The sequence below is a fragment of the Paracoccus yeei ATCC BAA-599 genome (genome assembly GCF_000622145.1).
Taxonomy (GTDB): Bacteria; Pseudomonadota; Alphaproteobacteria; order Rhodobacterales; family Rhodobacteraceae; genus Paracoccus; species Paracoccus yeei.
The window spans coordinates 1-53571 of record NZ_JHWH01000027.1 but is presented as its reverse complement, the minus strand read 5'-3'; the positions used below and the strand labels follow the sequence as shown (position 1 = coordinate 53571).

Annotated in this window: 60 protein-coding genes and 3 pseudogenes (1 of these 63 only partly in view); 16 read left to right on the top strand and 47 right to left on the bottom strand. The window is 66.9% G+C overall.

The features are described from left to right. Both istA and istB read left to right on the top strand, forming a co-directional pair. Window positions 1–1241, top strand: the 3' portion of a protein-coding gene (gene istA / locus BU28_RS0115245; RefSeq protein WP_028720245.1) for an IS21-like element ISPve1 family transposase. The gene continues 259 nt to the left of window position 1, outside the view; 1241 of the gene's 1500 nt are visible here — the last part of the coding sequence; its start codon lies beyond the left edge, outside the window; it ends in the stop codon at window positions 1239–1241. After that, a complete protein-coding gene (gene istB / locus BU28_RS0115240; protein WP_028720244.1) occupies window positions 1238–1993 on the top strand; it encodes an IS21-like element ISPve1 family helper ATPase IstB in 756 nt (251 codons plus the stop codon). The genes istA and istB overlap by 4 nt, the downstream gene beginning before the upstream one ends. A 100-nt stretch (window positions 1994–2093) precedes the next feature. Here the strand turns inward: istB and BU28_RS23235 are convergent. From BU28_RS23235 to BU28_RS0115170, 15 genes and pseudogenes are all read right to left on the bottom strand, one after another. Next, window positions 2094–2579: pseudogene (locus BU28_RS23235) on the bottom strand (YcbK family protein); the annotation flags it as partial. Window positions 2580–2739: 160 nt separating this feature from the next. Next, window positions 2740–3027: a DUF6127 family protein gene (locus BU28_RS0115230; protein ID WP_028720243.1), complete on the bottom strand. Its 288-nt coding sequence runs from the start codon at window positions 3025–3027 to the stop codon at window positions 2740–2742. Between the two features lie 19 nt (window positions 3028–3046). Next, window positions 3047–4123: a DUF2793 domain-containing protein gene (locus tag BU28_RS0115225; RefSeq protein WP_028720242.1), complete on the bottom strand. Its 1077-nt coding sequence runs from the start codon at window positions 4121–4123 to the stop codon at window positions 3047–3049. 10 nt (window positions 4124–4133) lie between these two features. Then, window positions 4134–8099, bottom strand: coding sequence for a baseplate multidomain protein megatron (locus BU28_RS0115220; protein ID WP_028720241.1), 3966 nt, complete (start codon window positions 8097–8099; stop codon window positions 4134–4136). A gap of 10 nt (window positions 8100–8109) precedes the next feature. After that, window positions 8110–8526, bottom strand: coding sequence for an NlpC/P60 family protein (locus BU28_RS0115215; protein ID WP_198944918.1), 417 nt, complete (start codon window positions 8524–8526; stop codon window positions 8110–8112). Window positions 8527–8540: 14 nt separating this feature from the next. Next, window positions 8541–9425, bottom strand: coding sequence for a DUF2163 domain-containing protein (locus BU28_RS0115210; RefSeq protein WP_028720239.1), 885 nt, complete (start codon window positions 9423–9425; stop codon window positions 8541–8543). Then, the gene (locus BU28_RS0115205) at window positions 9422–9565 is read right to left on the bottom strand and encodes a hypothetical protein (RefSeq protein WP_155992549.1); all 144 of its coding nucleotides are present in this window, start codon (window positions 9563–9565) and stop codon (window positions 9422–9424) included. Before BU28_RS0115205 ends, BU28_RS0115210 begins: the two co-directional genes overlap by 4 nt. Beyond that, window positions 9552–9782, bottom strand: coding sequence for a hypothetical protein (locus BU28_RS25555; protein ID WP_143809684.1), 231 nt, complete (start codon window positions 9780–9782; stop codon window positions 9552–9554). The genes BU28_RS0115205 and BU28_RS25555 overlap by 14 nt, the downstream gene beginning before the upstream one ends. Then, a complete protein-coding gene (locus tag BU28_RS26810) occupies window positions 9775–9876 on the bottom strand; it encodes a DUF3789 domain-containing protein (protein ID WP_415839806.1) in 102 nt (33 codons plus the stop codon). The genes BU28_RS25555 and BU28_RS26810 overlap by 8 nt, the downstream gene beginning before the upstream one ends. After that, window positions 9869–10048, bottom strand: a complete 180-nt coding sequence (locus tag BU28_RS0115195; protein ID WP_007426701.1) for a hypothetical protein — start codon at window positions 10046–10048, stop codon at window positions 9869–9871. The genes BU28_RS26810 and BU28_RS0115195 overlap by 8 nt, the downstream gene beginning before the upstream one ends. Before the next feature lie 55 nt (window positions 10049–10103). After that, window positions 10104–10763: a lysozyme gene (locus tag BU28_RS0115190; protein ID WP_028720236.1), complete on the bottom strand. Its 660-nt coding sequence runs from the start codon at window positions 10761–10763 to the stop codon at window positions 10104–10106. Window positions 10764–10767: 4 nt separating this feature from the next. Continuing rightward, window positions 10768–10899: a hypothetical protein gene (locus tag BU28_RS26635; protein WP_269845826.1), complete on the bottom strand. Its 132-nt coding sequence runs from the start codon at window positions 10897–10899 to the stop codon at window positions 10768–10770. Further along, window positions 10892–11242 carry a hypothetical protein gene (locus BU28_RS0115180; RefSeq protein WP_028720235.1) on the bottom strand — a complete coding sequence of 117 codons (351 nt, stop codon included), beginning with the start codon at window positions 11240–11242 and terminating at the stop codon, window positions 10892–10894. The genes BU28_RS26635 and BU28_RS0115180 overlap by 8 nt, the downstream gene beginning before the upstream one ends. Further along, window positions 11239–11865, bottom strand: a complete 627-nt coding sequence (locus BU28_RS0115175; protein WP_028720234.1) for a DUF2460 domain-containing protein — start codon at window positions 11863–11865, stop codon at window positions 11239–11241. The genes BU28_RS0115180 and BU28_RS0115175 overlap by 4 nt, the downstream gene beginning before the upstream one ends. Beyond that, complete coding sequence (locus BU28_RS0115170) at window positions 11865–14282, bottom strand: phage tail tape measure C-terminal domain-containing protein (protein WP_028720233.1); 2418 nt, start codon at window positions 14280–14282, stop codon at window positions 11865–11867. Before BU28_RS0115170 ends, BU28_RS0115175 begins: the two co-directional genes overlap by 1 nt. Before the next feature lie 70 nt (window positions 14283–14352). Between BU28_RS0115170 and BU28_RS0115165 the strand changes: the two genes are divergently transcribed. Beyond that, entirely contained in the window at window positions 14353–14565 is a 213-nt protein-coding gene (locus BU28_RS0115165; RefSeq protein WP_028720232.1) for an AbrB/MazE/SpoVT family DNA-binding domain-containing protein, read from the top strand. Continuing rightward, entirely contained in the window at window positions 14565–14945 is a 381-nt protein-coding gene (locus BU28_RS0115160; RefSeq protein ID WP_028720231.1) for a type II toxin-antitoxin system VapC family toxin, read from the top strand. Before BU28_RS0115165 ends, BU28_RS0115160 begins: the two co-directional genes overlap by 1 nt. Here the strand turns inward: BU28_RS0115160 and BU28_RS24790 are convergent. The 13 genes and pseudogenes from BU28_RS24790 to BU28_RS0115100 form a co-directional block, all read right to left on the bottom strand. Next, window positions 14935–15108, bottom strand: coding sequence for a DUF7697 family protein (locus tag BU28_RS24790; protein ID WP_233144944.1), 174 nt, complete (start codon window positions 15106–15108; stop codon window positions 14935–14937). The genes BU28_RS0115160 and BU28_RS24790 overlap by 11 nt on opposite strands. Window positions 15109–15176: 68 nt before the next feature. Further along, the gene (locus BU28_RS24785; protein ID WP_081791411.1) at window positions 15177–15614 is read right to left on the bottom strand and encodes a hypothetical protein; all 438 of its coding nucleotides are present in this window, start codon (window positions 15612–15614) and stop codon (window positions 15177–15179) included. A 6-nt stretch (window positions 15615–15620) separates the two neighbouring features. After that, window positions 15621–16553 (bottom strand): annotated as a pseudogene (locus BU28_RS23230) (phage tail tube protein); the annotation flags it as partial. A 24-nt stretch (window positions 16554–16577) separates the two neighbouring features. Next, window positions 16578–16994, bottom strand: a complete 417-nt coding sequence (locus BU28_RS0115145; protein ID WP_028720230.1) for a hypothetical protein — start codon at window positions 16992–16994, stop codon at window positions 16578–16580. 396 nt (window positions 16995–17390) lie between these two features. Then, the gene (locus tag BU28_RS25550; RefSeq protein WP_143809683.1) at window positions 17391–17738 is read right to left on the bottom strand and encodes a hypothetical protein; all 348 of its coding nucleotides are present in this window, start codon (window positions 17736–17738) and stop codon (window positions 17391–17393) included. Window positions 17739–17808: 70 nt separating this feature from the next. After that, window positions 17809–18435 carry a DUF6441 family protein gene (locus BU28_RS0115135; protein WP_028720229.1) on the bottom strand — a complete coding sequence of 209 codons (627 nt, stop codon included), beginning with the start codon at window positions 18433–18435 and terminating at the stop codon, window positions 17809–17811. A gap of 5 nt (window positions 18436–18440) precedes the next feature. Further along, window positions 18441–18752 (bottom strand): head-tail joining protein, encoded by a 312-nt coding sequence (locus BU28_RS0115130; RefSeq protein ID WP_028720228.1) that lies wholly within the window; start codon window positions 18750–18752, stop codon window positions 18441–18443. Then, window positions 18752–19087, bottom strand: a complete 336-nt coding sequence (locus BU28_RS0115125) for a DUF2190 family protein (RefSeq protein ID WP_028720227.1) — start codon at window positions 19085–19087, stop codon at window positions 18752–18754. The genes BU28_RS0115130 and BU28_RS0115125 overlap by 1 nt, the downstream gene beginning before the upstream one ends. A 74-nt stretch (window positions 19088–19161) precedes the next feature. Continuing rightward, complete coding sequence (locus tag BU28_RS0115120) at window positions 19162–21216, bottom strand: prohead protease/major capsid protein fusion protein (RefSeq protein ID WP_028720226.1); 2055 nt, start codon at window positions 21214–21216, stop codon at window positions 19162–19164. Window positions 21217–21221: 5 nt separating this feature from the next. Beyond that, window positions 21222–22778, bottom strand: coding sequence for a phage portal protein (locus BU28_RS23220; RefSeq protein WP_036763067.1), 1557 nt, complete (start codon window positions 22776–22778; stop codon window positions 21222–21224). Then, on the bottom strand, window positions 22778–22987 hold the full coding sequence (locus tag BU28_RS0115110; RefSeq protein ID WP_177208251.1) for a phage head-tail joining protein: 210 nt from the start codon (window positions 22985–22987) through the stop codon (window positions 22778–22780). Before BU28_RS0115110 ends, BU28_RS23220 begins: the two co-directional genes overlap by 1 nt. A 2-nt stretch (window positions 22988–22989) precedes the next feature. Further along, window positions 22990–24993 (bottom strand): phage terminase large subunit family protein, encoded by a 2004-nt coding sequence (locus BU28_RS0115105; protein ID WP_028720224.1) that lies wholly within the window; start codon window positions 24991–24993, stop codon window positions 22990–22992. After that, on the bottom strand, window positions 24941–25537 hold the full coding sequence (locus tag BU28_RS0115100) for a hypothetical protein (protein WP_028720223.1): 597 nt from the start codon (window positions 25535–25537) through the stop codon (window positions 24941–24943). The genes BU28_RS0115105 and BU28_RS0115100 overlap by 53 nt, the downstream gene beginning before the upstream one ends. A gap of 111 nt (window positions 25538–25648) precedes the next feature. On the opposite strand from BU28_RS0115100, the gene BU28_RS0115095 reads away from it, so the two are divergent. Then, window positions 25649–25921, top strand: a complete 273-nt coding sequence (locus BU28_RS0115095; RefSeq protein WP_028720222.1) for a hypothetical protein — start codon at window positions 25649–25651, stop codon at window positions 25919–25921. 95 nt (window positions 25922–26016) lie between these two features. Then, entirely contained in the window at window positions 26017–26589 is a 573-nt protein-coding gene (locus BU28_RS0115090) for a DUF3489 domain-containing protein (RefSeq protein WP_028720221.1), read from the top strand. A gap of 53 nt (window positions 26590–26642) precedes the next feature. Here BU28_RS0115090 and BU28_RS0115085 read toward each other — a convergent pair whose 3' ends face one another. From BU28_RS0115085 to BU28_RS0115000, 19 genes and pseudogenes are all read right to left on the bottom strand, one after another. Then, window positions 26643–26867: a DUF7220 family protein gene (locus BU28_RS0115085; protein ID WP_028720220.1), complete on the bottom strand. Its 225-nt coding sequence runs from the start codon at window positions 26865–26867 to the stop codon at window positions 26643–26645. Further along, window positions 26864–27346 (bottom strand): hypothetical protein, encoded by a 483-nt coding sequence (locus tag BU28_RS26400; protein ID WP_028720219.1) that lies wholly within the window; start codon window positions 27344–27346, stop codon window positions 26864–26866. Before BU28_RS26400 ends, BU28_RS0115085 begins: the two co-directional genes overlap by 4 nt. Window positions 27347–27551: 205 nt before the next feature. Next, a pseudogene (locus BU28_RS26395) lies at window positions 27552–28058 on the bottom strand (DNA cytosine methyltransferase); the annotation flags it as partial. Window position 28059: 1 nt separating this feature from the next. After that, window positions 28060–29436 (bottom strand): site-specific DNA-methyltransferase, encoded by a 1377-nt coding sequence (locus tag BU28_RS0115070; RefSeq protein ID WP_028720217.1) that lies wholly within the window; start codon window positions 29434–29436, stop codon window positions 28060–28062. A 416-nt stretch (window positions 29437–29852) separates the two neighbouring features. Then, window positions 29853–30233, bottom strand: coding sequence for a DUF6362 family protein (locus BU28_RS0115065; protein ID WP_028720216.1), 381 nt, complete (start codon window positions 30231–30233; stop codon window positions 29853–29855). Next, window positions 30226–30426 (bottom strand): hypothetical protein, encoded by a 201-nt coding sequence (locus tag BU28_RS0115060; protein ID WP_028720215.1) that lies wholly within the window; start codon window positions 30424–30426, stop codon window positions 30226–30228. The genes BU28_RS0115065 and BU28_RS0115060 overlap by 8 nt, the downstream gene beginning before the upstream one ends. Then, window positions 30423–31004: a hypothetical protein gene (locus tag BU28_RS0115055; protein ID WP_028720214.1), complete on the bottom strand. Its 582-nt coding sequence runs from the start codon at window positions 31002–31004 to the stop codon at window positions 30423–30425. Before BU28_RS0115055 ends, BU28_RS0115060 begins: the two co-directional genes overlap by 4 nt. Before the next feature lie 341 nt (window positions 31005–31345). After that, a complete protein-coding gene (locus tag BU28_RS0115050; protein WP_233144943.1) occupies window positions 31346–33667 on the bottom strand; it encodes an AAA family ATPase in 2322 nt (773 codons plus the stop codon). Next, window positions 33664–34431 (bottom strand): PD-(D/E)XK nuclease family protein, encoded by a 768-nt coding sequence (locus BU28_RS0115045; RefSeq protein ID WP_028720212.1) that lies wholly within the window; start codon window positions 34429–34431, stop codon window positions 33664–33666. The genes BU28_RS0115050 and BU28_RS0115045 overlap by 4 nt, the downstream gene beginning before the upstream one ends. Then, entirely contained in the window at window positions 34418–34819 is a 402-nt protein-coding gene (locus tag BU28_RS25545; RefSeq protein WP_143809682.1) for a hypothetical protein, read from the bottom strand. Before BU28_RS25545 ends, BU28_RS0115045 begins: the two co-directional genes overlap by 14 nt. Further along, a complete protein-coding gene (locus tag BU28_RS0115040) occupies window positions 34816–35022 on the bottom strand; it encodes a DUF6511 domain-containing protein (RefSeq protein ID WP_028720211.1) in 207 nt (68 codons plus the stop codon). The genes BU28_RS25545 and BU28_RS0115040 overlap by 4 nt, the downstream gene beginning before the upstream one ends. Window positions 35023–35229: 207 nt before the next feature. Then, window positions 35230–36918 carry a DEAD/DEAH box helicase gene (locus tag BU28_RS0115035; protein ID WP_028720210.1) on the bottom strand — a complete coding sequence of 563 codons (1689 nt, stop codon included), beginning with the start codon at window positions 36916–36918 and terminating at the stop codon, window positions 35230–35232. A 14-nt stretch (window positions 36919–36932) separates the two neighbouring features. Next, window positions 36933–37556 carry a hypothetical protein gene (locus BU28_RS0115030; RefSeq protein ID WP_028720209.1) on the bottom strand — a complete coding sequence of 208 codons (624 nt, stop codon included), beginning with the start codon at window positions 37554–37556 and terminating at the stop codon, window positions 36933–36935. 101 nt (window positions 37557–37657) lie between these two features. After that, a complete protein-coding gene (locus tag BU28_RS0115025) occupies window positions 37658–38533 on the bottom strand; it encodes an ATP-binding protein (protein ID WP_028720208.1) in 876 nt (291 codons plus the stop codon). Continuing rightward, window positions 38533–38829, bottom strand: coding sequence for a hypothetical protein (locus BU28_RS0115020; RefSeq protein ID WP_028720207.1), 297 nt, complete (start codon window positions 38827–38829; stop codon window positions 38533–38535). Before BU28_RS0115020 ends, BU28_RS0115025 begins: the two co-directional genes overlap by 1 nt. 38 nt (window positions 38830–38867) lie before the next feature. After that, entirely contained in the window at window positions 38868–39062 is a 195-nt protein-coding gene (locus BU28_RS23210; RefSeq protein WP_018303655.1) for a hypothetical protein, read from the bottom strand. 84 nt (window positions 39063–39146) lie between these two features. Further along, window positions 39147–39869, bottom strand: coding sequence for an RNA polymerase sigma factor (locus tag BU28_RS0115010; protein ID WP_028720206.1), 723 nt, complete (start codon window positions 39867–39869; stop codon window positions 39147–39149). 99 nt (window positions 39870–39968) lie between these two features. After that, window positions 39969–40214, bottom strand: a complete 246-nt coding sequence (locus BU28_RS23205; RefSeq protein ID WP_036763062.1) for a hypothetical protein — start codon at window positions 40212–40214, stop codon at window positions 39969–39971. Between the two features lie 109 nt (window positions 40215–40323). Further along, window positions 40324–42495: a hypothetical protein gene (locus tag BU28_RS0115000; RefSeq protein WP_028720205.1), complete on the bottom strand. Its 2172-nt coding sequence runs from the start codon at window positions 42493–42495 to the stop codon at window positions 40324–40326. A gap of 345 nt (window positions 42496–42840) precedes the next feature. Between BU28_RS0115000 and BU28_RS0114995 the strand changes: the two genes are divergently transcribed. The 10 genes from BU28_RS0114995 (at window position 42841) to BU28_RS0114955 (ending at window position 53295) form a co-directional block, all read left to right on the top strand. Beyond that, the gene (locus BU28_RS0114995) at window positions 42841–43296 is read left to right on the top strand and encodes a DUF2924 domain-containing protein (protein WP_028720204.1); all 456 of its coding nucleotides are present in this window, start codon (window positions 42841–42843) and stop codon (window positions 43294–43296) included. After that, complete coding sequence (locus BU28_RS0114990; RefSeq protein WP_028720203.1) at window positions 43293–44618, top strand: recombinase family protein; 1326 nt, start codon at window positions 43293–43295, stop codon at window positions 44616–44618. Before BU28_RS0114995 ends, BU28_RS0114990 begins: the two co-directional genes overlap by 4 nt. Beyond that, the gene (locus BU28_RS0114985) at window positions 44615–45004 is read left to right on the top strand and encodes a hypothetical protein (protein ID WP_028720202.1); all 390 of its coding nucleotides are present in this window, start codon (window positions 44615–44617) and stop codon (window positions 45002–45004) included. The genes BU28_RS0114990 and BU28_RS0114985 overlap by 4 nt, the downstream gene beginning before the upstream one ends. Window positions 45005–45094: 90 nt before the next feature. Next, on the top strand, window positions 45095–45307 hold the full coding sequence (locus tag BU28_RS24770; RefSeq protein WP_081791406.1) for a type II toxin-antitoxin system Phd/YefM family antitoxin: 213 nt from the start codon (window positions 45095–45097) through the stop codon (window positions 45305–45307). A gap of 5 nt (window positions 45308–45312) precedes the next feature. Then, on the top strand, window positions 45313–47772 hold the full coding sequence (gene hsdR / locus BU28_RS0114980) for an EcoAI/FtnUII family type I restriction enzme subunit R (protein WP_028720201.1): 2460 nt from the start codon (window positions 45313–45315) through the stop codon (window positions 47770–47772). 3 nt (window positions 47773–47775) lie between these two features. Further along, on the top strand, window positions 47776–49233 hold the full coding sequence (locus BU28_RS0114975) for a type I restriction-modification system subunit M (protein ID WP_028720200.1): 1458 nt from the start codon (window positions 47776–47778) through the stop codon (window positions 49231–49233). Further along, on the top strand, window positions 49230–50954 hold the full coding sequence (locus BU28_RS0114970; protein ID WP_036763059.1) for a restriction endonuclease subunit S: 1725 nt from the start codon (window positions 49230–49232) through the stop codon (window positions 50952–50954). The genes BU28_RS0114975 and BU28_RS0114970 overlap by 4 nt, the downstream gene beginning before the upstream one ends. Then, window positions 50951–51670, top strand: a complete 720-nt coding sequence (locus BU28_RS0114965) for a DUF3800 domain-containing protein (protein ID WP_028720198.1) — start codon at window positions 50951–50953, stop codon at window positions 51668–51670. The genes BU28_RS0114970 and BU28_RS0114965 overlap by 4 nt, the downstream gene beginning before the upstream one ends. Then, a complete protein-coding gene (locus BU28_RS0114960) occupies window positions 51667–52143 on the top strand; it encodes a hypothetical protein (RefSeq protein ID WP_028720197.1) in 477 nt (158 codons plus the stop codon). The genes BU28_RS0114965 and BU28_RS0114960 overlap by 4 nt, the downstream gene beginning before the upstream one ends. 231 nt (window positions 52144–52374) lie before the next feature. Further along, complete coding sequence (locus tag BU28_RS0114955) at window positions 52375–53295, top strand: HNH endonuclease (RefSeq protein ID WP_028720196.1); 921 nt, start codon at window positions 52375–52377, stop codon at window positions 53293–53295. Window positions 53296–53571: the final 276 nt, after the last annotated feature.

Genomic DNA, 53571 nt, shown 5'->3' with positions numbered 1-53571 from the left:
TTCGCGAGGAATGCGGGTTCACCGGGGGCTACACGATCATCAAGGATTATATCCGGGAACGTAAGCGTCGGGGCCAGGAGGTATTTGTGCCGCTGGCGCATCCCCCGGGGCACGCGCAGGCCGACTTCGGCGAGGCAATGGTTCGGATCGGAGGTGTCGAACAGAAGGCGCATTTCTTCGTGCTGGACTTGCCGCATAGCGACGCCTGCTACGTCCGTGCCTATCCGGCGGCGGTTGCCGAGGCCTGGGTGGACGGTCATGTCCATGCCTTTGCCTTTTTTGGGGCGGTTCCGCAGTCGATCGTCTACGACAATGACCGCTGCCTGGTGGCGAAGATCCTGCCGGATGACACCCGCAAGCGGGCGGCGCTGTTCAGCGGGTTTCTGTCGCATTACCTGATCCGGGATCGCTATGGCCGCCCTGGCAAGGGGAACGACAAAGGCAATGTCGAAGGCTTGGTGGGCTATTGCCGCCGCAACTTCTTGGTGCCGATGCCTGAGTTCGCCAGTTGGGAAGAATTCAACCTCTGGCTGGAGGAGCGTTGCAAGCGGCGTCAGCACGATGTCCTTCGCGGCGAGAGCGAAACGATCGGCGAGCGACTGCAGCGCGATCTCGCCGCGATGCGCCCGCTCCCGGCGGCGCCCTTTGATGCCTGCGATCAAGCGACCGGCCGCGTGTCGTCGCAATCGCTGGTGCGCTACAAGACCAACGACTATTCGGTGCCTGTCGCTTACGGCCATCAGGATGTCTGGATCCGGGGCTATATCCATGAGGTGGTGATCGGCTGCCGGGGCGAAGTGATCGCCCGCCATCCCCGGTGCTGGGATCGCGACGAGATCGTCTTCGACCCGCTCCATTACCTTCCGCTGATCGAGCAGAAGATCAATGCGTTGGATCAGGCGGCACCATTGCAGGACTGGGACCTGCCAGAGGAGTTCGCCACCCTGCGCCGGCTGATGGAGGCACGGATGAACCGGCACGGCCGACGCGAATATGTCCAGGTCCTGCGGCTTCTGGAAACCTTCGATCTGGCCGATCTGCATGCGGCCGTGAGGCAGGCGCTGCAGATGGGGGCGATCGGCTTCGATGCGGTGAAGCATCTCTTGTTGTGCCGGGTGGAGCGCCGGCCACCCCGGCTGGATCTGGACTGCTATCCCTACCTGCCCAGGGCCAGGGTCGAGAAGACCGAGGCCCGCTCCTACATGCGGCTGCTGTCTGTCAATGCGGAGGGCGTGGCATGAGCGACGCCCCGGAAATCCTGCTTGCCCATCACCTCAAGACGCTGAAACTGCCGACCTTCCTACGAGAACACCAGAAACTGGCCCGGCAATGTGCGGCGGAAGGCGTGGACCATGTCCGATATCTCGCCCGGCTCGTCGAACTGGAACTGATCGATCGGGAACGGCGGATGGTCGAGCGGCGCATCAAGGCCGCCAGGTTCCCGGCCGTCAAAAGCCTGGACAGCTTCGACTTCACGGCCATCCCGAAGCTCAACAAGATGCAGGTGCTGGAACTGGCCCGGTGCGAATGGATCGAGCGGCGCCAGAACATTATTGCTCTCGGCCCCAGTGGCACGGGCAAGACGCACATCTCGCTCGGCCTTGGTCTGGCCGCCTGCCAGAAGGGCCTGTCCGTCGGCTTCACCACCGCCGCGGCCCTGGTCAGCGAGATGATGGAGGCCCGCGACGAGCGCCGTTTGCTCCGCCTTCAGAAGCAGATGGCCGGATACAAGCTTCTCATCATCGACGAACTCGGCTTCGTGCCCTTGTCGAAAACCGGCGCCGAACTCCTGTTCGAGCTGATCTCGCAACGCTACGAGCGCGGATCGACCCTGATCACCAGCAATCTGCCTTTTGACGAATGGACCGAGACATTCGGCTCCGAACGCCTCACCGGCGCGCTTCTCGACAGGCTGACCCACCACGTCAGCATTCTCGAAATGAATGGCCAGAGCTATCGTCTCGCCCAAAGCCGCGCCCGAAAGGCCGGCTGACCCCTTTCAAAAAATACCAACGGCACAAGCACGGAACTCTGGTCGGGCTACGCCCTCCCGACGTTCCGTGCTTGTGCCGCTAACTGGCAGACTTTTGCGCCGCCGCGTGGCCGGGTTTTACTCCGCCGTTGACAGCCAAGACCTCGCGCGCCGGCGGGGTCTCGGCCACGAAGGGAACGGCACGCACCGGGAACCGCTCGCCCCACTGGCGTGCCGGCCCGAGATCGACATGGATGAACCCCGATCTCGGGTAGAAGCCGAAGCCGAGGAATCCGACCTCGCGCGCCGCGGCCTCGAAAGCCACCGGGTCGTGGTTCGCCATGGCGATATCGAAGGCGGCGCCGTCGAGGTGCTTCGATCGGGTCGCGCCGCCCACGGCGCGGTTGTGCTCGGGGCTGCGATAGGCGGAACGCACGATCAGCGGCTTGCCGAGCCGGTCGCGCAGCGCCTGCAGCTTGTCGAGCGCAGGTTCGTTGATGAGCAGCTTGCCAGTGCCCCTGCATGCGATTTCGGCCGGGCTGAAGTTCGGCCAGCGCCAGGTGCTCTCCGGCACGTCGCGCCAGTGGCGGTGGAAAGTCGTGGTCATGGGGTCCTCCAGAAAAGAGTTTCCGGCCCCTCGCAGGGCTCGGTGCGTTCGCCGCTCGGGAAGGTCCACTGGACCTTCCCGTCTGCCTGCCAAGCAGACCACGGCTCACCCCGCCACGAGGGCGGGTGCGGTTGGGCTGATGGGTTTGGGTGTTGAGCGGCTACGGGCCGCCGCCGAAGATCTTCAGCTTGATGGCGATGCCCGCGAGCAGCGCCAGCATGACGGCGGTGGTGATCATGCGGACGGCGGTCTGCATGGCGGTGCGGCGCACCAGCCGGATGCAATCGACCAAGGATCGCAGGTCGCGGATGTCGAGCGCGGCCTCGTCGCCGTCGAGCCCGACATCCGCGAGCGCGCGCTTCGCGCCTTCCTCGGCCGCCCGGGTCAGGATCGCCTCGAACTCGGCGTCGGGCATGCGCACGAAGCCCTCGGATCGGGGTGGGTTCATCGGGTCCTCCTTCCGCCGCTCAGCCGACCTTGCAGCCCCAGAAGGACGTGTGGTCGGCGGCGAAGTAGCCGTCCGCGACCCGGAAATACCCCTGCAGCTCGACGGTGTCGCCCGCGGTCAGCGGCACCATGGTCTGCAGCCAGATCGCGGTGGCGAGTGAGACGTGGGTGGCGGAGATTTCGCCAAGTGAGCCGCGAATTTCCGTGGTGCCATTCAGCACGAGCCGGCCGCTCATCCGCGCGGTCGTACTGGCGTTGACCTTGTAGAGCAGCGTCGCGCCGAAGAGGTATGTGCCATCCGAAGGCGCCACGAAATTGTTGTTCGCGGCGTCGAAGGCGCCCTGATCGTTGTAGTCGGTGTTGTTCAGGCCAATCTTCGTCCAGGTTCCGACGCCCACGTAGTTGTCGTAGTTCGTGTACGCCTTGAACCGCGGCAGTCGGGGCTGATCGACGATGCCGGTGGCGTTGTTGACGCTCAGCCCGTCGAAGAAGGTGCTGCCGTCGGCCGAGACTGCCAGCCGAAACCGGTCGGAGCCGAACAGCCCCACCAGCGCCTTGGTCACGAAGCCGGTCTGCAGCGTAAGGCCGAGATCGTCGCCCGCAGCCTCCTTGTTCATGGTGTAGAAGAGATCGCCGGTGCCGCCCTCGGCCACGGTCTTCGCCGTCCAGAGCGCGGCGTTCAGCTTGGCCGAGAACGGATTCGACGCATCCGCCGTCGTGCCGACACCCAGCAGCGCTATGTTCTGCAGCACCGCGGGCGTCGTGCCGATCCAGGTCGCGCCGTCATAGACCAGCAGCAGCCCCTCGTCCTCGACCCATGCGCGCCAGCCGGTGCGCGGCGGCAGCCGCAGCCAGGCGCCGTCGGTCCAGAGCGCCACGTTCAGGTCCCAGCCCGCCCAGTCGCCCGTCGCGCCCGAGCCGACGATGTAACGGTCGCCATCGGCGAGTGAACCGGGCGGCGCGGTCAGGTCCCTGTCGAGGACGGAGAGCTGGACGAGCCCGTCGAGGATCCGCAGCGCCTCATTGTGGGTGACATGCTTCTGGGCCTGCGCCGCGAGGATGTAGGGCAGCAGCAGATGGGTCGTGGCGTCGGACATGGGATGGCCTTCAGAACGTGAGCGCGACGGTCTTGGGCGCGCCCCGCCCCACGAGGGCGGAGAGCTGGTAGATGCGGATGTCGAGCGTGTCGCCGGTGGCGAGAAGCGCGCCCCAGTCCGCGGTCTGCTGGGCGGCGGTGTAGAGCGCGCTGGTCGTCGTCGTGCTCAACACCCGTTTCACGATGGTGCCGTTGAGGATCTCGACCTCGTAGGCTTCGAGCTCCTCGCCGAGTGGCACCTCCAGCCCGCCCCAGCTGTCGGCGGAAAGTGCGCGCGACCGGCGTGTCCAGCGGATCGTCAGATCGCCGGGCGTGCGCGGCCTGCGCCACGGCTGCTCGACATGGGCGACTGAGAACGGCCGCAGCCCCACGCCCTCAGGCGGGAAGGCCTGCGCCACATAGGTCTCGTCGCTGACCGGGCGGCTCGCGGGGCCAATGCGCCAGTTCCACGGGATACCGAGATCGGCCTCGGCGATGGGCAGTGACGCAAGCGCGGAATCCAGCACAACGACGCGGGCGCCTGCGGGCGCAGGGTTCCCCATCGCGCCTTCCGTACCCCGCTGGCCGCGAAGGAGCCGGGTGAGCTGATACCGGCCGGGCGCCAGCAGCTCGGCCGTGCCCGCCTGCACGATCTCCCAGACTCCGGGTGCGCTCTCGATCGCGAGCGCGTTCGCCCCGGCGAATAGCGTCAGATCCGTGATGCTTTCGAGGGTGCCGGTCAGCAAATCGACCAACAGCACGTTTCCGAAATCGAAGCGCGACGTGGGCCCCGCGTAGAGATCGGAGACCAGCGCCCCGATCCGGGCGCGACTGCCAAACGTGGTCAGCAACTCGAAGCCATCGGTCGAAGGGCTGCGGAACACCGCCATCTCGCCCGGCCAGGGAACCGCGTGCGCCGCGACCAGCGGCCGATGCGCGGGCTGGTCCTCGGTCAGCTGCGGCAGGTCCATCAGCACCGCGTCCGGCGCACCGAACACCACGGCCCGCGTCAGAGACGCCGCGCGGGGATCGCCGGGCGGCAGATCGTAGGTCGCGCGGTCCTGACGGACCGCCTCGATGCCGCGCGCCTCCGCGTCGGCGATGGAGACGAGCCGCAGATCGACCAGCCGCCCGTCATGCGCCAGCCGGATTGCGTCGGCCGGATCGAGCGCGAGGCGCGAGGGCGGCAGACGAAACGCCGCCGTCTCGCGCCCCACCCATGTCTCCATCAGCGTGCGGCGGCAGCGCCGCTCGGCCTCCTCGGGCGGCACGGCAATCGGGAAGGACTCGGAGGCAATGCGCGTCGTGTCCACGGTGATGCGCCGCGCCTCGACGAGTGCGGCCTCGTAATCCTCGTCGGCGCGCGCGACCTGCCATTTCAGCGCCTGCGGCAGTTCGGTCTCCTGGCCGCGGGTCAGTTCCAGCACGTCGCCCTCGCGAGGGGCGACCAGATCGTCGGGCGCGAGGGTGGTAACGGAGGCCCGGCCGCGCATGATGAAGCGTATCACGCCCTCGGTCTCCACGGCGTCGAAGCCGAAGTGGCGCGACAGCGTGGTGATCGAGGCGCGTGGGCTTTCCAGCGCCGTGATGGCGTAGCCCTCGACCGCGCCCCAAAGCCCGGTGACGTCGATGCGGGACTCGGGCAGCCCGGCGCGGAGACAGAGGTGCCGCACGAGAGCGGCCAGCGACACCGCTCCCAGCCGCCCGGTCAGCCAGTGGCCGAGCCGCCAGTTCGCGACGTCCGTCCAGACGTCTGTCAGCGCCGGGAAGAACGGATAGGGCCGCGCATCCCAAGTCCAGGCGGCGCATTCCGGCACATGCACCATCCGACCGCCATAGACCGAGGACACAGGGTTGTTCGCGGCCTCGCCCCACCAGAGATACGTCGCCTCGAGATAGGCGCGCTGGATCGCGTCATCGCGCCAACCCCGCGAGAAATGCGGCGTGAAGCTCTCCGACGACTTCGGGTCGAAGAAGACGTTCGGCTGGTTCGTGCCCCGGTCGATGGCGGGACAGCCCAACTCGGTGAACCAGATCGGCTTGGACTGCGGCACCCATGCGGTCGGTGTGCCGCTCTCCACCCCGCCCGGACGGTTGTAATGCGCGTTCGACCACCAGGCGCGCAGATCCTTGTAGCGGAAGACCCAAGGCTTGGCCGCCGCACCGTCCGTGATCGGCGTGCGGACCTGCGCGCTTCGGTCGGCGGCGCTGGCGTAGAACCAGTCGTAGCCCTCACCGCCCGCGATGTTCCCCTGCAGGTAGGCGCGGTCGTAGATCGCGGGCCAGCCCTCGGCCGCGTCCGCATGCTCGAACCCGTCGCGCCAGTCCGACAGCGGCATGTAGTTGTCGATCCCGACGAAATCGATGTCCGGATCGGCCCAGAGCGGGTCGAGGTGAAAGAACACGTCGCCGCTGCCATCGCCCGGCTGGTGCCCGAAGTATTCCGACCAGTCGGCGGCGTAGCCGATCTTCGTCCCGGACCCGAGGATCGACCGAACGTCCGCAAGCAGGTTCCGATAGGCCTGCACCGCCGGATAGGTGCTGGCGCCCGAGCGGATCGTCGTCAGCCCCGGCATCTCGGTCCCGATCAGGAAGGCATCGACCCCGCCCGCCGCCGCGCAGAGATGGGCGTAGTGCAGCACCATGCGGCGCAGGCCCCAGTCGCCGGATGGCCCGGTCCAGGAGACCGACTGACCCGAGAGGCTGAAGTTGGCGGGCGTCGCCGTGCCGAACAGTGCCGCGACCTGCGTGGCAGCTGTAGCGGTCTTGTCCACCGATCCTGCGAACCCCGCTGCGGGCGAGCAGGTGATCCGCCCCCGCCACGGGAACGCGGGCTGCCCCGTCTCGGCGGCGTTGTCGGAATACGGGTTCGGCAGGCCGTTGCCGGGCGGCACGTCCATCAGGATGAAGGGGTAGAAGGTCACCCGCAGCCCGCGCGCCTTCATCTCCCGGATCGCCTGCACCACCGCGAAGTCCGACGGCGTGCCGCCATAGACGGGGCGATCCTGATCGTCACGGCTGACGAGGAAGGCGTTGGCGCGGCTCACGCCATTCACCGACCAGCTGGCGGGCGTGGTCGATTTGGCCGACACTTCGACGCCCGGCCGCACCTTGCAGGACCCCGCGCGCAGATCGTCGCCGAACCACGCGACGACAAGGCTGACGCTCTCGACCGCGGGCGCCATCGCCTGCAGCCGGTCGAGCGCCTCCACCATGTCGGTGGAGTCGGCCAGCGCGTTCAGGTTCTCGGGCACCGTCGCGCCGCCATCGGTCTTGCGGATGGCCTGCGTGGCATAGGTGAACTCGCCCGAGGCCGGGATCATGGTGACGGCGCGGGTCAGCCCTTCTGCCGTGTCCGGGTCCGCGAGCGGCCGGAACACCTCGAAGGAGAGCTGCGGCAGGCGGTTGCCGAAGGTCGAGAGCGCCAGCTCCTCGAAGACGACATAGGCGGTGCCGCGATAGGCCGGCGTGTTGGCCGCGCCCATCTTCGCGGCGATGAACGGATCGGCCGCCTGCGCCTCGTCGCCCGGATACCAGCGCCATGTGACGCCGGAGAGGTCCATCGGCTTGCCGTCGGCCCAGATGCGCCCGATCCCGGTGATCGGTCCCTCGCAAAGCGCGACGGCGAAAGAGGCGTAGTAGAGATACTCGGTGGTCTTGACCTTGCCGCCCCCGCCGCCCTTGCCGCCGCCTTGGGTGGTGGTCTTCGTCTCCTCGCGAAAATCCGTGGCCCAGATGATGTTGCCGCCCAGCCGCATGCGGCCGTAGAGCCGCGGGATGACCGCCCCTTCGGTGGCCGAGGTAATGCGCAGCGTGTCGAGCCGCGCGCCCTCGATGCGCTGCGTCGGCGCGAGCGACGAGATGATCCAGCTGTCGACCACCGAGCCGATGGTGGAGCCGATGAAGCCGCCAATGGTGGCGGCGCTCACGCCGAGGATCGCGCCGCCGATGCTGCCGCCGATGGCGGCGCCTGCGGCACCGAGAACGAGGGTGGCCATGGTCGGGGTCTCAGCGTTGCGGAAACAGGAAGGCGAAGGCGATGCGCCGCCGCCAGGATTGCGTGAGCGGTTCCTCGATCACGCCGAGCCGCTCGTAGGCGTGGAGGAAGGTGTCGGGACCGGTCAGGATCCCGACATGCTTGGCGATGGCTCGTGGCTTCATGCGGAAGAGGACCAGCGCGCCGGGTCCGGCGGCCGCCGGTTCCACCTCGGTCATCATGCGCCGCGCGCCCTCGGCCAGAACCTCGCGCGGGCCCGTCTCGCCCCAATCGCGGCTGTAGGGCGGGATCGGGAACGGCTCGGGGCCGACGACCTCGCGCCAGACGCCCCGAGCCAGACCGAGGCAGTCGCAGCCGACGCCGCGCAGGCTGGCCTGATCGTGATACGGCGTGCCCAGCCAAGACCGCGCGATAGCGATGACGCGCATGGGATCGGCGGAAGTCACAGCACGGACCCCTCATGCCCGCCGTCCTTCGTGGCATAGCGGAGCACGGCATCCTGGCCGGGGATATGCGGGAACCCGCGGAAGTTGACGGTGTTGGCGAACTTCGCGCCGCAGGTCTCCATGCGCTTGTCGCAGCCCGCGCGGATGGTGAAGCTGTCACCCTCGGCGATCGCGCGCACCGGCGCTTCGAGCAGGGTCAGCACCGCGATGCCGTCCGTGACGTTATGGCCCAGCACCTCGGTGCGCCGCCCCGCGTTCGCGCCGCTCGTCCAGTCCACCGTGCCGAAGGTGAACCAGCCGGCCTCGAACCCGCCGAGGCCCGAGGCGGTGAATGTCCGGTCGCGCAGAAGATCGATGACAGCGCCCGTACCCTTGTAGGCCGGATCCTCCAGATCGACCCTGCAGCGCGCATCCCCGAGCGCGGCGTCGCAGGTCGCCTGGAAGGTCCGCCCGACTGTCTGGCCCAGCACATGGGCCAGCGAGCGCACCTCGGCGACGAAGGCGAGGCGCCCGCGCCGGATTTGACCGACGGCGCCGCGCCGCATCAGCACGCGCTGCGCAGTGTCGGCCCAGTTCACCCGCCAGACCTCGACCGCGGCATTGTCCCAGCGGCCGTCGAGAATGTCGGTCTCGGTGATCCGGTCGGAGGTGAGCACACCCTCGGCGTCCTGCGCATCGACGGACAGGTCCGAGCCCGAGCGCACCTCGGAGGCCGTCAGCCCGCTCTCCGGCTCGAAGTCGGTCCCGTTGAAGCTGAGCGTCCGGTCGTGATCCGTGAAGCCGAAGGTGACGCCGTCGGCGCGCGCAATCCACCAGCACCAGGCGAGCGTGGTCGTGCCCTCGTCGAGATGGGATTGCAGGGCGGGCGAGAGGGATTTCATCGGCAGGTTCCCGTCATCCGGTCATCGAGATCGGCGATCCAGTCCGCCCAGTCCGGGGGCACCTCCGCGACCGTCTCGGCGGGCGGCCGGGCGAGCCGCGCCTCGGCATAGGAGGCGCAGCCCGCATCACCAGCGCCCATCGTTGCGGCGCAGCCGGTCAGCAGGATCGCCAGCGCCGCGGCCATCGCTAACCGCGTCGCGACCGCGCTCGACCTTTTCGATCGTCTCTTCCATCGCATCGCGTTCGGCCTCCCGTTCGCCAGCGTGCTCCCCTTCCACGCGCCCCCAGACCCGGCCGAGGACGACGCCCCCGACCGCGCCGAAAGCCGCGACCAGCCAGATCAGGAGGTCAGCCATCGTCCCGCTCCCCGCGTTCGGCGGCGACGCAGAGGGCTGCGACGAAGACGCCGAGGAAGCCGCCCACGATGAGACCTGCGAGGAACTCAAGCATCGCCGCGGAACCCGCGCTCGATCCGGTCGCGCAGACCGATCAGACCCAGACCAAGGAACATCAGCCCTGCGGGCGAGGCATCGCCAGAGCCGGCGAGTAGCGCGACGAGCCGGGACAGTTCCCCGAGCGGCCCGGTGGCGGGCAGCGCGAGGGAGGCGATGCCAGTGAGCATGGCGAGGCACCCCGCCCACCAGGTGAGCGAGTTTGGTCGGACGTAGCGCATAGGGTCAGGCCCTCCGGAGCAGGGTGGAGAAGAAGGCGGCCAGCCGGCCGAGCCAGCCGGTCGGCGCGTCGGGCACAGGCTTGAGGACCGGCGTCGTCGGCGACGGCGACCGCCGCAGCAGCGCCAGCGCCTCATCCTCGGTCAGTCGGCGGACCGGTCGCGAGAAGTCCACCCGGCCCGTGCGATCCACGGACCAGACCGGGATCGTGCCGCCGGGATAGCGGCCATGGCGGAACAGGTCGCGCTCCGCCTCCCGGCGGGGGATGATGGAGGCCGGTCGCCGCCAGCTCAGAAACGCGCTGGCGGCTGCAACGCGATTGCCGGCATTGAGGTGGCGGGTCAGCGCAGCCTTGGCGATGCCGCCGGTGTTGTAGTGGAAGCTGACCAGCGCATCGAATTCATGCGGCGCCAGCGGCACCTTCACGGCACGCAGGACGGCGGCCTCGTAGCGCGCAAGATCGGCGCGGAATACCCGGAACGCTTCTCGGATCCCGGCATCGAGATCGCCGGGCATGCCGCGGGCCATGGTCGCCGGATCGGGCGGCCCGGCCGCGGCCGTGTGGCCGATGCCGAAGGTCCAGACCTGTTTCACATCGAGATAGGGTCCGGGCACGATGCCTTCGTGCCGGACGAGGGCCAGCAAGCCCCGGTCAGTCATGTGCATGGGATTACCGGAGGAGCGAGAGGACCAGGATCAGCGCCGCGACTGCGAGGCCGATGCGCACCCGATGGGCGAAGGCCTGTCGGGCGTCGGCGGGGTCGCAGCGGAGGGAGCGCGCGAGGCGGAGAAGTTCATTCATCGCCAGCGCCTTCGTTGGCGCGGCGCAGGCGGGCGAGCAGCATCTCTATGAAGGCCGGGCCGAAGACCCCGACGAGATAGGCGGCCGAACCCGCCGCTCCGCCCGCGGGGATCGCCTCGGGCGGCAGACTGAGCCAGGCGGTGATCACGGCCATGGAGAGGCTGCCCATCCCGGCCGCGATAAGCCCGCCGAGCAGGATGTGCCGGAGCGCATCCCGCAGCCGCATCTTCGTGGTCAATGCGTTCGTGGCGCCGCCGAGCGCGCCCCAGGCAGCGAGGATCACGGCGGTCGAGGCTGCGAGCTCGCGCAGCACGGCCGCAACGAAGCTGCCGGTGTCGTTCATCGCCGGATCTCCAGAAGCGGAATGGAGGTGATCGAGCCGAGCCGCTCGAGGTCGAGCGTCACGTCGAGCACGTCGGTGTCGAAGCGGACCGGCACGTCGAACTCGAAGCCCGCGGTGATGGCGGCGCCAGCGCCTGGCGCGGCGCTGAAGGTGACGACGCCGGTGGCGTTGTCGACCGACCAGCCGGAGGGCTGCTCGCTCCCGTCGAGCGCGATGCGCACGGTTCCCGCCACCGGTTTGGCGATGGCGCGTGTCCAGGATTGCGCGCCCGAGGCGTAGCGTTTGACCAGCTGGAAGACGGTCGTCGTGCCATCGCCGGTGCCGATCGACTGATCCGTCGGCGATGGCGTGCCCGAAGGCAGGCAGGACTTGTGGTCGCCCCAATCCTTGAAGCGAAAACCATGGAGCCGCCCGTTCCGCGCTTCGAAGAAGGCCACGACCGCCGCCAGATCGTCGGCGCGGCGGATGCCGTAGGCGACATCGTAGCGGCGGCGCGAGTTGGCCCAGCTGGCGTTCCTCTCCTCGTCGCCCGAGGCGAGCTCGACGATCTGGGTGCGCCGCTCCGGCCCGCCCCGCGCGCCGCGACTGATGTTGTCTGGGAACCGCACCTCGTGAAACGCCATCACATGCCCCTCCGGCCTAGCGACACGGCGCGGGCGATGTCCGCGGCCACCTGTGTCCTTGATTGGCGGAAGCTCTCGGCGTCACGCGCCATGATGGTGACGTCGACCCCGCCGCCCGCGCCGTAGCTCTGTGCCTCGCGCCGCGACAGCACCCGTTCGCCGCGTTGCAGGATCGCGGGCACCTCGTCATGGCGCAGCCCCGCCATGCCGCCGCCATGCATCCGAGGCGCGGCGGCGAAAGCCATGGCCGGGACCATGCGCGAGGGTCCGGCCGATCCAACCATCCCGCCCGCATGCAGGACGTTGGCGAAGATCCCGCCCGCGCCGGAGAACACGCCGGAGAGCGCATTGGCGATCGGCCCCAGGATGAACCGTCGCGCCGCGAGCTGGGCGAGATCGGCCAGCAGCGAGGTGACCAGATCGCGGAAGTTCAGCTTGCCGGTCCTCACGAACTGGCCCACCGCGTTCTCGGCAGACTGGAATGCGCCGACGAGGCTCTGGCCGATATCGCCGCCAATCTCGCGGGCCTTGCTGGCGTAATCCGACAGCGCTGCTGTGACCGCCTGCCAGCCGGTGACGGCGGCCTCGGTCGCGGGCTCCGCTGCAGCAGCCGCAGCTCCGGCCGCCGCGCCTGCATCCGTCGCGGCGCGGCCGGCATCGCCGAGCGCCGTCTCCAGCCGTTCGGCCGCGCCGGTGGCCTCGGTCAGCACATCGGCACTGGCCTCGTCGGTACCGCGCACCGCGTCGCGCAGCGCCTGCCAGCTTTCGAGGGGTGCACGGGCGCCCTCGGCCAGATCTCTCGCGGCCCCGCGATACAGGTTCGCGGACTCGAGCGCGCGGGCGGCCGCGTCCGTGAGCCCGAGATCGGGCGTGGCGAGCGGGTTGTCCTCGAAGGCCCGGTCGAAAGCCGCCTGTGCTGCGGTGGTAGCGGCCGTCGCCGCGCCCGCGAAGCGGTTCTCGATCTCGCCGAGGTCGAGGTCAGGCACAAGCGAGATGCGGCGCTCCGACCCCAGCGCTTCCAGCCCCTGGTTGATGCCACCAATGAAGCCATTGATGCGCGAGACAACGCCGTTCAGCATTGCCTCGACGCCATCGACCAGGCTGTTGGCCGCCTGGAACGCCAGATCGCCGATGGCGGCGGGCAGCAGGCCCCAGATCGCCTTGATCGCCTCGTAGGCGCCTTCGAAGGTGTTCGCGGCGGTGTTGCCGAAGGCCACGACGCTCTCGATGGCGCTCTGCATCCCGGAGGCGGCATCGGCCTTCAGGTCGAAGAACATCGCCGTGGCGGCCGCGCCCGCCGCAGCCGCGCCCATCCTGATCCGCTCCCAGACCTCGACGGCGAGGTCATTCAGGAGCGACATCGCCTCGCCGAACCCGCCAGCGCCGGAGACGAGGCGGGTGAACTGGTAGACGAGCTCGCCCGCGCCGACGATCAGCGCGCCGATGCCGGTGCGGATCAGCGCGCCGCGCAGGACGACCAGCGCCGTGGCGAGGCCACGGACGGAGAGCGCGGCAGCGGCCATGCCAGCCACCCAGCGGCCCGCGAGGAAGGCCGCGAAGGTGGCGGCATAAGCGGTCAGGCGACCGATGTTGTCGAACAGCCCGCGGATCGCGATGCCGAGCGGACCGGTGCGGCTGGCGACCGCCGCCATGGCGTCGGCAACGGCCTCCAGCGCAGGCGCTGCGGCGACAGCCAGCTGGTTCGAGAGCCCGCGCCAGATCAGCCCGAGCCGGGAGATGGCGTCGTTCGTGCGCTCGATCTGGTCGGCATCCTGTTCGGAGACCACGACCCCGAAGGCGCGCACGTCCTCGGTCGCCTGGCGCAGCGTCGCCGTGTCGATCCGGCTCATGGCGATGGAGCCTTCCTCGCCGAAGAGTTGGCCCGCCACGGCGGCGCGTTCTGCGGCGGGCACAAAGCTCTCGATGGCGGCGTTGATCGCGCCGACCCGCTGGTCCAGCGGCAGCGCGATCAGCTCGGTGGCAGAGAGCCCGATCCGGTCCAGCGCGTCGGCGGCAGGGCCGGTCCCGGCGGCGGCCTGGCTGAGGCGGCGCGTCAGATCCTTCGTGGCCTGCTCGATGCCGGACATCGAAACGCCCGCCAGCTCGCCCGCACGCTCCAGTGTCTGGATCGAGGCGACGGTGGTGCCGAGCGACTGCGCGAGCTTGGCCTGCGCATCCACCGTCTGCAGGCCGGACCGGATCATCGCCACGCCAGCGGCGGTCGCGGCGGCAACTGCGGCAGAGGCGGCCACGCGCACCCGGCGCGAGAAGGCCGCGAGCCGAGCGTTCGCCGCCTCCATCTCGCGGCTGAGACGGCCGAAGCCGCGGGCGCCGGCCTCGCCCACGCCTTCCAGTTCGGCGCGTACCTGCCGTCCGCCCACGGCCGCGAGGCGGACGGACACACGCTTTTCAGCCATTGGTCAGAGTCCTTGCTTTCGCCGCATCGGCGTCTTACGTTTCCGTCATCGATCAAGTGAGGGTATGACCATGGCCGAGACCGCGATCCTGTCCTCGAAGTTCCAGATCTCGATCCCCAAGGCGATCCGCGCAGCGCAGCACTGGGAAGCAGGGCTGACCTTTGCCTTCATCCCGAAAGGCACGGGCGTCCTGCTTGTGCCGGTGCCCAAGCGGGAGGCGCTGAAGGGGCTCGCGCGCGGCGCGTCCGCCACCGATTATCGCGACCGGACGGATCGGTTCTGATGATCCTCGTCGACACGTCGGCCTGGATCGAATGGCTGATCGACTCGGCAACCGGCGCCAAGGTGGCCGAGCACCTGCCCGAACAGGCGGAGTGGATCTTGCCGACCATGGTCCAGCTCGAGCTGGCGAAATGGCTGACCCGCGAGGTCGGCGAGGACAAGGCGGATCAGGTCATCGCTTTCACGCAGGTCTGCCACGTCGTCCCGCTCGATACCGAGATCGCGCTCGCGGCGGCGGAGGCGTGCCGGGAGCATAAGCTGGCAACCGCCGACGCCATCATCTTCGCAACTGCACGGGCCCAAGGCGCGACGCTTCTGACCTGCGACGCGCATTTCGAGGGACTGCCCGGCGTCACACTGATCGAGAAGATCAAGGCCTGACACCCGCACCGCCATTCGCACTCAGCTCCTCGTTCAGTTTCCGCACCATCACCGCCTCGATGACGGGCAGCAGTTCGGCCATGGCGAGCGGCGGCACGCCGAGGGCGTCACCGAGCGCCAGCGCCGCCGACATGTCCCAGCCGATCACCGCGCCGGGGAGCACGCGGAGCTGGCCGCCGAGCCGACCGACGAGGTCCCAGACCTGCCAGCCCTCCGGTGTTTCCGGACGGTTCAGCCGCGCCGGGCAGTCCGGGCACGGCCCTTGGCAGGCTTCGCAGTAGCGCTCGCCCCCGCCGAAGGACCATTCGGCGAGAGCGCGGAGGCGTTTTTTTCCTGTTCCAGCAGCAGGCCCTTCGAGACGTAGGTCAGTTGGAACGCCTCGAAGATCGGCCAGATGTCGAGCAGCGCGTCGATGGCCTCGGGGCCCGGGTCGATGGGCTTGCCTTCCGCGTCGCCGATTCCGTCCCAGGCCAGCACCGCCCGGCGCGCCAGCGCCTTGGCGAAGGCGACCGCGCGCTCCTCGTCGGACGCCTCCTCGGGCACGGCCTCGACAGCCGGATCGCTGCGCGTCGCCACCATCAGCGCGGTGGTCAGCGGGCGCAGCTGCACGCGGACGCCAGGGGCGAGATCGTGCCAGCGGGGCGCGTTGGTCAGGTCGAGCGTCAGCATCAACGTCTCCACATCGTTCACGAGGGTGGCGGTGCACATGCGGCCGAAGACGCTGTCGCGCGCCGCCTGCCAGTCGAAGGTCGCCTGCACGCCCTGCGGCCCGGAGATCTCGATGCGGGGGCGCGGCAGGTAGACGGCGTGCACGGTGAAGGTGAAGCTCTCGCCCGAGGGCAGGACGTAGGCGAATTCCATCTCGCAGGCCTCGCCGTTGATCGCCTGCGTCACCAGCGTCTGGTCGGCGAAGCGCACCTCGATCCGGCCGGTCAGCGCCGCGATGGACGGGTCCGCCCCGTCGATGCGGCCGTCCGAGCGGATGGTCTCGATCCGGTCGAGGTTGTTGGCGTAGGTGATCTCGGCCGAGACCACGTTGCCGAGGGCGGTGCCGTTCCGGGTGATCGCCCCGTTGAAATGCCCGAAGCGCTTCAGCTCCAGCGCGGCCGGTGTGCCCGCGCTGGTCGTCGTGCCCACTGTCTCGCCCTGTGCAACCAGCCGCGCCGTCGCGGTCAGCAGACCGGAGCGCTGCATCTGCCAGGTGATCTGGTCGAGCACGCAGCCGGAATACATCGCGTAGCGCGGCACTTCGGGCATGCCGGTCTCGATCGACATGCTGGGCAGCGTCCAGGAGCCCGACTGGAACTCGTGGCTGTACGGGGCCTCGACGCCCGTGGTCGTCGGTGCACCGAAGGCCGCCTTCAGCCAGAAGCCAAGTGCCTCGGCGTCGAGCGGCACGACGACATCGCCATCGGCCGTAACCGCGTCCTTGATCGGCGCCAGCGGATCGCGGCCGTAGCCGAGAAGCTCCGAGTTCAGCAGCGGCTGCTCCGCGCCGAGCGAGGTGCTGGCGAAGGGCACGCGGGTGAAGCCGCTGGCGGGCGGCGTTCCATAGGTCGTCTCGAACGCAAGCGCCATCAGCGCCCGCGCCCCCTGGGCTCGTGCCATGGTGTTCTCCTCGGGTTGTAGAGGTCAGGCCAGCTGGTCGGCCGTGGAATAGTGCAGCAGGACCGGTATGACGGCGGCCTTCATGCTCGCCGCGCCCTCGACGGGCAGATCGACCGGACGCGGGGCTTCCGCCTCGACCCAGTCGCAGAGCCCACCCAACGTGCGGTCGGCGGCGAGCGCCGTGCCGATGCTGGCGGTCAGCGCGTCGAAGGCGGCGTCACGGTCGGAGCCCTGCACGACCGCCTCGATCTCGGCGCGGTGCTGGTAGTGGTACTGCAGCGGCGACAGCGTCACTTCGGGCTCGCCGGGTTCGCCGTCGCGCAGGATCAGCAGGCCCTCTGCGGGCACGCGTTCGGGCAGCACGTCGCCGCGCAGGGCCGTGGCGGCCAGCGCCGAGAGCCGCGCGTGCAGCGCGGCGAGGATGGTTTCGCGGGGGGTCATCGTTCGACGGCTTTCTCAGCAATGGCGAAATCGCGTTCCAGCAGTTAGAACCGGAGCAAAGAACTGATAGGAACCATCATGATATCAGACCGATTTGAAGATTTCGCACAGTCGTTGCGAGTTTTCATTGAGCAGAAATCCAAGTTCCAACAACTGTTTCTCATAGATTCCGGAGAGGCGATTGGAAATGTGGAACTTGCGTGTAAGAGCATGCTCGACACCTTTGCTAGCCTATACGATGCTGCTCGAGACTCACCTGAGGTGAATTTCGATTTCTACGCGAGCCCTCTTTGTTGCTGTGTGCTCGCATACAGAAATGCCAAGCACCATAATCATGCGCACGGGATCCGGAGTGTGCACCGGTTTGCACAGCGCACTGAACGCCAAGACTTGCTCCTAGTGGACTTCCCCGCCGGCGAAGGGGAGGAAGGTGGCGGCTTCATCGACCACTACGCGTCTTGGGGTGACTTCTGCACGTTGCTTGATATGCCCAGAGACCAGAGCCGTTTGCGCGCTAACGCCAGGAATTTGATCAGAGATCGGCTCTCCGCGGAGGCATTTGAACACTTTGCTGCGCACGATCGTGTTCCCACGAATCGGGTTTTCATCAACATGGTCCCTGTAATCATTGGAGCCGGTTCGGAATTTATCCATGACTTGAAGCCGCACATATATCCGCACAGCACCGAAGCCGAGCACTTCCTTTGGCATTTCGAGCACGTCGAACAGGCCAAATTCGATCAACCCGAGTACCTTGAATTGACAAGTGCGGTCTTTGGGTAGTGGTCAGACTGTACTCTCAACTCCAAGCGAATTATCGCCTCTCCACCCAGTTCGCCACGATCAGCCCCGGCACGCTGTCCAACGCCCGGTCCGCATCCCGCGCCAGATCCAGCCGCTTCGGCAGCTTGACCTGCGGCACCAGCAGGAAGATCGGCGCGGTGACCTTGCCGCGCCCGGTCTTGGAGCGGGACACAACGGCCTGGCCCTTCGTGTTCAGCCGTCCCTCCGCCACCAGCAGGCTCGGGCCCGTGCGGCGATAGACGAACCGTAGCCGCAACCCGCGTCGCCGTTCCCATTCGCCGGGCGTGATTCGGCCGCCACGCAGGGACTTGCCTGCGGCGGGCAGCGGGATCGCCAGCCAGAACCCGTTTTTCGAGCGGATCAACGGGCCCGTGTCGTGCGCGCCCACGATGACTGGGGCCTTCGACCAGACCAGCGCCGCCGCATCCAGGCTCTCGCCCGACCTCGGGAAGTTTTGGCTCCGGATCGAGTTGGCCAGCCGGGGCCCGAGCCCCGCGCCGGTGATCTGCAACCGCCAGGCCGACTTCAGCCCGGACCCGGCCTCGCGCATGGCGGCCGTCACCGCGCGTTCCCCCGCCGCGACCTCGGCTGCCATCATCGCGACGATGTCGGGATCGATGTCGAGCTTCAGTTTCATCGCGGTCACGCCGGGCGCAGGTCGACGGTCCAGACCAGCCGCTCGCGATCGCGAACGGGCTCGCCCTGGATGAGGAAGGCGTCGTCGTCGATCTCGATCCGGTCTCCGGGGCGCGGGTTCGCCACCTCGGCGACGCGCAGGTCGATCAGGGTGGTCTCGGACCAGAGCCGCGCATCGCCGAAATCGCTGATCGCATCGGCACGCCGGGCAACGACCCGAACCAGGACAGGCGAGCCGCCGTCGACGATGTAGACCGCGTCCCGGCCGATGTTCGGATCGGCGAAGAGCGCGCTGACGGCGTCAGCGAAGGCGCTCATCAGAACGCACCGTTCAGCCGCACCCGGCCGACGGTGTCACCAGCGCCGCCCGCGACCGCCTCGGTGGCGACGCCGATCAGCGTGTTCGAGGTCGCCACGTTGGTGGTGCGCTTGTTGGTATCGTCCCAGTAGATCCGGGCTCCCGCGGTCCAGGCCTGCGAGCCGATCTTGGTGATGTCGAAGACGCCAGTAAGCGCGGTCTCGACGCTCTCGCCGAGCGCGGCGGTGCCGGAGGCCACGCCGAAGATGGAACCGACGAGCAGGCCATCGCCGGAGGCAACGGCATAGGGCGCGGTCAGGGTGATGGTGTTGCCGGGCTGGACGAAGTTTTTCATGGGGGTGATCCTCGTGGAAAGACGAAGGGCGGCCCGTCAGGACCGCCCGCGTTTCAGGGTTCAGGATGCGGGCCTCACGCGCCCGGGTTCTTGTAGAGGCCGCGCCAGTCGATGGCCTTGGCGCCGAAGTCGAGGCGGCACTTGATCTCGACGCCGTCGACGTCGAAGCCGTTGCGCGTCTCGATGTAGGCGCCCTGTTGTCCCTCGAGATAGGCGTACTCGATGGTGTCGATCTGGTTCGGGCTGGCAGCCAGATACCAGGCGGTCTCGCTGGCGGCGTCGAGGCGCGGCTCGCTGATCGGCGCGAGCGTCCGGATCGACTGCGGCACCACGCTGGACGTCGCGGCGGGCACGAGGTTCTGGGCGACCAGCTGCTCGGCCTTCAGTTCCAGCGAGGCGGGCACGATCAGGAAGGCGGGGCGGACGTTCAGCACCGTCTTCTTGTCGAGCCCCGTCTGTTTGGCCATGGCGGCGCGCGCCGCGCCGACACTGCCGACGTCCAGCGCCGCTCCGGTGCCCGCGAGGTTCTTGTGGGTGGTGTGGAAGAGCGCGTTGCCGTCGGCCATCGCCGGGTTGGCTGTGATGATCCCCCAGACCACGTCCGACTCCAGCTGGGCAATGGAGTTGCCGTACATCGCCGGGATCCGGGTGAAGGCGTCGAGATCATCGTTGATCAACGTCTGGCGGGTGATCGCCACCACCCGGCCATAGGTCTTGACCTTGTAGCTCTCCTTGCTCTCGCCGAGCGCCCCGCGCTTGAACTCCCCGCTCTCGCCGACCTCGAGCAGTTGCGGCGCTTCGCCGAGCTGGACGCGGTGCATGGCCTTGAAGTCCGTCGCCAGCACCTGGCGGCAGAACAGCATGAAGGTACGGGGATAGGCCTCGTAGGCCTGACGCAGGGTCTTGTTGGTGACCGCCGACAGGATCTCGGGGAAGTCCGAGGTCGAGTGCAGGGCCCGCGTCGCCACCTCGTCGCGCGAGAGGCCCCGCGTGTTCACCCCGGCATTGCCGAGGCTTTCGCGGGCCAGTTCCAGCAGCGTCATGCCGCGATACTGTCGGGCGGCGTCCTCCAGCTGGAACAGCGTCGGGCTGTAGCGGTGCAGGAGCGCATTCGCCACGGCATCGCGGCGGGTGATCCGTTCGTCTCGGCCGCCGAGGGGGACGGAGACATGGGGGAAGGTCCGGGTCTCGTCCGACTTGGCGGCGACCTGATCGAGGATCAGTCGACGGGACTCGTCGACGCTGACGCCGCGCTTGACCAGATCCTCGGCGAAGCCGCGCTCGAGGTTCAGGCGGCCTGCCAGATCGTAGATGGTCGAGACGCGGTCGCGCTCGGCCTCGCGGGCGCGGGTCGCGACCGCCTCGGTGTCGGGCGCGGGCGTTGCCTGCGTCTTCGGCTGCGCGCGCGTCTCGCTGGCGGCGACCTTCGAGTCGGGCGCAGCCGCATTCGGCTCGGTCATGGGGTTGTCCTCGGTTTCGACCGGCTCGGTCGGCTGGGGGGTGGCGGGGGTTGCGGCGTCGCTCGAAGGGGTCTGGGTCTTGTCCGTCATCGGGGATGCTCCTTGCTCTGTGGGGGCGTCCCGGCGTTGGAGGACGCAGTCGTGAAGGGGGTGCTGGGCGCGGAAACCGGCGGCGGGATCGGCGCCGACCGCGACGGCGGAGACCTCGAACGGCGTCCAGTCCACCGCGCGCCAAAGCTCGCGCGCGGCCTCGGGTTTCGAGACCTCGAAGCGGTGGACCTGGTAGCCGATGGAGACGGCACGGATGTGCCCGGCCTGGATGTCGCGCCAGACCGGCTCGACATCGGCGCGCTCGGAGATGCGCACGAGCGCGATGCCCCGGCCGTTCTCGATCCGCGCCGAACCCGGCACGACCGAGCCGATCACCGCGTCGAGCGTGTCGAGCTCGTGCACCTTCAGGAACGGTGCGCCCGCGTTCAGCCGGTCGAGCCGCACATGGGCCGGGTCGAGGCTCAGTTCCTCGTCGTAGGGCTCGCCGAAGAAGGTGGCGCGGCGGACGCGGGCCCCGGCCGACCAGACCACCTCAACGGTGCGGGTTTCGGCATCGGCCGTGTTCGGCGCAAGCTCCGCCGACCGGCGCATGGCCGGCAGTTCGATCATCGTGTCCATGAGGGTCAGTCCTGTTGGTCGGCCTGCGCCGGGTCGGTTTCCGCCTCGGCGGCCGGGTCGTCGGTGTCCGGTGCGTCGGTGGCGGGATCGGTCGCCGGATCGCCGGTCTGCGCACTGCCGGTCTTGGTGACCCGCCGCGGATCGCTGTCGAGCACCAGCCCCAGCGCGTCGAGCTTGGCGTTGGTCGCGGCGATCTCCTCGAGCACCGCGTCGGGGTTGCGTCCCTGCTTCGCGATCACCTCGGCCAACGTCATGGTGCCGGAGCGGATCGAGAGCAGGTTCGCCATAGCGTCCTTCTGCGGATCGACCGCCTCGAACTTCGGCGGCGACCATTCGACCGGCACGGTCGGCGACGGAATCTGCCCCGCGGCCCACGCGGCCTCGGTGAACCACCGCCAGACGGGCGCGCAGAACATCGGGATGAACAGCTGCCACTGCACCGCGTCGATCTGGCGGCGGAACTCCACGAGCCCCGCCCGGATCGAGGAATAGTTCACTTGGCTGAGATCGCCGGTCAGCAGCTCGTAGGGCACCCGGAACCCGGCCGAGATCGTGTGCAGGCTGGCGCGCTTGTATTCGCCGTAGCCGCCGGTGGCGGAGGGCTGGTTGAACCGGATGTCCTTGCCGCCGCGGGCATAGGCGATCAGCCCCGGCTCGAACTGCTCGACCCGGTTGCCATCGGCGTCGACCACGGACGGCGCGATCCCCTGCTGCGCCTCGTCGTCGCCGAAGACGATGGCGGTGACACAGGCCTCGGTCTTCTTGCGGACCAGCTCGGCCACCTCGTAATCGTCGAGATCGCGCAAGCTGCGGATCACCGGCGCGCCCCAAGGGACGCCGCGCGCCTGCGTGCGCTGCTTCTCGTAGACATGGGCGATCTCGGTCGCGGGGACCGGGCGGCTCTGCAGACCGTTCTGTAGGGCCCCATAGGCGTCGCCGGGATGCTCCGCGTGCAGCCAGTAGGCCCTGCGCTTGCCGACCGGATCGAACTCGATCCCCTGGACCAGCCGTCCCGCGCCGATGGCGCCGGACTTGGTCGCGTCGAGGAAGTCGGCTTCCAGCACCTGCAATTGCAGCGGCACCGGCAGGCCGTCGCTCGCGCGCCGCAGGCGGCGGCGCACCAGAACCTCGCCCGCCTCGACCATCTCCCGGCAGATCAGCGTCTGCAGGCCATAGAAGTCAAGCTGGCCATCGGCGTCGCAGTCCGCCGTCCAGCGTTCGAAGAGCGCATCGACCTTCCGGTCCAGCTTGTCGTCGCCGCTAGCGGCGCGGGGCATGATGCCCGCGCCGATGATGTTGTTGACCAGCACCGCCACGGCCTTGGCCGCATGCGGGTTGTTGCGCACCAGATCGCGCATGCGGTCGCGCAGCAGCGCCCCGGCGACGCCGATTTCGGTGTCGGCCGAGGATCCCGGCGCGCGCCAGCCGTCCGTCCGTCGCCCGCGCGCCGCGCCGTCATAGCCACGCGTCAGCGTCTCGAATGCCTGACGCGCCATCACGCGCCGAGCCGCCATGCGCGGCGCCACCGTGGCGATGGCGTGGTCGAACCAGGTCGCCGACATCAGCGATCCCCGCGCGAGAAGCCAGCGAGCCCCGCCACGGGCAGCGGGCGGCTGAAGCCCGCGATGGCGCGCTCGATGGTCCGGATGCGGGCGAGCAGATCCTCGGCCGAGCCGTAATCCACCGACTTGCCGTCATAGCTGACGCGCGTCGTGCCGCTGGCATAGGCCCGGCGCAGCGCCGAAAGCTCGGTTTCCGTCCAGTCGATCATGTTCAGAACCATCCCTCCCGCCGCCCGAGCCAGTCGGAGCGGCGCTTGCCCTGCGGGGCCTGTCCCGGCCGGTTGATCTGCCCGGCGGGATCGGTGTCGGTGGGGGCGGCCCCGAGCTGATCCTCGAGGTCGCGCCATTTCTCGTCGGGCCAGCGGTCCGCGCCCGCGATCCAGGCGGCTGCGCGGGCGTAGACCCGGCAATCCAGCGCCTCGTTGCGCTCGCGCAGCTTCTGCCATTCCAGCCGGGCGAAGCCGCGCTTGGTGCGCACCGTCACCAGCTGCTCGGCCACGAACTGCTTCAGCCATTCGTTCTCGACCCAGTGCGGCAGGTGCACCGAGCCGGGCGGGAACGCCGCCCCGTCGGCCATCTCCTCCTCGGTCGGGCGTGCCAGCCGCAGGAAGCGGTAGGTTTCGGCCTTGAAGGTCGACACTGCCACCGTCCAGAGCCGCGCGCCGCGCCGCAGGCGTTTCCCGCCCTCGGTCGCATCCACGAAGGTCGGACCCGAGACGGGGCTGGCTCGGTTGAACCCCTCGACGCCTTTCACCGGCGACACCTGCGCAAACCCCTGCGCCCGCGACCAGGAGTAGACCGCCGGGGCCTCGTAGCCGGTGTCGATGGCAAGCCGGGCGATGCGAAGATGCGCGCCGCGTTCGTGCGGCCAGGACCTGTCCAGCAGCGCGGTCAGTTCCGACCACGCATCATGCCGGTCCGGCCCGCCCTCGATCACGACATGATCGACGAGCCAGGACTCGAGTCCACGACCCCATGCCCAGACGTCAACCTCGATCCGGTCCTTCTGCACATCAGCCCCGGCGGTAAGGAACAACCCACCCGCAGGAACGGTGCCCGATTTCCAGCGCTCACGCCGGTCATAGAGCCGCTGCCAATCCGGCGCTTCCCCGGTTTCGACCCATGTCTCGCCAAGGATGGTGTTTCGAAACGCCTTGATCGCCTCGTCCGACCCTTGGGCCGCTTCCCATGACCGCACGATCCGCTCCCAGCTCAGCCAACCGATCGGCGAGTAAAGCGCCGAGAGGTGATACCCGACCGTGGTCGGATCGGCGGCCGTGGCGGTCGCCCGCCATTCGCCGCCCTCCAGCATCGCCGTCTTGTGGTGTTCCGCGATTGCCGCGTCGCAGCCCTCGCAGTGATACTCGGCCGTCTCCGGGCGGCCCTTTTGCCAGCGCAGCCGGTCGAACTTCAGCCATTGTGCGTGGCCGCATTGTGGGCACGGCACGAAGAACCGACGCTGGTCGCTGGCCTCGTACTCGCGCTCGATGCGCGACAGCCCCCGGATCGTGGGCGTCGAGACCAGCAGCACCTTGCGCCGGTGGGCGAAGGTCAGGGAGCGCGCCTCGGCGAGCGTGACCGGATCGCCTTCCTCGTCGGCCGAGGCGGGATAGGCGTCGACCTCGTCGAGGAAGATGTAGCGCGCCGGGGTGGACCGAAGCCCGACCGCCGAGTTCGCGCCCGTCATGATCAGGATGCCGCCCGCGAACTCCTTCGAGAGCATCGTGTTGCCCGCATCGCGGGATCGCGCGGGCTTCACCCGCTCCCGCAGCTCTGGGCTTTCATCGATCAGCGGGTCGATGCGCTGGCGCGAGTTGCGCTTGGCCAGTTCCACGGTCGGCTGGACCGCCAGCATCGGACCCGGCGCCTGGTGGATCGCGAACCCGATCCAGTTGTTGCCCGCCTCGGTCGCGCCGACCTGCGCCGCCTTCATGAACACGATCCGCTGCGTGGGATCCCCCGGCGACAGCCGGTCCATGATCTCGCGCATGTAGGGCGTGCGCACGGTGCGATACCGCCCCGGTTCGGCTGAAGCCCGCCCCGAGAGCATCCGGTGCCGGTCCGCCCATTCCGAAACGGTCAGGTCCGGGTCGGGCCGCAACCCGTTGCCCCAGGCGCGGAGGATCTCGCCCGCGCCGTCGAAGTCGATCAGGCCATCATCGTCACCGGAAGTCGGGCCGGACCTCGGCGAGTTCGTCGAGGTGGGCGCGTACATGTTTCTCCAGGACCTTCTGCATCGCGGCTGGCTCCACGGTGATCTGCTGGCCGGTCACGTCGGCGCACGAGGCTGACAGTTCGGCCGCCATCAGCGCCGCCGCGCGTGCAGGCCAGTTCACCCACGCGTCCCGTTCCTCCCGCGCCAGCCGGAACACCAGCGCCAGCGCGCGGGCCCGCTCGATCAACTCCCCCTTCAGCTTCTGGAGCCGGATGCGCCGCTCCTGCGCTTTCAGCACCTCGTTCGCGGTCTTCGCCTGCAGGAAGGTCGTGCCGCCGCCGACGGCCGGGACTGCCAGCCCCTGTTCACGCAGCGTGTCGCCAACAGCGGCCACGGCCGCCTCGGGGACGGGCTTCAGCTTCGGCGTGGGCGGCTTGCGGGTCTTGGACGGGTCGGTCGTCTCGGCACGTCTGGCGTCGCTGGCGGCCGCGTTGATGCTGCCGTCGGGATAGAGGACCAGCCGCTCGGCGGCCTTGGCCTTCTGGATCGCGCCCCGCGACAGCCCGACATGCGCGGCGTACTGGCGCTCGCTCATGCCCTGCATCGACGGCTCCGATTATCTATCGAAATCATGTTCTTATCGAGTTGATAAGCAGCGCGACCGGAGCGAACGTCCGTTCAGAAGGACGATGCAACTCACCAAGGAGCCATCACGATGACCACGCGCCTGAACCCGATCACCACCCCGCGCCACGAACTCCGCGCCGAGAAGGCGCGCCGGAATAAGGAAGCCGCGCTCGCGGCCTTCATCGGCAAGAAGGCCGAGATCGACGAGATGCTCGCCCGGCTGCAGACGCTGAGCGACGACCACTTCAACGCCCACCCCGACGAGATCAACTGGGGCCATGTCGGCACCCTCGAACACTACGCCAGCCTCCTGAAGCGCATCACCGACAGCGCCTTCGGCGAGGGCGAGCACGCCCGCTGATCTCCGGCACTGCCGGAACTCCCGCCGCGCGCCCTGCGCGGCTCGGGGTCGTAGGAGGCGCCGCATGACGCGGGCCCGAATACGGAGACGATCCCATGACCAAGCTTTCTGACACCCAAGCCATCATCCTCAGCGCCGCCGCACAGCGCGAGGACCGCATCGCACTGCCGCTGCCCGAGAGCCTGCGCGGCGGCGCCGCTGCCAAGGTGGTCGGCGCGATGCTCGCGAAGAACTTCCTGCAGGAGGTCGACGCCGACACGCGCAAGGGCGAGCTTATGTGGCGCGAGACCGGAGACGGCCACGGCGTCACGCTGGTTGCCACCGACGCGGGCCTTGCCGCCATCGGGATCGAGACCGAGGACGCGAACCCCGCGCCTGCGGGCGCGACGGACGCGCCTACCGAGGAGGCCGCGCCGGACACCCCCACCGTAGCCGAAACCGCGCCCAAGACGCGCACACCGCGCGAGGGCACCAAGCAGGCCACGCTGATCGCCATGCTGCGCGCACCGGACGGCGCGACCATCGAGGAGATCATGGCCGCGACGGGCTGGCAGTCGCACACGGTGCGCGGCGCGATGGCGGGGGCGCTGAAGAAGAAGCTCGGGCTCGAGGTGACCTCGGAGAAGGTCGAGGATCGGGGGCGCGTGTACAAACTCCCCGCCGCCTGACGCGCCGGACCCCGACAAGCTGATGACCGCCGTCCCTACGGGGCGGCGGTCGATCATTTGGCGCTCCGCATCCGGATCGCCTCGAACACCCGCCGCAAGGCGAAGGAACGGGCGATCGAGACGACGGTGAAAATGGCGCCCATCTTCAGGTTCTGCGCCAGCGTCGTGTGCAGCCCGAAGATCGGGAAGATCAGGATCTGCGTCACGACCGCGACGCCGTAGCCGACGATCACGTTGGCGACGGACTCGACCAGCGACATGAGGCGGGTCTGCTTCATGCCGCTGCCTCATCCATCGGCCAGCAGTTCAGCCGCGAGAGTTCGCAGCGCATGCGCCGCAACCAAGGGGGCCACGCCGTTGCCACAGAGGCGAAGCCGGTCCACCCGGTGGGCCAACCCATCAGTGCCTCGACGAACAGCGGGTTCAAGGTCCGGCGCGGCTCGGAGGTATCGCTCCCAGCCATCGGCGTCACCAGGACCTGGCGGCCAAGCAGGCCGTTCACCGGCGTGTTCGCGAGTGTCGTCGCCCCGTCCTTGTGATCCCGCGCCGTCGGCGTCATCCACAATCCCACCGCATGGGTCAGATCGGCCGTCTTGCGGTTGCCCGCGCTCGGCTTGCAGCCGTCGTTCGCCATCGGCGTCGGCCAGTCCCGCGCCATGCGGTCCAGACCCTTCTCGTCTCGTCGTTCGCCGCCCCGGCTGCGGAAACTGTCGGTCTGCGGCGTGGGCCACATCGCAGCCGTGGTCGCAAGGTTCATCCCGTGCTGGCCCGCTTCCTGCGAGGGCGTCGGCTTCGTCTGCCGGTTCTCGTTGGCGCTGGCCCTCGGTGTCGGCCAGAGCCGCAGCAGCTCCGTCCGGTTCCCGCCACTCGATCGGGTGCCAGAGCAGGCGCGCGGGGTCGGCCAGGTCGTCCCCCTCGCGGATCGCGAGGATGAAGAGCCGCTCGCGCTTGTGGGGCGCGCCGACTTCCGCCGCCGTGAAGAGGCCTGCCGCAAGGCGGTAGCCCATGCCGACCAGCCCGCTGGCGACTTCGGGGAAGCCGAGGCGGAGATGATGGGCGACATTCTCGAGAAAGACGAAGGGCGGCTCGACCTCTCCAATGATCCGAGCGACATGCGGCCAGAGGTGGCGCGGGTCGTCCGCACCCCGGCGCTTGCCCGCGACCGAGAACGGCTGGCACGGATAGCCCGCAGTAACGATGTCCACCGCGCCGCGCCAAGGGCGGCCGTCAAAGGTGGCAACGTCGTCCCAGACAGGCGCGCTATCCAGGGACGCGTCTTCCATCCGCGCCACGAGAGTGGCTGCGGCGTAGGTTTCCCGTTCGACATGGCCCACAGCACGATATCCGGGGATGGCGATGGCGAGCCCGAGGTCGAGCCCGCCCGCGCCGGAGCAGAGGGAGAGGCCGAAGAGGCATGCATCTCCGGCCCCGGAAGCGTCTCCGGAGGAAGGTAAAGCCAGGTCATGCATGTCACGCGGCGGTCTGGCGCTTTCGCGCGGGTTCGGGGGCAGCGTCCGTGTCCGGCCTATCGGCCGGGGCCTCGGCGTCGTCGCCCAGCCGCTCGGCCTTCACTTGCGCGAAAGTCCGGCCGTCGCCGTCGAGGATCGCGTCCTTGACGGTTTCGGCCTGCCAGCGTTCGACGGCGACATCGATGTAGGCCGGGCTGATTTCCATCGCGAAGACGCGTCGGCCATTGGCCTCGCCCGCCATGATCTGCGAGCCGGAGCCCGAGAACGGCTCATAGCAGATCCCGCCGCGCGCCACATGCTGGCGCATCGGGATGCCGAAGGCGTCGAGCGGTTTCGGCGTCGGGTGGTCGGGCCGCTCGTCCTTGGCGAAAGACGCCATCTCCCAAGTCGACGGCAGCGTTTCCTCGGCGACCTTGGGCGGGCGGTTCGGACGCCGCCAGCCCATGAAGCAGGGCTCGTGCTTCCAGAGGTAGTGCGACCGGGTCAGGACCCCGCGGTCCTTCACCCAGATGATCTGCTGGTGGACGAAGGCGCCGGCCTTCTCCCAGCAGGCTTCCAGCATCGCCTGGCGACGCGAGGCGTGCCAGCAGTACCAGGCCGCATCCTCGGCGATGGCCTCGGCCACGGCCGCCGAGATGAAGCCGTCGTAAAGCTCGGCTCCTTGCGAACTGTCGTCCCAGGTCGTGCCGTAGGACGCGGACCAGTCCTTGTTCCGGGTCGGGTGGTTCGAGCCGTCGTAGTCCACGAGATACGGCGGGTCGGTCGCGAACAGGATCGCCCGCTCGCCGTTCATCAGGTGGCGCACGTCGGCCGCGCTGGTGCTGTCGCCGCAGAGCAGCCGGTGGTCGCCTAGGATCCAGAGATCACCCGTCCGCGATGCCGGGTTGCGCGGCGGTTCAGGGATGGTCACCGGCGGCACGGAGCCCCCGGCGCCACCTTCTTCACTATCCCCCTCCGGCACGAAGGCCAGCAGCTTGTCCAACTCGCCGTCCGAGAAGCCGACCAGCGACAGGTCGAAATCTTCCGCCAACAGGTCGTTCAGTTCGGCCGACAGCAGCGCCTCGTCCCAGGTGCCGAGCTCCGTCAGCTTGTTGTCCGCGATCCGGTAGGCCCGCCGCTGTGCCTCGGTCAGATGGCCCAGCACGATCACCGGCGCTTCGGTCAGCCCGAGCTGCGTCGCGGCGAGCACGCGGCCATGGCCGGCGATCAGTTCGCCGTCATCAGCGACGAGGCAGGGCACGGTCCAGCCGAACTCGGCCATGCTGGCGGCGATCTTCGTAACCTGATCCGCGCCATGCGCCTTCGCATTCTTCGCGTAGGGCTGGAGGCGCGACAGCGGCCAAGTCTCGATCGCGTCCGGGGCGAAGCTCAGCGTCATGGTGGGCAAGGTTCCTCGGTCGGGTGGATACCGGTGGCTTCCGGACTCCGGATGCCGCGCCGGACTCCACACGGGGTCCAGCGGCAACCAGCGGTGTCCGGTCGGAAGGCCAGCGTTCATTGGTGTTTGCGCGGCGGGCGAGTGGCTCCGGCTTCCGGGTGGCTTCCCAAAAATCCGGCCCTGTCGCTGGCGATGTTCCGCGCTTCGCCCGCCAGCATACGAATGTCGCCAGGAAGGAACCGGAAACTGCCGTGGGATGGACCCCCGCCGGACCCTCGCTGGATACCGGGGTCCAGAAGAGCCCCGTCAACGCAAAGGGGAGAGCGAGCTTTCCAGCGCACTCTCCCCATCTTGCCTTCGGAATAGCATGATCATGTTGCAGATGTCGAAGGAAAAAGTGTTGCAACACATTGGAGTCACTGCGCATTCAGGCGCGCAGCGATCTTGGTCAGCGCCAGCTGCCAACGCCGCCATGCGGTCGTGCGGTCGCAGCCGAGTTCCCCGCTGATCTGCTTCCACGGCACGCGGGCCGCGCGCGACAAGACCAGCTTGCGCTCCGCCTCCTCGATCCAGAGCACCCAGTCGAAGGTCTGCTCGAGCCGGGTGATCGCGGCGGCCGAGGGCCAGACCCGCATCGGCTGCGGCTCCATCGCCGCGATCTCGCGGCTGGTCCGCACGATGTTGGGCCAGGTGTTGAAGTAGCCCTGCGCCTTCACCGGCGGCAGCTTGCGCAGGGTGCGGAACGCCTCCTCGAAATGATCGGCGACGCACTCGGCGGTCCATTCGCGATCAGCCATGGCGCGCCTCCCTGTCGGAAGGACGCGGGCCGTAGAGCTTCTCGCCCAGCTGGCGGACCAGTTCACGCTCGGGCCAGGTGAGGCGGTCGTCATCGGCGGAGACCGCAAGGACGCCCTGTTCCTGCCAGCCCTCGCGCTTGACCTGCTCGGGATCCCGGCGCCGACCGCCGTAGCCGTGGGGATGCCATCTCATGCGACACCTCCCTTCGTCTCGATCGCCCAGAGCAGGATGGCGATGGCGTCGGCCTCGTTGTCGTCGGCCGGGCTGAAGCCGCGGGCGCGGACGGCGGCGACCATGGCGGCCTTGTCGGCGTTGCCCTTGCCCGAGGCGTGACGCTTGATCGTGCCGACCGGGACGCCCTCGTAGGGCACGCCGCGCAGCTCGGCCCATGCGGTCAGCGTGGCCATGAGCCCGCCGTAGATGTGGCTCGCATCGGTGCCCGCGTGACGGCGGACTTCCTCGAACCAGATCGCGGCGACCGGACCGGAAAGCCGGTCGATCTCGGTGAGCCAGTTGGTGAAGCGCAGGTAGCGCATGCCGCCGCCGTCGAAGCGGCCGGGACGCAGCGAGACGGTGCCGCTGGTGATCAGACCGTCGTGGCCGCGGATCGCCCAGCCGGTCGAGGTGCCGAGGTCGAGCGCGAGGGTGGTGCAGAACCGTGGCCCCTGTGGGGCCGCGTAAGTCTGCTCCACGCGGTTGCGGGGGGCGTCGAGCGGCAGCGATTCAAACCTTGCGCCGTCGCAATTGGGGATCAGAGTCGGCTGAGCCATGATGGGTCTCCTTTGCCGGTGGCCTGTGGTGGTGGAAGACGACGGCGGTCTGGTGCTTGGCGGTACGGGGCCGCCGTCGTCGGATCGGGAAGCACAAGGGGGGCGTCACGGCGGCGCGCGCGGCCGGCCCGGACGTATGGGAGGAGTGGCCAACCCTGTGGGGTGGCCCTCCCATACGTAGTATGGGGGTTTGACACCTAACTGTTCCGGCGATGGCAAGTAGCTGAAATCATTGCGGAATAAGACTTCATCAAGTCTTCGGGCATGAGTTAGGGACCTGACTCTTATTTGCCCGTAACCCCTTGATTTCGTTGAGTGCACAGTTGGCGCTGTCATATGAGTCAGGCCTCACTCATATGAGTGAGGTCGTCCTCCAGCCCCTCCGGGTAGACCCAGACGGCGGGGTTTTCGACCTGCAGGCAGAGCCCGGACTGGGGGCATTTGAAGTGGCTGGGCAGGACCGGACGGGCGGTTGTGGTGACCTCGCCGGTGTCCGGATCGACATGCTCTACGGGCGCGCCGAACTGCATGCCCTCGACGCAGAGATAGCCGAACCGCGACCGGGTGATGGGGAAACCGAACCCCGAGGGGTCGCGCAGGAACTTCACGAAGCCCTTGGTCGCCAGCACGCTGAGCCGCTCGCGGATCGTGTGCTTGCTGCCCAGACCGCCCCGGTTCTCGAAGGTCTCCGCGAACTGCATCGCGGTGTAGAGGCGCTCGCTCGCCGCCTCATCCAGCAGCATGCCGAGGATGACATCGTGCTTGCGCAGCCGCTCGGCATCGAGCTTGGCGCCGACCTCCTTGCGCACCAGACGCTCGTTCAGCGGGTTCAGCTCGACCCATTCGCCCTTCACCTTGTCGATGAGCTTGCCTGGCAGCGCGGGGCCGTTCCGCAGTTCGATTTCCAGCCTGCGGACGCTGCTGTCCTCGTCAGGCCGGTGCATGAGCAGCCCCGAGGTGTAGAAGCCGCGCAGCGCGCTGGCGCCGGAGAGCGCGAGGAAAGGATCGTCCTTGACCTGATGCTTGCTGGCCTTGCGGGTGTGGTGGGCGAGGATGACGCCCGCATCCGGATTGACCGCCTCGCGCAGGAGCTCCACGCGGTCCTTCAGGAAGAACATCATGGCGGTGTTGTCGTTCTCGCCCCCGCCTTCGGGACCACCGTCGAAGAGGTTGCGTATGGGGTCGATGACGATGATGTCGGGCGGCGCGTCGGCGAATGCGGCCCGGATCGCCTCGGCCACGCGGGCGACGCCCTCCGCGTCGAGCAGCAACTTCAGCTTCGGTGTGGCGATGAAGGTGTCGCGCGCGGCGGCGATCACGGCGGCAGACAGCGCGATCTGCTGCATGCGCTCGCGCAGGTAGTGATACTGGATCTCGGCCTGCAGGTAGAACACGCGCAGCGGCCGGGGCGGCGTGAAGCCGAGGAACGGCACGCCCGCCGCCATGTGCACGAGCCAAGAGATCAGGAAGTCGCTCTTGCCGACCTTGGGCGCGCCGCCCAGCACCAGGAGCCCGCCAGGTGTGAGCACGCGGGGGCCGATGACGTCCTCCGGCATCGGGCTCGTGTCGTCGAGCAGCGCGCCGAGGCTGAAGGTCGGCAGCGGGGTGGCCGGGGCATGTGCGTGGGCTGCGCGCAGGAGCGGCGGACCGTTGCGCTTCACATGCAACGCCCAGAGCCGTTCGGACTCGGCCATCAGCCGATCGAGCGGCCAGGACGGGCGCAGCATGGCGGCGTTGTAGCCGCAGATCGCCTCCCAGCCCGCGAACGGGTCGAGGCGGCCCTCGTGGACGAGGCGTACGTAATGGCCGATGGCGGCGCTGGCTCCCTGGAACCGGGACCAGTCGTCGACCGCGCCCTCGCGCACCGGCGTGGTGAGCACCGCGTCGATGCCGGGCTTCGATGTTGGTGCGGCAACATCGCTGGCGAAGCCCACGCCGGGCAGCGGCGGCATCTCCGCGACTCTCTCGGCGAAATCCGCGAGGTCCACCTCGACCGTGCGATGCTCGCGGATCTGCACGAGGCGCTGGTGGCCGTGCTTGTGATAGACGGTCCCTGGCACCCGGATCGGCTGGTGCGCCGAGCGGAAATGCGTGTCGCCGCCGACCTTCACGGCGATCTCGCCGCGCAGGCGGCAGAGGGTGACCAGGTCGTCGACCTCGGCCGGTTCGGTCAGTTTCCACCAGACATGGAGCTTCGCTGCGCCTTCGGGCGTCCGCCCGCCGCTCTCAATGACCAGCGTCGGCGTGCCGAGGTGGCGCGTGACATGGTCGAGCTTGGCCGGGATATCGCCCGCGTCGAGATCGACGACGATGGCCTGCATCTGCAGCACGTCGGCGGCACGAGCCTGACCCTGCTCGGCGACCGTGCCGGGGATGACATAGACGGCCGCGCCCTCACGGTTCGCCCATGCGGCGAAAGTCGCGAGCTTCTCGGGCGCGGTATCGTCGGCCGGGATCCAGATGTTGTGCGGCTTGCCGTCCCGACCCTGACCCTTGTCGACGAAGCCGCGGAGAGGGATCAGCCCCTCGCACCAGCTGAACACGGTGTCGAGGAACACGGCGATCTGCTCGGGGTCAGGATCGCAGCCGAACGGGTTCTCGGATGGTGGCCCGTCGTTGAAGTCCATCCACGGGTTGAAATGCAGGATGCCGTCGTCGCTCATGCCGGCAGCCCCCAGCAGCGCTCGGACCACGGGCAGAAGCGGCATTCGAAGAAGTCGGGCGTGGTGGCGACGCGCGGCAGAAGCTCGCCCGCATCGGTCGCCTGCAGGATACGCACGCCCCGGTCGGACATGCGCTGCGCGAGATCGGCGTCGAAAGGCACCAGCTCATGGTGCATCTCGGCCGTGTCCTTGTTGATCGCGGTGAACACGGCGGGCGCGGCGCTGATGCCGGGCACGCTGGTTTCCATGTAGGCCTGATAGACCGCGATCTGGGCGGCATAGACCGGCTTCGACTTGCTCACGCCATCCTTGACGCAGGCGCGCCAGTTCTTGGCGTTCATGGTTTTGCATTCCCACAGTGCGGGAACGGCGAGACCGAAACCGTCGGGCCCGGTCGCGACGATGCCGTCGACATGACCGCGGATGCGTCCGCCCGCGACGGAGAAGCCGAACTGGCCGCCATCTGGGCGGTTGCCCTTGCGGGTGTAGAGGTCGAACCCCGCGCCGCGCAGCCAGGCGACGGCCAGATCCTCGAGCGCATGGCCGATCGCGAAGATGCGCAGCGACTGGCCGCTGAAGTCCTGGCCCTCGTCCTTCGGCGTCGCCGTGAACTCGAACTGCAGCGCTCGCTCGCAGGCATGGCCGAGGCGCGAGCCGCCCAGATAGTCGCGGGGCGGCCGCGTCGCCTGATCGGCGGTGAGCGTCCGGTCGACGGCGGCGTTGACCCGGTCGGCGAAGCTGGGGCGGCGGTTATAGTCCAGCATGCTGGCCTCCTTCGTAGCTGCGGTGGGCGAGCCCGTGGCAGGTCGAGCAGAGCCATTCGACCGAGAGCGGCGCGTTATAGTCGTGGTGATGCGCTTCGAGGTCAGTCACGCAGCCACATCGCTGACACCAGACCGGCACGATGATCCTGCAGGCCTTGACGGCGCTCCTGACGATGCTGTGCGCCTTGTTCTTTTCAGCGTGACGCAGCCGATAGCGGCGCTGCGCCTCCCGATGTTTTTCGGGATCGCGGAAGTTCTGCGCATAGGCGCGCTGGTATTCCCGGCGGCAATCCCGGCACCAGGTCTGCCGACCATCGGGACTGAGCCGGCGGCGTCCGAACTCGCAGACGTCCTTCTTGACGCCGCATTTCGTGCAGAGCTTGGTCACAACGGCACCTCTGGCGTCTGCGCCCGGGCGATGTCGGACATGGCCTCGCGGAAGCCCTCGACGGCTTCCTCGATCAGCGCGCGCACCTGCGCCTCGGTCAGGTCGGCAAGCGGGGTGGCCCAGCCGATCTCGTCCATCAGCAGCGCCACGCGCTTCATGGTGGCGGTGATCGCGGCGCGCTCTTCCTCGGTCAGGTCAACCATGGCGAAACGCTCCCGCGCCAAGTGCGTCCAGAAGGACTGGCAGGGCATCGAGCAGAACCAGACCGAGGGCCGGCGCCGCTTCGACCGGTGCGGATCGAACCAGCCAAAGCCACGGGTGGGTTGCCGGCAGACAGCACAGAGCGTCCCACGCGGATGCCAGAGCCGCCGCCGGTCCGCGGCCGTGATGGGGGTGGATGTGGACATGGGTCATGCCGCCCTCCGTTCGGGCCGGGCGGCCGTGTCGATCAGCTGGCGGATGGCGCGCTTGTTGAAGCCGAAGGTCATCAGCGCGGAGGCGCGGTAGCGCGTCAGCCCGAAGTCGTGCCGGCACTCGGGCGGCAGGTACTGAAGCTGCTTTTCCGTGGGCGGCTGGCGCAGCCAGGAGCGGGTCTTGAAGGCGCTTTCGTCGGTCTCGTGGGTGTTCAGCCAGTCGTCCGCCTGCGCGAGGCAGACCGTGCGTTCGCCCACGCCCAGCAGATGCGGGCGCTCGCCCTTCGCCCCGCCGATGGCGTACCAGACCCCGTCCAGCCAGAAGATGCCGCCCCAGGCGGCGAAGCCCGTGGCCATCAGCGCGTCGTCCGTGCCGTAGAGGTCGACCCACGCGAAGCTGGACCGCTTCAGCAGGTCGATCTCGGTCATCATGAAGCCCGAGAGCGGCGCGGCGGCCCCGCCTTCGCCCGCATCCAGATCCTCGCGCGGGAACGCCTCACCGCAGAGCGGGCATTCTGTGGCGGCCAGCGGAATCTCCGCCTCGCAGGCCGTGCAGGTCTTCGTCGGCGCATCGCCGGTCTCGGTCTTGCCGTCCAGATCGACATCCTGTTCCAGCGTGCCGTGGATCAGGCTCGACGTCCCGAAATCCAGCACGACGCAGTCGGTCTTGACGAAGCCGGGATGTTCCTCTGGATCGACGGTGCGCAGGCCGCGCCCGACCATCTGGATCATGGTGGACTTGTAGGAGCTGGGGCGCAGCAGCACGACGCAGGAGGTGGGCGGATGGTCCCAGCCCTCGGTCAGGACGGCCACGTTGACCACGACGCGGATGCTGCCCGCCGCATAGTCGGCGAGGATCGCCTTCCGCGTCTCGGCCGCCAGATCGCCGTGGATCAGCGCGGCGGAAACGCCCGCCGCCCTGAAGGCGTCGGTGACGTGTTCGGCATGCGCGACGGTGGAGCAGAACACCACGGTCTGCCGGTCGCCCGCCTTTTCCTTCCAGTGGCGGATCACCTCGTCGGTGACGGGGGCGCGGTCCATGATGCCCGCCACCTCCGCCATGTCGAAATCCGACATGGTCTTGCGGACCGAGCGCAGTTCGTCCTGCACGCCCACGTCGATGACGAAGGTGCGCGGCGGCACAAGGTGGCCTGAGGCGATCAGCTCGCCCAAACGCACCTGGTCGGCGACATTGTCGAAGACCTCGCGCAGGCCCTTCTTGTCGCCCCGGTTCGGCGTCGCCGTGACCCCGAAGATGCGGGCGTCGGGATTGGCCTCGCGCACCCGGTCGATGATGCGGCGGTAGCTGTCGGCGACGGCATGGTGCGCCTCATCCACGACCAGCAGGTCGAGACGCGGCATGTCGGCAAGGTTCGAAGCCCGCGCCAGCGTCGGCACCATGGCGAAGGCGACCTGGCCGTTCCAGGACTTCTCCGTGGCGTCGATGACCGAGGTGGCGACGCCTGGCACCACGCGCTGGAACTTGGCGCGGTTCTGCGCCGTCAGCTCGTCGCGATGGGCGAGCACGCAGGCCTTGGCGCCGTCGCCGATCATCTCGCCGGTGACCGCCGAGAGCATGATGGTCTTGCCAGCACCAGTGGGCGCCACGCCCAGCGTGTTGCCGCGGGAAGCGAGCGCAGCCACGCTGCGCTCGACGAAGGTCTTCTGGCGGGGGCGCAGGCGCATGGCCGGTCTCCCCCTTACTGCGCCCAGCTCGGCCGACCGGCGGCGCCGGGAGCGGACGCGGGCTGGCTGGGCTGGGTGGGCGTGGTGGGCTGCTGCGAGGCGTGGCCCTGCGCCGGGGCGGCGGTGAACTGCGGCGGGACCGTTCCCATCAGCGCGGCGTAGTCGCGATGGTCGGGCGTGACGGCAGCGCGGATCTCGTTCTTGTCCTCGCCGTTGGTGTCGGTGCCGATGTCGATGCGGGCGACGAACTCGACGCCGTCGAGATCACCGAAGCCGTTGATGCGGCGGCGGGCCTGCGCCTCGGGCGAGTTGTCCTTGTCCGACACGCCGCGCGCCGAGTTGAGGATGCCGCGGATCAGGCCGCGCCCCATGTTGGCCCAGTCCGGGCCCTTCGGGCTGTAGAGGCCGATCAGCGACCAGACCTTGCGCCGGGCATAGGGCCCCTCAAGCACCGTGTATTCGGCGTCGAGATAGACGGCGCCGGTGGCGGCGCGGCGCGCCCAGCCGCCGGTCCAGCCCTGCGAGGGGTCGTCGAAGCCGCCCGGGCGCAGGGTGAGCCGCACCTTGGCGAGCGTGCCTTTCGGGATGACGTTGGTGTTCGATTGGGCGGAGTTGAAGTCGTTCCAGGGTCCGGACATTGCGCGGCTCCTTTCAGTTGGAGGATGGGACGCGCAGCGGCGTCAGAAGGGAAAAGCCACCCCGGCGACCGGATCGGGACACCGGGCGTGGCGAGAGGCGCTCAGCCATGGCCGGGCTCCTGCGCGGGCGCGGGATCGGCGGGCGTCACCGGCGGCCAGGTCAGGCGTTCGGAGGCAGGCGCCGCGGGGCGCTGGATCTTCTCCATCAGCCGGCCGAGATGCGGGGCCTCGACCATGTCGAGACGGCCCGAGCGGTCCTTGGCCGGATAGCCCCAGGAGTTCAGCGTCTGACAGACGAAGGCGCGCTGCGGCTGGCCGCCGGGGTCCGGGATGTCGGCCATGGTGATGACCTGATCCACGATCCCGGGCAGTTCGAGCCCGGTCTTCGAGCCGTCGATCTGCGGCTGGAAAACCTTGCGATTGAAGTCGTCGAGCCGCTCGTCGAGGATGCCCACGAACCAGACGTGCTTGCCGCGCGTGTGCTGCAGATGGGTCAGCCAGCCGATCATCTCGCGGCCATGCAGCCCGTAGGCGCCGCGGATGTCGGGCTTGCCGGTCTTCTCCGAGAACGCCTCGGGCTGGCCGCGGCACCATTGGAAGCAGAGCCGACCGGCCACGGTGATCGAGTCGATGAAGACGGTCTCGTATTTCCCGATCACCGTGGGATCGCCGTAGCGCCCGCAGACCTCGTCGAAATGCGCCTGGCTGTAGGGCTGGTCCTCGCGCAGCGCCGGATTCGGCCCGCCGATGAACACCGCGAAATCCCGGCACTCCTTCCAGGTGCGGGGCCGGAGCGTGTCGATCTCCAGCCCCTCGACCGCCAGATCCCCGGCCTCGAGATCGAGGAAGAGCGTGGTGGAAGCGTTCAGCGTCCAGAGCAGGCTGGTCTTGCCGATGCCGGACCGTCCGAAGATGACGCCCTTGATGCCCTTGCGCTGCGCGAGCCGTTCGTCGGCGCCGATGATGGGAAGGGCCATCACTGGCCCTCCTTCTTCATCACTGCAGCGGCGGCGCGATCTGCGCCGATGCACCCCGCCTCGCGGGCGAGCTTGTAGAGCCGCTTCAGCGCGTCGGCGCGGCGGTAGGCGGCCGTGCTCTCGCGTTCCGCTTCCACGATCGCGAAGGCGATCTCGTCGACGGTCGCCTCGACGACCGGCAAAGGCTCGCGCGGCTCGTCACCGGCTCGCTGCGGGAAGGCGATGGTTGCGGGGAGGTCTTCGAGCGCGTAACTCGCCTTGCGAAGACGGCTGATGGCGTCCGGCTGGTCCGGCATGGCGGTTCTCCGTGAGATGATGTGATCGAGGAGGCCCATCAGGCGGCCTCGCGGACGTCGGGCGCGGGCTCGGCGACGTAGATCGCCAAGAGCGGCGTCCCGTCGGCATGGGCGCCGGCGTCCTCGATCTGATAGTTGCGGTTGGGCTCGCAGACCTCGGTCAGCTCCCAGCGGCGATAGAGCCCCGGAAGACGCCTGAAATCCTCGAGCGACAGATCGGCAGTGCGGTTCATGCATGTCTGCTTTCGGTTGGAGGGAAGGCGCTCGAGGCGCTCGAATGGAAAAAGCCACCGGCGGGACCGGATCGGGACATCCGTTCAAGGGATTTCCTCGAGGGCGTCGTGCAGCCGGCGCATGGCGCGCTGGTAGCGCTTGCGGGCGGCGGCCTCGGTCAGGCCCAGTTCGACGGCGACCTCGGCCTGCGAGAAACCCTCGATCGCCACGCGGATCACCAACAGGGCGTCATCGCCGAGCAGCTTCCGCACGGCGCCGTTCAGCCGTGCGTACCCGGCCGCGCCGATCCCGCTGTCACCGTTGTCCGCCACCTCGTCGGGATCGGCGCCGCTGGCGAGATGTTCGCGTGTCTGGTCGCGCCGGCGCACGCGGATCATGTCGCGCTCGACGTTGCGCAGGACCGTGGCCGCGATCCAGTTGACGCGCCCGAGATCGAGCCCACGGACCGCCTCGGTGGTGCGCGCCAGAACATCGGACGCAACCTCGTCGGCGGTGCCGATCCTGCGCCAGATCGACCGGCGCCGGATGGCGTCGAGGCCGGGCCAGAGCGCCAACAGCAGGAGAGTCAGGGCGCAGTCGGACGCGGGCCCGTCGCCCTGCGCCGCCCCGACCAGCGCAGAGAGGATCACGTTCTTCCGGGCCGGATCGCCGGTCGTGCGGTGCAGCCCGTCCAGCAGAGCCGCCGGGTCCCGGAACGGCGCGAGAGCGGCCTGCGCACGCCGGACGGCGTCGAAACTGCGCTGGAAGTGAAGGTTTGTGGATGAATGCATGAGGTGATCACGGATCTCGTGCCACGCGAAGGACATCGGACGCCTGCCTTGCGGCCAGGCGTCCGGCGCCTTCTCGTGGCCAGGTCAGGACGTCGCGCGTCTCTGCGATTTCAGGGGGTTGGGTGAGTGGGCGCGTCAGCGCGCGGGTGCGGTCGCGTTGTTCAGCGTGCCGCAGCCGCGGCAGGTGGCCTGAACCGGGAAGCCCACGAGATACTCGTGCCCCCGCGCGAAGCGCAGGTGCATGCGGCCGTCCCGGCAGACGCCGAGCAGCTTGTCACAGCGCGTGCAGCGCCATTCCGCATTGGAGGTGGTGGGCTTGGTCGTCGCGGCGCCGGTCCAGCTCGTCGGGGCTGCCTGGCGCGAGGGGAAGGGAGTCGGCATGGAAGTGCTCCTCTATTGCTTGGAGCACCTCAATCGTCGTCAAAATATCGGACCGTCCCCCGCGATAATTCGGACGAGGGTCCGACCTTGTGGCTCTGAAACAGAACGGTCAGTCGGTCTTCAGCCGCCAGTGGCCTCGACGGTTGTTCTCAATGTAAACTCCGGCCACAGTCTTTCGTGATGCTGATGGCCAAGCGTCTGCCGGACTGGCGACGCCGGTGCCTTCGATGACCTCTCCGGTTGGAACATCCGCTCTCCCAGCCTTATGCGCGGCAACGAGACGATCCAGGATCGACATCTGCTTGTGGCCCGAGACCGGGAGTGGCGCTTTGCCAGGGATGTATAGCATCGCCGATTGCGAACCATATTTGGGCAGCGCAACTTCAGCGCCACCGAGCGCCAGCCAACGGTTGGCTTGGAAACGATCCAGCAACTTCCTCATGGCTTCATCATCGACCCGACCCTCGTGAAGCGCCTCGGCCAAGGGAATCACAACATTTGGTCCGAGATGTTTGAACGGGGTCTGTCCGGCCGTCAGTACGATCCCAATGCCGGCGTCCTGGCGACTGCGAAGAGTTACATCCAATCGCTGTAGCGTCCGCGGCTGTCCGAGACGGCGTGCGAAATAAAGAGGGAGGTCAGAGTCCTCTGCTCGCCACCGACCGAGATATCCGAGATCTGGATCCAGAGACTCAAAGGATGACCGTCCGATCATCGGCTTCAAAGCGGTGATAAGGGTTTCTTCCAGCCAGTCCCGCTTAATCACGTACTGCCGCATATCATGGAGGGGAATAGCCCCAAGTTCCTCCCCGAAGCTGCCGGTGGCTGTCGCTTCAGTTGGCTTCGAGCCCGGCCCAACTTCTACATCGCCAAAGTCGTCCTCATCATCAATCAGGATGATGTTCTGACGACTTCGCAAGCTGATGATGCCCGCATCGAGCAGACGTTTGGCGTCAAGACCAATCCGACGGAGGTGGCCGCCGCTGATGTCATCCTCGGGCGAGTCGTGAAGTTCCAGAAGATGCGGCAATAGTTGCGCCACTTCATTATGATCAAGTTCGCGGAGGCGGTTGAGTACACCCCAGAATTGGAGCAAACGGTAGCCAAGATCGCGCTCGTCCGGATCGCTCTTGCTTTGCAGATTTGACCTTCGATCGCCGAACGAGATTTCCAGCGACCGCGGTTTCTTGTAGCCGGTCCTGCTGTAACGAACTGCGACGATGAGGCGGCTGAATCCCTCCACGTGCTTGAGAAGCTCGCTGCCGCCGAGATAACGCTTCGCGATGTCCTCGATGTCGTCATCGATAGTCACGCGAAGCGACAATCTGCGAGACCAACTGCCGAGGCGCATCTCCACCTCGATCAGTTGTGCCGCCGAGATTTCCACGTCGTCCCATGGAGGCAACGTTAGGCTAAGCGATTCATGGAATGGCGACAGATCGTAGTGACGCCAATTCAGGGGCTTCTTTGATAGATCCGCCCCAAGCACCACTTCGGCAAATCCATCCCCTACCTTCTTGCGGACCTGTGGGCTCGGACCGCAGATTTCCATGACCTTGTCGTCCGGTGTCCAAATCAACGTGGCTTCGTTTGGAGGCCGATAGTAGATCGTACCCCGCATTCCGTTGTCCCTATGACTGAAGACACTGGACAACGGACCGGCATGGCGAACGATTACCATAACAGATGCCGGATGGTTCGCTGTCTTCGGCAAATCCAAGGTACGAATGGAAACCTTTGACGGAAGTTCCAGTCGAGCCGTCAGCAAAGAGGCTAAGGCATCTTGGTCAATGGCACCGGCGGCGTCCGCGATCGTCCCTTCGACATCTGCTTCAAACGAGTCATACATCTTGCCATGATCACGATACTGGCGTGCGGCATAAAAGGCTTCAGCATCTTCGAATTCTTCTGGGTAGCGCAGGTAAACCCAGATGCTGCGGCACAATTCATTCGGCTCATTGACAAACGTTTCATATTCTTCATGAGAGAGCCGCTGCTTGGCAACGTGTTCCAGTGACGTCGGTCCCTTCCCAATCGAAAGCCTCCTGATCCGCCGGCACCGGTCTTCGAGGGGGCGCAGGGCTTCGGCCGCGCCCTCATTCAACTGCTCAAGGGCAGCAATCCGAACATCGTCGTCGTCTTCGACAATGGGCAACTCAATCCCCAAGGACGGTTCGGATTCGGCTTCCCGAAAATCGATAATCTCCTGAAGCAGAGGGAGAGGTGTGATTTCAACGATCTCGAGAGTCTCACGGCCAATATTCTGGTATTTCCGACTCATAACCAAATCCTCTCAAGACTGCTTCCTGCTGCTGTAGTAAAGCCGATCGGGAGCCCGGCTCGCAAGTTTTGCTACAGCGTGTCCCAGTCGCCGAGCCCAGATGGCTTTTCAACAATGAAGCCACTGCTGACCGGACTCGCACCACATGAAACGCCCCAATCCGCTGCCGCCCGACCAGATGACGCCAGCAGAGCGACGTGCTGAGCTGTGCGGCCTGCTGGCCCTCGGGCTGGTTCGGTTCCGGTTGCGGGAGACGGGCGAAGTATCTGACGGTACTGGAGAAAGTTGCCTACACTATTCGCTCGACCAATGCCGTCATGCAACTCCAACTCAACGGAGAAATGCATGAACAAGCCCGATCCCATCCCCGCGCGCCTGGCCGCGCTCAAGACCACGCCGACGCCCGACCTGAAACAACAGTGGCGCGACCTGTTCGACAGCGAGCCGCCGCCGTTCAACCGGCGCTACCTCGAGTCCCGCTTGGCCTACCGCATCCAGGAACTGGCCTATGGCGGGCTGAAGCCCGAAACGGTCCGGCGGCTGGAACGGCTGGGCGAGGAACTGGACGGCGGCGACAGGACGAAGCGCAGCATCCGTTCCGACCGTGACCGCCCGATCACTGGCACGCGTCTCCTGCGCGAATGGCAGGGCGTCGAGCAGATCGTCACCGTCACCGCCGACGGCTTCGAATGGCAGGGTCGGCCCTACAAGTCGCTGTCCGCCATCGCCCGCGCGATCACCGGCACGCGCTGGAACGGCTGGGTGTTCTTCGGGCTCAAGAACCACAGGGGGCGGACATGACGAAGCCGCCGGAAAAATCGAAGGTCGTCCGCAAGCTACGGTGTGCCGTCTACACCCGGAAGTCCTCCGAGGAAGGGCTGGAGCAGGAGTTCAACAGCCTCCATGCCCAACGCGAGGCCTGCGAAGCTTACATCGCCAGCCAGCGGTCCGAGGGCTGGGTACTGGTCCGCGATCAGTATGACGACGGCGGCATCTCGGGTGGAACGCTGGAACGCCCCGGCCTCCGACGGCTGCTGGAGGACATCGAGGACGGGCTGGTCGACGTAGTCGTGGTCTACAAGATCGACCGGCTCAGCCGCTCGCTGGCCGATTTCGCCAAGCTGGTCGAGGTGTTCGACCGCAACGGCGTGACCTTCGTCTCGGTGACGCAGTCGTTCAACACCACCACGTCGATGGGACGGTTGACGCTGAACATCCTGCTGTCCTTCGCCCAGTTCGAACGCGAGGTGACGGCCGAGCGCATCCGCGACAAGGTCGCCGCCAGCCGGAAGAAGGGCATGTGGATGGGCGGGGTGCCGCCCTTCGGCTATCGCGTCGAGAACCGGAAGCTGGTTGTGGACGAAGAGCACGCCGAGCACGTTCGATGGATCTTCGCGCGCTTCCTTGAGATCGGGTCCTGCACGGACCTGGCGCGAGAGGTCGGCGCACGCGGCATCCGGACGCCGCGCGGCAACCGGATCGACAAGAAGTACATCTACCGGATGCTCAGTAACCGCGCCTACATCGGCGAGGCGGTCCACAAGGGCGACAGCTATCCCGGCGAGCACGACGCGATCATCAACCGCGAGACATGGGACCGCGTTCATGCCATCCTGCAAGACAGTCCCCGCAAGCGCGCCGCCCGCACCCGCTCCGACACGCCCGCGTTGCTGAAGGGACTGCTGTTCGGACCCGATGGCGCGGCGTTCTCACCGACGCATACGCGCAAGGGCGACAGGCTCTACCGTTATTATGTCAGCCAGACGGTGCTGAAGCATGGCGCTGGGTCGTGCCCGGTAGGCCGCGTGCCCGCGGGCGATATCGAGGCGGCGGTGATCGACCAGCTTCGCGCCGTCTTTCGCCAGCCCGAGATCGTGGCGGGCACGTTGAGAGCGGGTCGAACACAGGACGAGGAGATCACCGAGGCCGACGCACGGGCAGCGCTTCAGCAGCTCGACCCGCTGTGGGACGAACTGTTCCCCGCCGAACAGGCACGCATCGTGGCGCTGCTGGTCGAGCGCGTGGACATCGGCACGGGTGGGCTCAACGTCCGGCTCCGTATTGATGGGCTCGGCGGTCTCACGCGCGAGATGCTGGCTGGACACATGGGAGCGGCTGCATGACCCGCGGCACGCCGATCCCGGACAGCCTGACCATCCATGTCCCATTCCGCATCGTGAAGCGGGGCGGGCGGAAAGAGATGCAGTTGCCTGTGGGCACCACAGCGCCGCGAGCGCCGGACAACACACTGGTTAAGGCGCTGGCGCGTGCCTTCCGGTGGAAGCGCATGCTGGAATCGGGTGAGTTCACCACCATCGCCGAACTGGCTGAACGCGAGGGGATCGCGACGTCCTATATGACGCGCCTCCTGCGCCTGACGCAGCTTGAGCCTGGCATCATTGAGGCGGTTCTCGACGGACGTCAGGGCGATGCCGTTACGCTCGCGCGACTTATGGACCCGTTCCCGATCAGCTGGATCGAGCAGAAGAACACTTTCCTCGGTACCTGAACACCTACTCCATACATCTGACGCCACTGCTGCTATTGCTTCATTGGGCCAAATTGGCCAAAAGTGATGCAGGCATAGGCGGGGAGTCGAATGCAGACCTTGAGCGCGAAAGACGCGAAGTACGGATTCGGACGACTGATCGATCTCGCTCGAGCCGAGCCAGTTGCGGTGGCGAAGCACGGCCGGCCCGTCGTCGTCGTACTTGCAGTCGAAGAGTATGAGCGTCTGAAGAGGTTGGACGTGCAGGAAAAAAATTTCGCCGGTGAAGCAGCTTCAAGTAACGAAGAACAAGGGGGCGGCTGACCGGTATGGACAAGCGAAGCCTCACCGAGCGCGATATCTGCACCAAGTTCATCCTGCCTGCCGTCAAGCGCGCAGGCTGGGACGAGATGGTGCAGGTTCGGGAGGAGGTCTATTTCACCAAGGGCCGCATCATCGTGCGCGGCAAGCTGGTGACGCGCGGCAAGGCGAAGAAGGCCGACTTTGTTCTCTACTACAAGCCGAACATTCCGATCGCCCTGATCGAGGCGAAGGACAACTCCCACAGCGTCGGCGACGGCATGCAGCAGGCGCTCGACTATGCCGAAACGCTGAAGATCCCCTTCGTCTTCAGTTCGAACGGCGACGGCTTCGTATTCCATGACCGCACCGGCGCCAGTTCGCCGCGCGAGCTGAACCTTGGTCTCGACGCCTTCCCGTCGCCCGCTGACCTGTGGGCGCGCTATCGCGCCTGGAGAGGACTCGATGGCGAATCTGAAGAGATTGTTCTTCAGGACTACCACGACGACGGCAGCGGCAAGGAGCCGCGTTACTACCAGGTCAACGCGGTCAACGCGGCGATCGAGGCCATCGCCAAGGGCCAGGACCGGGTGCTGCTGGTCATGGCGACCGGCACGGGCAAGACCTACACCGCGTTCCAGATCATCTGGCGCCTATGGAAATCACGGCGCTGGAACCCCGAAGGCAACAAGCGCGTCCTGTTCCTCGCCGACCGTAATGTGCTGATCGACCAGACGATGGTGAACGACTTCCGCCCCTTTGGCGCGGCAATGGCAAAGCTTTCAACCAATGCCAAGACCATCGAACGGCAGGACGGCACCTCGGTCGACCTGACGCTGGCGCTCGACAGGAAACGGCGCATCGACACCGCCTTCGAGGTCTATCTCGGCCTCTATCAGGCGATCACCGGGCCGGAAGAGCGCCAGAAGCTGTTCAAGGAGTTCTCGAAGGACTTCTTCGATCTGATCGTGATCGACGAATGCCATCGCGGCAGCGCCGCCGAGGATTCCGCCTGGCGTGAAATCCTGACCCATTTTTCCGGTGCGACGCAGATCGGCCTGACCGCCACGCCGAAGGAGACGGAATATGTCTCCAACACGGAATATTTCGGCGAGCCTGTATTCACCTATTCGCTGAAGCAGGGGATCAGCGACGGATTTCTGGCTCCCTACAAGGTCATCAAAGTTCACATCGACCGTGACGTAGAAGGCTACCGGCCCGAGAAAGGCCAGCTGGACCGCGACGGCAACGAGGTCGAGGACCGCATCTACAACGCCAAGGATTTCGACCGCACGCTGGTTCTGGACGACCGCACCCTTCTGACGGCGAAAAAGATCACGGCCTTCCTCAAGGAAAGCGGCGACCGCTACCAGAAGACCATCGTGTTCTGCGTCGATCAGGAACACGCAGCCCGCATGCGTCAGGCGCTGATCAACGAGAACTCCGACCTGGTGACCGAGAACGCGCGCTACGTCATGCGCATCACCGGCAGCGACAAGGAGGGCCAGGACCAGCTTGGTAACTTCATCGACCCGGAATCGAAGTGGCCCGTCTTGGTCACGACCTCACGCCTGCTGTCCACCGGCGTTGATGCGCAGACCTGCCGCCTGATCGTGCTCGACCGTGAAATCGGCTCGATGACCGAGTTCAAGCAGATCGTCGGGCGCGGCACCCGCGTGCACGAGGACACCAGGAAGTTCTATTTCACGCTGATCGATTTCCGTGGCGCGACAGCGCATTTCGCTGACCCGGACTTCGACGGCGATCCCGTGCAGATCTACTCGCCAGGCGCGGATGACCCGATGACGCCGCCCGACGAGGAACCAGCAACGCCCGAGGGCGAGGACGCGATCCCGCCGACGCCGGGTGAGGACGAGACCATCGTCGATCAGCCCGGCCTGCCGCTGCCGCCGGGCGATCCGGTCCGCAAGATCTACGTCGATGGCGTCGGCGCCCGCATCATCGCCGAGCGGGTGGAATACCTCGACGAGAACGGCAAGCTTGTCACCGAATCCCTGCGCGATTTCACCAAGAACGCCCTGAGGAAACGCTTCGCCAGCCTCGACGAGTTTCTGAAACGCTGGAACGCCGCCGAGCGCAAGCAGGCCATCGTCGAGGAACTGGAGGCAGAAGGTTTAGCCCTCGATGCCATCGCTGACGAGCTTGGCAAGAATCTCGATCCGTTCGACCTGATCTGCCATGTCGCCTTCGACGCCAAGCCCCTCACGCGCCGAGAACGGGCCGAGAACGTGAAGAAGCGTGACGTGTTCACCAAGTACGGGCCGCAAGCTCGCGCCGTCCTCGATGCCCTGCTGGAGAAGTACCGCGACGAGGGCGTGCTCAATCTCGACGACGCCAATGTGCTGAAGGTGACCCCCTTCACCGACATGGGCAGCGTCGTTCAACTCATCAACGCGTTCGGCGGCAAGGCGGGCTTCGAGAAGGCCGTCCATGAATTGCAGGACGCACTCTACCAGGAGACCGCCTGAACCATGATCGTCCGTACCACCGTCAAATCCATTCAGGACATCATGCGCCAGGACGTAGGCGTCGATGGCGATGCCCAGCGCATTAGCCAGCTCACATGGCTGTTCTTCCTCAAGATCATCGACGACCAGGATCAGGAACTCGAAATCACGCGCGACGATTACCGCTCGCCGATCCACGAGCGTTTCCAGTGGCGGAACTGGGCGGCGGACCCCGAGGGCATCACCGGGCAGGCCATGCTCGATTTCGTCAACGATGAGCTGTTTCCCGCCCTCAAGGGCCTCCAGGTCTCAGCCAAGCCGGGCGATCGCCGCCGCGTCGTGCGCGACGTGTTCGAGGATGCCTACAACTACATGAAATCCGGCCAGCTGCTACGGCAGGTTGTCAACAAGATCAATCAGGTTGATTTCAACAACCTCGACGAACGTCGCCACTTCGGCGAGTTCTACGAGCAGCTGCTCAACGACCTGCAATCGGCGGGCAATGCGGGCGAATACTACACGCCCCGCGCCGTGACCGCCTTCATGGTCCAGATGGTCGACCCCCATCCGGGCGAGACGCTGTTCGACCCCGCCTGCGGCACTGGCGGCTTCCTGACCTGTTCCATCCGCCACATGGAGGAGAAATACGTCCGCACGCCTGCGCAGCGCGAGACGATGCAGGGCGCCCTCCGCGCGGTGGAGAAAAAGCAGCTTCCCCACATGCTCTGCGTCACCAACATGCTGCTGCACGGCATCGAGGACCCGTCCTTCGTGCGCCACGACAACACGCTGGCCCGCCCCTACATCAGCTACACCGCGTCCGACCGTGTGGACATCGTGCTGACCAACCCGCCTTTCGGCGGGCGCGAGGAAGACGGCATCGAGTCCAACTTCCCGCAGCACTTCCGCACCCGCGAGACCGCCGACCTCTTCCTTGCCCTAATCATCCGCCTGCTGAAGACGAACGGCCGCGCGGCCGTGGTCCTGCCTGACGGCTCGCTGTTCGGCGAGGGCGTCAAGACCCGGCTCAAGGAGCACCTGATGGAGGAGTGCAACCTCCACACCATCGTACGCCTGCCGAACTCGGTCTTCCGTCCCTACGCCTCGATCGGCACAAATCTGCTGTTCTTCGAGAAGGGCGCGCCGACGCGGGACATCTGGTTCTGGGAGCATCGGGTACCCGAGGGGCAGAAGGCCTATTCCATGACCCGGCCCATCCGGCTGGAGCATCTGGCCGACTGCGCCGCCTGGTGGGGCGGGCCGCGCCGCGAGGGGCGGGTGGAGACCGAGCGCGCCTGGAAGGTCAGCGCAGAGGAGGTGAAGGCCCGCGGCTACAACCTCGACATCAAGAACCCGCACACGGTGGCCGAAGATCACGGCGACCCAGAGACGCTGCTGGAGGATCTGACAAACGCAGAGGCCGAGGTGGCGGCGCTCCGCGACCAGTTGAAGGCGATCCTGTCAGAGGCGCTGGCGCGATGAACGCGGAACGGCTGCTCGCCCTCTACGAAAAGGTGGCCGAGGCGCCCGACGCGGTTCCACGCCTGCGACGCTTCGTGCTGGACCTCGCCGTGCGGGGGAAGCTTGTGCCGCACGATACAAGCGAGGGGCAAGGGGCCGTCCTACTGAAGCAGATTGCTGATGCCTGGAAAGCCCGCCTGGCGTCCGGAGAAATCAAGAAGATCGTGAAATGGCCGAAGGTGTCAGCCGAGGATGTGCCATTCGACGTGCCATCGAACTGGGCGCTGGTAAGACTTGGCGAAGCCATGGACCTCATCAACGGGCGCGCTTTCAAGCCATCCGATTGGACGCAAGAGGGTTTGCCCATCGTCCGAATCCAAAACTTGAACAACGCTTCGGCACCATTCAATCGCTTTGACGGTGACGTCAGGCCCAGGTTCCTAATCGACACAGGCGACTTTCTAATCAGTTGGTCGGGCACCCCCGGAACGTCGTTCGGTGCCCATATCTGGGACCGCGGTCCAGCGGTGCTGAACCAGCATATCTTCAAAGCCGTGCTGCTTGGCGAGGCGTTCGAGAAGGCTTTCCTCAAGATCGCCATCAACTCTCGCCTGCTGGAACTGATTGAGCAGGCTCATGGCGGTGTCGGTCTCCAACACATCACGAAGCCAAAGCTAGAAGCTGTTGCGCTAACCCTCCCACCCCTTGCCGAGCAGCGGCGGATCGTTGCGAAGGTGGAGGAGCTGATGGCGCTGCTGGATCGGCTGGAGGCGGCGCGCGGGCAGCGCGAGGCGACCCGCGACCGGCTGACCACCGCCAGCCTCGCCCGCCTGACTGCCTCTGATACGGGGCCCGACGCCGATCCAGCCGACTTCCCAGCCAACGCCCGCTTCGCCCTCGCCACGCTCCCCGCCCTCACCACCCGCCCAGACCAGATCAAACCCCTCCGACAGACCATCCTCAACCTCGCCGTCCACGGCAAACTTGTGGACCAGGATACCACCGACGAACCTGTCTCAAGCCTCGTCGAAAGGATCTGGTCGGAGCAGGAGGCGGCGAAGAAGCAGCGCGCCGAACCTGATATGACGCTGGTGGACTTCTCGATACCATCACATTGGATTTGGCAATCGCTGGACGGGGTCCTCACGGATGGCCCTCAGAACGGACTCTCGCCGCGCAAGTCGGAAAGAAAAGACGCGCCGAAAGCGATAACGCTCACGGCGACCACAAGCGGCGCCTTCGATGCCCAGCAATTCAAGAATGTTGATGTGAGTCTGGCAGACGCTGCGCGCTATTGGCTCGAGCCGGGCGACCTTTTGTTTCAGCGAGGCAACACTCGGGAATATGTCGGAATGGCTGCGATCTATGATGGTCCGCCCGAAACGTTCCTGTTTCCCGATCTGATAATGCGCGTGAAGGTCTCGCCGCACGTGGACATACGTTTCGCGCATCTATGGTGCATTGCTCCGTTCGCTCGCCATTTCCTGAGCGCGAATGCGACTGGGGCGCAGCAAACGATGCCGAAAATCAATCAGGGTATCCTACGCTCCTTGCCAATCCCCCTCCCACCTCTCGCCGAACAACATCGCATCGTGGCCAAGGTCGATGCCCTCATGGCCCTCTGCGATCGGCTGGCGACCGCCCTCGCCACCGCCGACTCCACTCGAGCGCGCCTCCTCGAAGCCCTTCTCGCCGACGCGCTGGACCCGGCATCGATGCATGAGAAGGAAGCGGCGGAATGACGGAGCCACGCCTGTTCAACGTCTATTGCGACGAAAGCTGCCATCTCGAGCACGACGGCGTGCCTGTAATGGCTTGGGGTGCCGTCTATTGCCCCGCCGACGCCAGCCGCGCCATTTCCGAAGCAGTGCGGGCGCTGAAGGCCGACCATGGGCTTGCGCATGATTTCGAGGCGAAATGGACAAAAGTCTCGCCAGCCAAGGCCGATTTCTACTTGGCTCTGATTGACCTGTTCTTGAACGATGAGCGGCTTCGGTTCCGTGGCCTCGTCGTTCCGGACAAGAGCTTGCTGGACCACGCGCGCTTCGACCAGTCACACGACGACTGGTACTACAAGATGTATTTCACAATGCTGCGCCCCATCTTCTGCGCACCGCATCGATATCGCATCTACCTGGACGTAAAGGACACACGCGGCGGGCCGAAAACCCGGAAGCTGCATGAGGTCCTGGCCAACAGTCTTTATGACTTCGACCGGGAGGCGATCCAGCGCGTCCAGCAGGTTCGCAGCCACGAAAGCGAGCTGCTCCAGGTTGCCGACCTTGTTGTCGGAGCGCTAACGTATGCGAACCGTGGCCTCACAACGAGCCCGGCAAAGACGGCAGTTGCGGCTAGGCTGCGTGAGCGGCTCGGGCAAAATCTTCTGATCCGCACTTCCACGTTCACGGCAACGAAATTCAACATTCTCGTGTGGCGGGCGCGGGAGGCGGCTGGATGAACCCGCCCGATCTACTGCCGTTCGCCGCGCTTGGGGGCGACTGGCCCGCATATGAAGCCGAGCTCCACCGCATCTTCATTGCCGAGATTGCGCGCGGCGAGCTTACCTTTCGCGGAGATCGGGTGAATTGCCGCCGATTACCGGAGGCGGCGGACCGATGGGCTTCGTTCTGGCACTTGGTTCAGGAGGGACGGGTTGAAGATGACCGCATGCCCGACCTGCGCCGATGCGAGCGTATTCGGTGGGTGCGCTGGGTGATCGAGAATGCGGCGTCTCACGTCGAGATCGACATGTGGCAGAACACCCGCGGCACCGAGACCAACACGCTGCTCTGGTTTCGCGAGGAATATCTGGTCGTTCTAGGGCAGCGCCAAGGCTACTGGCTCTTGAGAACGGCCTATTGCACGGAGAAAAGTGGGCGTATCGCGCAGCTCAGAAAGGAGCGAGATGCGTTCCGCCGCGCCAACCCCTAGAACGGCTGAAGCCGCCCAAGCGAACCTAGGCGGCCTCGAATGCTCCTCCTACACATGGCAGGTGAGACAACGCGAACATGGCGCATCTGGGCCTGATTGTCAAGGACCTCCGGCGTCCACCAAGCATGACCCCAGTGCCGGCTTCGAGAAAAATCGCATCATTTACAGTCCCTTAACGATATTTGATTTGGCGCCTAGGGCCGTCATTCAGCCAGGCAGTGGTAGCGAGTGATGGCCGTCAACCTCGTGATCGCAGTCACAGACGGAGACTGGTTCGAGATGTTGCGCCAGCACCCCAACCTTGGCGAGGTCAACTTCTGGGCACCGTCAGCGGCGAACTTCCGGGCACTACGATCCGGCGAGCTCTTTCTCTTCAAGCTACACGCACCCCGCAACGTGATCGTCGGTGGCGGCGTGTTCACGTACGCCAATGCTCTGCCATGCTCGCTGGCCTGGGAAGCTTTTGGCGTTGCAAATGGTGCTCGGTCGGCACAGGAGATGCGAGCCCGTATCGCACGCTATCGCAGGAGCGACCCGTCGGACCGAAGTGACTTTCAAATCGGTTGCCGGATCCTCACGCAGCCGTTCTTCTTCCGTGAGGCCGACTGGATCCCCGTCCCGCGAAGCTGGGCACCAAATATCGTTTCGTTCAAGACGTACAGCACCGGAGACGCTGAAGGCCTGGCTCTGTGGAATGCGGTGAACGACCGAATGAATCGGCAGCAATTTGTCGGTATGGCCGAAGACCGAGCGCGGTACGGCGATCCGCAGCTGATCCGCCCGCGTCTCGGCCAAGGAGCCTTCCGCGTGCTCGTGACCGACCTATACCAGCGTAGGTGCGCCATAACACAAGAGCGCACTCTACCGGCTCTGGAGGCGGCTCATATTCGTCCATACGGGGAAGGGGGAGGACACGAAGCCAAGAACGGCCTTCTTCTGAGGCGAGACATTCATAGCCTATTTGACGGCGGGTACGTGACTGTGACCCCGGAGAACCGCTTTGAAGTGAGCCGCAGGATAAGAGAAGAGTTCGATAATGGTCGACACTACTACGAGCTTCATGGCCGGAGTATCTCGCTGCCTACTGACGAGGGCGCCCGACCGGATCCCGCTTTTCTCCAATGGCACAATGAGAACCGGTTCAACGGCTGACGGAATTTGGATGTGGGTTCCGGGCGCCGCCCGGTTGGATTCTCGAAACACAACAGGCTGTGCGCGGCAGAAAATCCTTACCTTTCAGCGCATTGGGCGAAATTCACCAAATCACCGCAGGCAACAGGTCCGGAGAATATTGGCCCTGAGAGACTGCTTCCGGGGCTCTTGGCGGCAGCGCCAGTGCTCAGCCCCTCCCGCATAACCCTCGACAACAACGGAAAAATCCGGCCGCAGCCGGATCGGGAGAACGCTTTCGCGAGGGCAAGTGGCGGA

What these genes read in the sequence shown, in the direction of transcription:
- BU28_RS0115090 (WP_028720221.1), top strand. Translation starts at nt 26,017, where the DNA reads ATGACCAAGCTTTCTGACACCCAAGCCATCATCCTCAGCGCCGCCGCA.
- BU28_RS24785 (WP_081791411.1), bottom strand. Translation starts at nt 15,614, where the DNA reads ATGCTGACGCTCGACCTGACCAACGCGCCCCGCTGGCACGATCTCGCC.
- hsdR (WP_028720201.1), top strand. Translation starts at nt 45,313, where the DNA reads ATGGACAAGCGAAGCCTCACCGAGCGCGATATCTGCACCAAGTTCATC.
- BU28_RS0115065 (WP_028720216.1), bottom strand. Translation starts at nt 30,233, where the DNA reads ATGGCTGATCGCGAATGGACCGCCGAGTGCGTCGCCGATCATTTCGAG.
- BU28_RS0114975 (WP_028720200.1), top strand. Translation starts at nt 47,776, where the DNA reads ATGATCGTCCGTACCACCGTCAAATCCATTCAGGACATCATGCGCCAG.
- BU28_RS0115020 (WP_028720207.1), bottom strand. Translation starts at nt 38,829, where the DNA reads ATGCCGGACCAGCCGGACGCCATCAGCCGTCTTCGCAAGGCGAGTTAC.
- BU28_RS0115220 (WP_028720241.1), bottom strand. Translation starts at nt 8,099, where the DNA reads ATGGCCACCCTCGTTCTCGGTGCCGCAGGCGCCGCCATCGGCGGCAGC.
- BU28_RS0115000 (WP_028720205.1), bottom strand. Translation starts at nt 42,495, where the DNA reads ATGAGTCGGAAATACCAGAATATTGGCCGTGAGACTCTCGAGATCGTT.
- BU28_RS0115085 (WP_028720220.1), bottom strand. Translation starts at nt 26,867, where the DNA reads ATGAAGCAGACCCGCCTCATGTCGCTGGTCGAGTCCGTCGCCAACGTG.
- BU28_RS0115170 (WP_028720233.1), bottom strand. Translation starts at nt 14,282, where the DNA reads ATGGCTGAAAAGCGTGTGTCCGTCCGCCTCGCGGCCGTGGGCGGACGG.
- BU28_RS0114955 (WP_028720196.1), top strand. Translation starts at nt 52,375, where the DNA reads ATGGCCGTCAACCTCGTGATCGCAGTCACAGACGGAGACTGGTTCGAG.
- BU28_RS0115070 (WP_028720217.1), bottom strand. Translation starts at nt 29,436, where the DNA reads ATGACGCTGAGCTTCGCCCCGGACGCGATCGAGACTTGGCCGCTGTCG.
- BU28_RS0115230 (WP_028720243.1), bottom strand. Translation starts at nt 3,027, where the DNA reads ATGAACCCACCCCGATCCGAGGGCTTCGTGCGCATGCCCGACGCCGAG.
- BU28_RS26635 (WP_269845826.1), bottom strand. Translation starts at nt 10,899, where the DNA reads ATGAATGAACTTCTCCGCCTCGCGCGCTCCCTCCGCTGCGACCCCGCC.
- BU28_RS0115050 (WP_233144943.1), bottom strand. Translation starts at nt 33,667, where the DNA reads ATGAGCGACGACGGCATCCTGCATTTCAACCCGTGGATGGACTTCAAC.
- BU28_RS0114985 (WP_028720202.1), top strand. Translation starts at nt 44,615, where the DNA reads ATGACCCGCGGCACGCCGATCCCGGACAGCCTGACCATCCATGTCCCA.
- BU28_RS0115180 (WP_028720235.1), bottom strand. Translation starts at nt 11,242, where the DNA reads ATGAACGACACCGGCAGCTTCGTTGCGGCCGTGCTGCGCGAGCTCGCA.
- BU28_RS26400 (WP_028720219.1), bottom strand. Translation starts at nt 27,346, where the DNA reads ATGAACCTTGCGACCACGGCTGCGATGTGGCCCACGCCGCAGACCGAC.
- BU28_RS0114995 (WP_028720204.1), top strand. Translation starts at nt 42,841, where the DNA reads ATGAACAAGCCCGATCCCATCCCCGCGCGCCTGGCCGCGCTCAAGACC.
- BU28_RS0115125 (WP_028720227.1), bottom strand. Translation starts at nt 19,087, where the DNA reads ATGAAAAACTTCGTCCAGCCCGGCAACACCATCACCCTGACCGCGCCC.
- BU28_RS0114960 (WP_028720197.1), top strand. Translation starts at nt 51,667, where the DNA reads ATGAACCCGCCCGATCTACTGCCGTTCGCCGCGCTTGGGGGCGACTGG.
- BU28_RS0115055 (WP_028720214.1), bottom strand. Translation starts at nt 31,004, where the DNA reads ATGGCTCAGCCGACTCTGATCCCCAATTGCGACGGCGCAAGGTTTGAA.
- BU28_RS0114990 (WP_028720203.1), top strand. Translation starts at nt 43,293, where the DNA reads ATGACGAAGCCGCCGGAAAAATCGAAGGTCGTCCGCAAGCTACGGTGT.
- BU28_RS0115135 (WP_028720229.1), bottom strand. Translation starts at nt 18,435, where the DNA reads ATGAAACTGAAGCTCGACATCGATCCCGACATCGTCGCGATGATGGCA.
- BU28_RS0115205 (WP_155992549.1), bottom strand. Translation starts at nt 9,565, where the DNA reads ATGGGCGCTGGTGATGCGGGCTGCGCCTCCTATGCCGAGGCGCGGCTC.
- BU28_RS23220 (WP_036763067.1), bottom strand. Translation starts at nt 22,778, where the DNA reads ATGTCGGCGACCTGGTTCGACCACGCCATCGCCACGGTGGCGCCGCGC.
- BU28_RS0115110 (WP_177208251.1), bottom strand. Translation starts at nt 22,987, where the DNA reads ATGATCGACTGGACGGAAACCGAGCTTTCGGCGCTGCGCCGGGCCTAT.
- BU28_RS0115225 (WP_028720242.1), bottom strand. Translation starts at nt 4,123, where the DNA reads ATGTCCGACGCCACGACCCATCTGCTGCTGCCCTACATCCTCGCGGCG.
- BU28_RS25555 (WP_143809684.1), bottom strand. Translation starts at nt 9,782, where the DNA reads ATGGCTGACCTCCTGATCTGGCTGGTCGCGGCTTTCGGCGCGGTCGGG.
- BU28_RS23210 (WP_018303655.1), bottom strand. Translation starts at nt 39,062, where the DNA reads ATGAACCGCACTGCCGATCTGTCGCTCGAGGATTTCAGGCGTCTTCCG.
- BU28_RS0115215 (WP_198944918.1), bottom strand. Translation starts at nt 8,526, where the DNA reads ATGCGCGTCATCGCTATCGCGCGGTCTTGGCTGGGCACGCCGTATCAC.
- BU28_RS0115165 (WP_028720232.1), top strand. Translation starts at nt 14,353, where the DNA reads ATGGCCGAGACCGCGATCCTGTCCTCGAAGTTCCAGATCTCGATCCCC.
- BU28_RS0115160 (WP_028720231.1), top strand. Translation starts at nt 14,565, where the DNA reads ATGATCCTCGTCGACACGTCGGCCTGGATCGAATGGCTGATCGACTCG.
- BU28_RS0115030 (WP_028720209.1), bottom strand. Translation starts at nt 37,556, where the DNA reads ATGTCCGGACCCTGGAACGACTTCAACTCCGCCCAATCGAACACCAAC.
- BU28_RS0115025 (WP_028720208.1), bottom strand. Translation starts at nt 38,533, where the DNA reads ATGGCCCTTCCCATCATCGGCGCCGACGAACGGCTCGCGCAGCGCAAG.
- BU28_RS0115095 (WP_028720222.1), top strand. Translation starts at nt 25,649, where the DNA reads ATGACCACGCGCCTGAACCCGATCACCACCCCGCGCCACGAACTCCGC.
- BU28_RS26810 (WP_415839806.1), bottom strand. Translation starts at nt 9,876, where the DNA reads ATGCTTGAGTTCCTCGCAGGTCTCATCGTGGGCGGCTTCCTCGGCGTC.
- BU28_RS0115195 (WP_007426701.1), bottom strand. Translation starts at nt 10,048, where the DNA reads ATGCTCACTGGCATCGCCTCCCTCGCGCTGCCCGCCACCGGGCCGCTC.
- BU28_RS0115045 (WP_028720212.1), bottom strand. Translation starts at nt 34,431, where the DNA reads ATGCTGGACTATAACCGCCGCCCCAGCTTCGCCGACCGGGTCAACGCC.
- BU28_RS0115145 (WP_028720230.1), bottom strand. Translation starts at nt 16,994, where the DNA reads ATGACCCCCCGCGAAACCATCCTCGCCGCGCTGCACGCGCGGCTCTCG.
- BU28_RS0115130 (WP_028720228.1), bottom strand. Translation starts at nt 18,752, where the DNA reads ATGAGCGCCTTCGCTGACGCCGTCAGCGCGCTCTTCGCCGATCCGAAC.
- BU28_RS0115120 (WP_028720226.1), bottom strand. Translation starts at nt 21,216, where the DNA reads ATGGACACGATGATCGAACTGCCGGCCATGCGCCGGTCGGCGGAGCTT.
- BU28_RS0115040 (WP_028720211.1), bottom strand. Translation starts at nt 35,022, where the DNA reads ATGGTTGACCTGACCGAGGAAGAGCGCGCCGCGATCACCGCCACCATG.
- BU28_RS0114965 (WP_028720198.1), top strand. Translation starts at nt 50,951, where the DNA reads ATGACGGAGCCACGCCTGTTCAACGTCTATTGCGACGAAAGCTGCCAT.
- BU28_RS0115190 (WP_028720236.1), bottom strand. Translation starts at nt 10,763, where the DNA reads ATGCACATGACTGACCGGGGCTTGCTGGCCCTCGTCCGGCACGAAGGC.
- BU28_RS0114970 (WP_036763059.1), top strand. Translation starts at nt 49,230, where the DNA reads ATGAACGCGGAACGGCTGCTCGCCCTCTACGAAAAGGTGGCCGAGGCG.
- BU28_RS0115010 (WP_028720206.1), bottom strand. Translation starts at nt 39,869, where the DNA reads ATGTCCTTCGCGTGGCACGAGATCCGTGATCACCTCATGCATTCATCC.
- BU28_RS0115060 (WP_028720215.1), bottom strand. Translation starts at nt 30,426, where the DNA reads ATGAGATGGCATCCCCACGGCTACGGCGGTCGGCGCCGGGATCCCGAG.
- BU28_RS0115100 (WP_028720223.1), bottom strand. Translation starts at nt 25,537, where the DNA reads ATGCAGGGCATGAGCGAGCGCCAGTACGCCGCGCATGTCGGGCTGTCG.
- BU28_RS0115105 (WP_028720224.1), bottom strand. Translation starts at nt 24,993, where the DNA reads ATGTACGCGCCCACCTCGACGAACTCGCCGAGGTCCGGCCCGACTTCC.
- istB (WP_028720244.1), top strand. Translation starts at nt 1,238, where the DNA reads ATGAGCGACGCCCCGGAAATCCTGCTTGCCCATCACCTCAAGACGCTG.
- BU28_RS0115035 (WP_028720210.1), bottom strand. Translation starts at nt 36,918, where the DNA reads ATGCGCCTGCGCCCCCGCCAGAAGACCTTCGTCGAGCGCAGCGTGGCT.
- BU28_RS24770 (WP_081791406.1), top strand. Translation starts at nt 45,095, where the DNA reads ATGCAGACCTTGAGCGCGAAAGACGCGAAGTACGGATTCGGACGACTG.
- BU28_RS0115210 (WP_028720239.1), bottom strand. Translation starts at nt 9,425, where the DNA reads ATGAAATCCCTCTCGCCCGCCCTGCAATCCCATCTCGACGAGGGCACG.
- BU28_RS23205 (WP_036763062.1), bottom strand. Translation starts at nt 40,214, where the DNA reads ATGCCGACTCCCTTCCCCTCGCGCCAGGCAGCCCCGACGAGCTGGACC.
- BU28_RS0115175 (WP_028720234.1), bottom strand. Translation starts at nt 11,865, where the DNA reads ATGGCGTTTCACGAGGTGCGGTTCCCAGACAACATCAGTCGCGGCGCG.